The sequence below is a fragment of the Sodalis sp. RH16 genome, from assembly GCF_047324245.1.
Taxonomy (GTDB): domain Bacteria; phylum Pseudomonadota; class Gammaproteobacteria; order Enterobacterales; family Enterobacteriaceae; genus Acerihabitans; species Acerihabitans ligni.
In genome coordinates this window covers 6035220-6092612 of sequence record NZ_CP178737.1, presented here as the reverse complement: position 1 = coordinate 6092612, position 57393 = coordinate 6035220, and the positions used below count along the sequence as shown (strand labels likewise).

The following is a 57393-nucleotide window of genomic DNA, read 5'->3' as shown; positions in this document are numbered from 1 at the left end:
GGCGCTGGAATACCTGCCAGAAAAAATCATAGGTGATGCCCAGATAATCATAGGCTTCGTTAACCGCCCGGTCATCGGCCGCGGCTTGTCCCTCCTGCCTCACCAGCGTGCCGGGCAGGGTCATGGCCTGGTGCGCGTCGTATATCCCCCGCTTCACCTGGCCGGCCTGCTGGGCGACCTGATAGCGGGCGGGCAGAGGATTGCGCCCCATCAGGCTATGGACATGAGTCAGGGTCTGGCGGGCATTCAAGCGCTGCTGCTCGCTGCCCCGTTCCATGATACGGCGCAGGATATACGGAGGGATAACGCTATGCCTAAGTCGGTCTGGACTGTACAAATAATCCTCCTTGCCGGCCTAATGCCAGATGTACCGCCGGGGGATTAAGGCCGTATTTGCCGTACTCTCTCCGCCGTATTAAAAAATCTGGCCTGAAAATTATGTCGTTATAAAAGTATAATCGCCTTTGGCGCAAAGGGGGAAAGCCTTGGGGTAAAACGGGCAAGGACCGGCTGTCGCGCGCTAGCGCTGATATTGAATGAAATCAGTCTTCCTGGCTATTTTATCGTACAACGCCATGGCGATTTGATTATTGGTTTGGGTCAGCCAGTAAACGCCGGCCTTGCCGGTTTTATCCGCATGGGCATAGACTTTTTCAATCAATAAGCGGCCGATTCCCTTGCCGCGCATGCTCTCATCCACATAAAGATCCTGCAGATAAACCACCGGTTCCTGGCACCAACTGCTTTCATGCACGACACAATTCACCAGCCCCACGATCTGGCCCTGGCTTTCCGCCACGAAGGCGAACATGGCCGGATGGCCGCCGTTTACCAGGCGCCGGAAGGTAAAATCGTATAACGCGTCATCGAGGATGGTGGAGTAGAAGCTGAGATAACGACGCCAAAGCTGTTTCCACTTGTCTTTATCTTTAAGCTCGATAGACCGGATAATTGTGACGTTGTTGGCCGGCATGTATAAACCTCTCCGGTTGAAAGCCTGTGCCAGTGGTTCGGACGCTATTGCCATACCGGCAATGGACGTAGAGAGACGGTAGCGACAAACCGGTCTCCATGTCAATCGTTAACCTGTACAAGGGCAGATGCGTCAGCCGCCGGTTGCATCCGAACCCTGGCGTGGGGCCTCCTCCCGCCGAAAACGTAAGGTATAGCGGTATTCCCCGTCGTTCAGCAGGTACTTTTCGTGTACGCTCGGACTCCAGGAATCATCGCCGCCAACCCCCATATGCCGGTAGTCCAGGTTCAGCCACATTCCCGGCTCCGGCTCCAGCAGATGCCGGTGCGTGGCGCGGGTCAATTGCCCGGTGCCGTAGCGACTGACGGAAAAATGAAAATCCCCGCTGATTTGCCACTCCCCAAGTTCCAGCCGGCGGGTAAAACAGCGCAAGCCGTTTTCACTGGGAAAGATATAGGGGGTGTGCATCTGTTCGAAGGGCAGGCGCCACCGGGAAAAACGCGCCCCATCGCACCGGTCCGGATAGTTTTCATGGGGCCCAAGCCCCAGCCAGTCCACCTCCTTCACCACGCCGTCCAACTGGCAGACCGCGCCGACCCGCGGCAGGGGAGGCAGGCTCGGGGACACCGTCACCCGGATGTCGGTTTCCAGCTGTCCGCTGTTATCAAGGGTGATATGCCAGACGCTTTGTATTAAAAGACTGTCTTGGCGGAAATAGCCGTGCACGGCGCGGAAAATGACCCGATTCGACAGCTGTTCGGCCTCAATGGACAGGCAGCGGTGTTCAAGATCAAACAGGCCGGCGGCTTTCCAGCGTTCTACCCAGGCGCGGGGATCGATATGGTCCGCTTCGCTGACGCCGATATCATTATCCAGCGGCGCGCGTATGAATTGATCCGTCAGCGGCGCCAGTAAAGCCGGCCGTTCATCGTCAAACCATTGGCTCAGCCAGCCGCTGTTTTTATCCAGCGTCCAGCGCTGCCGCCGGCGGCAGACAACAAATTCGCTTTCTTTTTCATGCAGGCGCGGAACATCGCCCGCCGAGCTATCCGGCGCCGTGAGCGGCAAACGGCCGCAGGCCAGCGGCCATTGCTCCCAGGCGACGCAGTGACCGGCGGGAGACCAGGGCGTTTCGGCCGGCTGCAGGATGCGCACCTGTAAATAGAGCCGGCCCTCGCTGTGCAACGGCGGCAGGCTCTCGGCCAGCGTCAGCGCGGCTGTCTGCCCGGGGGCAAGCCCGAGGGGTAATTCCCCGTGCCGCAGGGGCGTCCCCTCCAGCTCCAGAGACCAGTGTAAAATTTCGTTATCGCTGGGACGGAACAGATACTCGCTCTCCACCTCGATACGTAACGGCTGGGTTTCCAGCAGACGGAACTGAAAAAACTGCTGCTGTTTTTTTACTTCGAACAGAGCCGGATGCGGCGTGCGATCGGGGAAAACCACACCATTGAGGCAGAATTGACGATCGTTGGGCCGGTCGCCGAAATCGCCTCCGTAGGCCCAATAGGTCCGGCCCTGGTTGTCAACGCGCTCAAGGGCCTGATCCGCCCAGTCCCAGATAAATCCGCCCTGCAGGCGGGGATATTGACGAAAAGCCCGCCAATAGTCGGCAAAGTTGCCCAGGCTGTTGCCCATGGCGTGGGCGTATTCGCACAAAATCAGCGGGCGGCCCTCGCCGGGCAGGCTCAGCCATTTTTTTATCGACCATTTGGGTACCGCCGGAAAGGGCTGATCCTCGTCCACCCGCGCATACATCGGGCAGATGATATCCGTGGCCGGGGTATCGGCGCCGCCCCCCTCATACTGCACCGGGCGGCCGGGATCCCTGGACTTGACCCAATGATAGAGGGCATCGTGGGTTGCACCGTGGCCTGATTCATTGCCCAGGGACCAGATAATAATGCTGGCGTGGTTGCCGTTGCACTGCACCATGCGGCTTACCCGTTCGCTGAAAGCCGGGAACCAGACCGGGTCGTCCGACAGCCGGTTCATGGGCTCCATCCCGTGGGTTTCAATATTGGCTTCGTCCACCACATACAGGCCGTAGCGATCGCACAGGCGGTACCATAACGGCGTATTGGGATAGTGGGAACAGCGCACCGCGTTGAAGTTATTCTGTTTCATCAGCATGATATCCTGCCGCATGCTCTCGGCATCCATGACCTGTCCCCGGGCCGGGTGATGCTCATGGCGATTAACGCCGCGAATCAGCAGGGGTTTGCCGTTGAGCTGCAACAGCCCGTTTTTGATTTCCACCTGTCGGAACCCCACGTCGTAGGCCTCCACCTCCAGGATAGCGTCCTCGCTGTCCCGTAACGCCACCACCGCCCGGTAAAGATGCGGCGTTTCAGCGCTCCATAAGCGCGGCGCCGCCACGGCAATCCGCATATCCGCGCGTTCCGGATAACGACCCCGTTCATCGATAATCGCGGAACCGAACGGCATACGGTGCTCGGCGATGCGTTCATCCTCCCGCCACAAGGAAACCACGAGGCTGTAACCGCTTAACCCGGCCTCCGGCGGTGCGAGCGCAACGCAGACGTCCAGCACGCCGTCGGTATATAACGCGTCCAGCCGGGTGCGGATGCGGATGTCATGAAACCCCACCGCCGGTTTGTGCAACAGGGATACGGACCGGAAAATGCCGCTCATGCGCCACATATCCTGATCTTCCAGATAGCTGCCGTCGCACCAGCGCAGCACCATGACGCACAGGCGGTTTTGCCCGCTATGCAGGTAGCCGCTGAGATCGAATTCCGCCGGCAGCCGGCTGTCCTGGGAATATCCTACCCACAGCCCGTTGCACCAGAGATAGAACGCCGAATTCACCCCGTTGAAGATAATGCGGGTCCGCCCTTGGTTCAGCCACCCATCGGGTATGGTGATATCGCGGGAATAACAGCCGGTGGGATTGTGCTCAGGCACTCGCGGCGGATCCACTGGAAAGGGGTATTTTACATTGGTGTAGATGGGCAGGTCGTAGCCCGCCATCTGCCAGTTGGAGGGGACGGCTATTCCCCTGGCATCGGGCAAATCCTCCTGCAGCCAGCTCTCCGGTACGGCCTGCGGCTCCTTGAAATAGCTGAAAAACCATTCGCCGTCGAGGGTGAGGCGGCTGGGGGAATCCAGATCCCGCCGTGCGTCGTCTTCGTCGCGCCAGCTGTTGAACGGAGGATGCGCGGGCAATCGCCGGTAATGCGTGCTGGCGGGATTTTCCCAGTCCCGCCGGGATAAAACGATGGCCAGAGATGAAAACAAATCTTCCTGGTGCGCCGGACGGGTAGTATTCATGGTATGCCTTCATCGTTTTATCGCGTCGCAACGTGGAACGCTATGCAGATAATAAACAATGTTATAGCAAGATAAACCCTGAATGCTCAAACTCTCGGCGGCGATCGCAATCTGAACCGTACAGCCGCCGGTTAAATCACCGGCCGGTTCAGATGACCTTGGGCAACGCTTCCCATGCCTTGGCCGACGCCTGCTCGGCTTGCGGCCGGTTTTTTGCAAGGTGCAGTTGTAAAACGCGGCTGGTATAGGCATGGATCCGATCGGTCAACTCCCCATCGCCGTTCAGAGACCGGCCATAGGAGGGAATGATCTCTTGCAGCCGGTCGCGCCAGGCCGGCGAAGCCGCCCTGGATTTAAACATGCTGTTCAGCAGTTCCAGCATGATTGGCGCGGCGGTAGACGCCCCCGGCGATGCCCCGAGCAGCGCCGACAGCGATCCGTCTTCCGCGCTGACCATCTCGGTGCCGAACTGCAGAATACCGCCCTTGACCGGGTCTTTTTTGATGATTTGTACCCGCTGGCCGGCATCGATTAATTGCCAGTCCTCCAGCCGGGCCCCGGGATAATAGGCTTGCAATGCCTCCAGGCGTTTGGAATCCGACATCAGTACCTGGCTTATCAGATAGCGCAGCAGATTCAGATTATCCCAGCCGACGCGGAGCATGGGCAGCAGATTATGCCGGTTCAGCGACGAAAACAGATCGAACCACGACCCCTGCTTGAGAAATTTACTGCTGAAGGTGGCATAAGGCCCAAACAAAAGGGAACGTTGCCCGTCCAGCATGCGGGTATCGATATGCGGCACCGACATCGGCGGGGCGCCCACCGAGGCTTTGCCATAAACTTTTGCCTGATGTTGATTGACGATATCGGGCCGGGTGGTCACCAGGAATTTGCCCCCCACCGGAAATCCGGCATAACCCCTTGCCGCCGGAACGCCCGATTTTTGCAGCAGCGTAAGAGCCGCGCCGCCGGCGCCGATAAATACGTGGCGGGCGCGGACGCTGGAGCGTTTGCCGCCATTGTTCAAATCGGCGACGGATATCTCCCAGGTCGCATCCTCCCGGCGCGTTATGTTTACCACCTCATGCTTAAGGTGCAAATCAAATCCGCCCCGTTGCGCCAGCGACGCCAGCATCTGGCGGGTCAGTTCGCCGAAATTGACGTCGGTGCCCATCGCCATCCGGGTAGCCGCCACTTTCTGAAAGGGATCGCGGCCTTCCATAATCGCGGGCGCCCATTGTTTGATGACATGGCTGTCTTCGGTATATTCCATGCCTTTAAACAGGGTGCTTTGCTGTAATGTCTCATAGCGTTTGCGCAGGAAATTCACATCTTCCTCGCCCCAGACAAAACTTATATGCGGGACATTATTAATGAAGGTTTCCGGCGCGCCCACCCGCTGGTTTTTAACCAGATAAGCCCAGAATTGCCGGGAAATTTCAAATGATTCGTTGACGGAAACAGCTTTGGAAATATCAATGGATCCGTCTGCCTGTTCCGGCGTGTAATTCAATTCGCAGTATGCCGCATGGCCGGTGCCGGCATTATTCCAGCCGTCTGAGCTTTCTTGGGCGAGTTTATCCAGGCGCTCGTACAGATGAATAGACCAGTCCGGCTCAAGTTCCCTGATAAGCGTGCCTAGGGTGGCGCTCATGACGCCGCCGCCGATAAGGACAACATCCACCGGGGCGTTGTTCGCAGCCTTTTGCCGTTGGGCAGACGCCAACAGACTCATGCAAAGGCCCGCGACGAAATGCTCTTTCATGCGCAGTGTCTCTATATATAAAAGTAAGTATACGGCAGGGCAATATTATTGAGGTTGCTTTTGGCCCAATACTGTCTGCTATTCAAACCCGATTCTATTAGTCGGACATCCGCATGTAAACCAAAAAGTGATGTTATCGCCTGGTTAAGATAATTAACGCTTATGCCTGTTATCTGATTGTTTTTAAAGCGTAATATTAAGAATTTAGCAAAATATAACCTTTCATTAACAAATCGTTACTCTCTTTTTATGATGATATAAAAGCGTTTTTAGGATGAATCTGCCGCAGAATATACAATGAGCAACCGTATCGTCTCTAATCCGGAAATAAAGAGCAGCTCGTCTTTTAAGATTTTTTTACCCCGACGGTAGAAGTTGTTTTCATTGGTATTTGATTGGTATTATTTTTGCTTCTAATGGCTATAAATCTCTTATGAATAAGCGGATATTGCCTGAGTATTTTGGCGGTTAAAGGAATTATCATGGTTAATGCCTCGGTGGATATCGCTGACGGTAGTCGCTACTGGCAGCGTAATTTATTTGTTTGTGTTTTCGGCTCCTTTACCACCATTATCGCCATGACGCTATTGCTGCCTTTCCTGCCTTTGTACGTGGAGCAACTGGGGGCAACGGGACATGCGGCCATCAGCCAATGGTCCGGGGTAGCCTATGGCGCCACATTTTTCAGCGCGGCGTTTACCGCGCCGCTGTGGGGCCGCCTGGGAGATCGATACGGGCGTAAATTGATGCTGATCCGGGCGAGCCTCGGGATGGCCGTCGCCATGACGTTGCTGGGCATGGCGCAAAGCGTCTGGCAGCTGGTGGCGCTGCGTTTGCTCGCCGGCTTGCTGGGCGGCTATGCCTCGGGTTCCATGATCCTGGTGGCGACCCAAACGCCGAAAGCCCGCACCGGCTGGGCGCTGGGGATAATGTCATCCGGCATCATGGCCGGTAATTTCGCCGGCCCGCTGATAGGGGGCACTCTGCCGCCGCTGATTGGCATCCGCGGGACGTTTATCGCCGCCGGGGCGGCAATATTCATCGCTTTCCTCGCCACCACTTTTTTATTAAAGGAGGAGCCGGGCGCGGCAAAAAAACGGGCTGCCGAACCGGCGCCCGCCGGCGCGGCGCGCATGAGCAAACCCGTTATCGCCATGCTGATTACCGGTGCGCTGCTGATGATCGCCAATATGTCCATCGAGCCTATCATTACCCTTTACGTGGGGCAGTTGGTGCCATTTTCACAGGTGACCCTGGTGGCGGGATTCGCCATGTCCGCTGCGGCCCTGGGCAGCATTCTGTCAGCATCCTGGCTGGGCAAGCTGGCCGACCGCAGCGGTCATTGGAATGTGATCATCGGCTGCCTGCTGGCGGCGGCGGTTTTGCTGATTCCCCAGGCATTTGTCAGCCGGGGCTGGCAACTGGTGGTGCTGAGGTTTTTCATGGGACTGGCATTAGGAGGGCTGTTGCCCTGTATCGCCAGCGTCATCCGCCACAACGTGCCGGACAGGATTGCCGGCAAAATCCTGGGGTATTCCACCTCGTCGCAATATGTCGGCCAGGTGGCGGGCCCGCTGCTGGGGGGCGTTGTCGGCGGCCATTTCGGCATGCGGCCGGTATTTCTCGGCACCTGCGTATTGCTGTTTATCGGGGCGTTGTATAACGTTTTTGCCCACTCGGCGGCACGGTCAGCTCCCGAGCGGTAAAGATGTGTCCGAAGCCGGAACATGCTAATCGCGTCCCTTCCGGCAATCTCCGGGACAATGGCCGGCAGGTGTCGGCGGCTAGCGGTTTTTACCGGCGGTCTTCTTCGACGGCGTAATGCGAACCACCTGGCTATCCACCCAGCCATCCTGCAGACGGGTGGTCAGGGCATCGCCGGGCTGTAACTGCCCGGTGCGTTTAATCAGCGCCCCATCGGCGCCGGTGGTAACGCTGAAACCGCGCGCCAGCGTATTCAGCGGGCTGACGCCTTCCAACCGCGAGCATAGCATGCCGAATTTTTGCTGCTGCTGATTCAACCGGCGGGTCATGGCCTGCTGCAGCTGATATTGCAGCGCCTGCAATTGCTGCTGCACCCGGCCGATGCGCGGCAGCGGCGATTGCTGGCCCAGCCGCTGCTGCACCCGCTCATGGCGGCGCTGCGCCAGCCGTAGCTGCGCCTGTACGCCGTCGTCCAGCCGGCGGCGCAGTTTGACCAGCGTGGTTTGCTGGCGCGCCAGCCGCAAATGGGGATGCTGCTGCTGCAGGCGGTGCTGCAGGCGGGTAAAAATCTGCTGGCGCTGGGCCAGATAATAATCCATCGCCATTTCCAGCCGCTGCTGCTGCGACTGCAACCGGCGCACCAGCTCCAACTGATTGCGGCTCACCAGCTCCGCCGCCGCCGAGGGGGTAGGCGCACGAAGATCGGCGACAAAATCGGCAATGGTCACATCGGTTTCGTGTCCGACGGCGCTCACCACCGGCAATATGCTGGCAAAAATGGCCCGCGCCACCCGTTCGTCGTTAAAACTCCATAAATCTTCCAGCGAACCGCCGCCGCGGCCGACGATAAGCACATCGCACTCCCGCCGGCGGTTGGCGGTTTCAATGGCCCGCACGATCTGCGCGGGCGCGTCCTGTCCCTGTACCGGCGTTGGGTAGATCACCACCGGCAGCGACGGATCCCGCCGGCGCAGGACGTTCAGAATATCGTGCAGCGCCGCGCCGCTGGCTGAGGTGATGACGCCAACCCGCCGGGACGGGCTGGGCAACGGCTGTTTATGGATCTGATCGAACAGTCCTTCCGCCGATAACCGCTGCTTGAGCTGTTCGAACTGCTGCTGCAGCAAACCGTCGCCGGCCGGCTGCATGCTCTCGGCAATCAGCTGGTAGTCGCCGCGGGGTTCATACAGCGTCAACGAAGCCCGCACCAATACCTGCTGCCCGTTGCGCGGGGCGAAGGTCACCCGCCGGTTGCCGTTGCGGAACATAGCGCAACGCACCTGGGCGCGATCGTCTTTCAGGGTAAAATACCAATGGCCGGAGGCGGGCTGGGAAAAGTTGGATATCTCGCCGGTTAGCCAGATCTGGCCCATCTCGCTTTCCAGCAGTTCACGCACCTGTTGATTCAGGCGGGAAACGGTAAAAATCAGTGACGAGGCGGGTGCAGACATGTGAGCTGGATCAACTTTGTTAAAAAAGACTTAATCGGTTGATATTACTTAACGCTGGCCGGTTATCAAGGTTTTTTTAAAAAAATAGCTGGAGGCAACCGTTTACGTTCTGTATAATGCCACGGCAATATTTTATACATCCACCCTGGTGAGATATTGCTATGTTACGTATCGCAAAAGAAGCCCTGACTTTCGACGATCTCCTCCTTTTACCTGCACATTCCACGGTTCTGCCCAACACCGCCGAGCTGGGAACCCAACTGACCAAAAAAATCCGTCTCAACATTCCGCTGCTCTCCGCGGCCATGGATACCGTTACCGAAGCGCCCCTGGCTATCGCACTGGCCCAAGAGGGCGGTATCGGCTTTATCCATAAAAACATGTCCATCGAGCGCCAGGCTGAGGAAGTCAGCCGGGTGAAAAAACATGAAAGCGGCGTGGTGACCGATCCCAAGACCGTCACCCCGTCAACCACCCTGTCCCAGGTCAAGGAAATGACCGCCCGCAACGGTTTCGCCGGTTATCCGGTGGTCACCGATGACAACGAACTGGTGGGCATCATCACCGGCCGCGATGTGCGGTTCGTCACCGATCTTTCCCAGCCGGTCACCGCGGTCATGACGCCGAAGGAACGTCTGGTGACGGTGAAAGAGGGCGAAGCCCGCGAAGTCGTGCTGCAAAAAATGCACGAGAAGCGTGTAGAAAAAGCGCTGGTAGTGGACGGACAATTCCATTTGCTGGGCATGATCACGGTAAAAGATTTTCAGAAAGCGGAACGCAAGCCCAATGCCTGCAAAGATGAGCACGGCCGGCTGCGCGTAGGCGCGGCGGTGGGCGCGGGCGCGGGTAATGAAGAGCGTATCGACGCGCTGGTGGCCGCCGGTGTCGACGTGCTGCTCATCGATTCCTCCCACGGCCATTCCGAAGGCGTATTGCAGCGCATTCGCGCCACCCGTGAAAAATATCCCGATTTGCAGATTATCGGCGGCAATATCGCCACCGGCGCCGGCGCCATCGCGCTGGTGGAAGCGGGCGTAAGCGCGGTTAAAGTGGGTATCGGGCCGGGGTCCATCTGCACCACCCGTATCGTTACCGGCGTCGGCGTACCGCAAATCACCGCCATATCCGATGCGGTGGAAGCGCTGGAAGGCACCGGTATTCCGGTTATCGCCGACGGCGGCATCCGTTACTCCGGCGATATCGCCAAAGCCATTGCCGCCGGCGCCTCATGCGTCATGGTGGGCTCGCTGCTGGCCGGTACCGAGGAATCCCCCGGCGAAATCGAACTCTACCAGGGCCGTTCGTTTAAATCCTATCGCGGCATGGGATCCCTGGGCGCCATGTCCAAAGGTTCCTCCGACCGCTATTTCCAGACCGACAACGCCGCCGATAAACTGGTGCCGGAAGGCATAGAAGGGCGGGTGGCTTACAAAGGCCGCCTGAAAGAGATAGTGCATCAGCAGATGGGCGGGTTGCGCTCCTGCATGGGACTCACCGGCTGCGCCACCATCGACGAACTGCGCACCAAGGCCGAATTTGTCCGCATCAGCGGCGCCGGCATTCAGGAAAGCCACGTCCACGACGTCGCCATCACCAAAGAATCGCCGAATTACCGCATGGGCTAAACGCGCCGGACGGTGCGCTGCGGGCGGTAATAGTGCATTATCTCCCTGGTGCGCCGCCCGTTGCGTCGGATGGCCGAGGATTGGCCATCCCTGATTTTTTCTTCCCGGCCGCGGCCGGGTGGTGTTGTATTTTGACCACCGCTCTTGGAATACGCCTTCTATGACAGATAATATCCATAAACATCGCATTCTGATTCTGGACTTCGGTTCGCAGTACACCCAACTTATCGCCCGCCGCGTGCGCGAGCTGGGCGTCTATTGCGAACTCTGGGCCTGGGACGTGACAAAAGCGCAAATCCGCGCCTTCGAACCCAGCGGCATTATTCTTTCCGGCGGCCCTGAAAGCACCACCGAACATAACAGTCCGGTTGCGCCGGAGTATGTTTACCAGGCCGGCGTCCCGGTGCTGGGCGTCTGTTATGGCATGCAGACCATGGCCATGCAGCTGGGGGGCCGGGTGGAAGGCTCTCATGAGCGCGAATTCGGCTATGCCCAGGTTGAGGTGTTAAACGACAGCGCCCTGATAAGGGACATCAAGGATTCCCTCAGCGTCAACGGCAAGCCGCTGCTGGATGTCTGGATGAGCCACGGCGACAAGGTCACCGACATCCCTGCGGGGTTCGTCACCGTCGCCAGCACGGAGAGCTGCCGGTTCGCCATCATGGCCGACGAGGAAAAACGGTTCTACGGCGTGCAGTTCCATCCCGAAGTCACCCATACCCGCCAGGGCCAGCGGATCCTGGAACGTTTTATCAAGGATATCTGCCGCTGCGAGGCGTTGTGGACGCCGGACAAGATTATCGAAGATGCCGTCAGCCGCCTACGCCGGCAAATCGGCGACGATCATGTGATCCTGGGACTGTCCGGCGGGGTGGATTCGTCGGTCACCGCCATGCTGCTGCACCGCGCCATCGGCAATCGCCTGAGCTGCGTATTTGTGGATAACGGACTGCTGCGGCTGAACGAGGCCGCCCAGGTATTGGAGATGTTCGGCGAGAAGTATGGCCTGAATATTATCCATGTCCCGGCGGAGGAGCGTTTTCTCAGCGCCCTGTCCGGTATCGCCGATCCGGAAACCAAACGCAAAACCATCGGCCGGGTGTTTGTGGAAGTGTTCGATGAGGAAGCCGGCAAACAGACCGACGTCAAATGGCTGGCCCAGGGCACTATCTATCCCGACGTGATTGAATCCGCCGCCTCCGCCACCGGCAAGGCCCATGTCATCAAATCCCACCACAACGTCGGCGGCCTGCCGAAAGAGATGAAGCTGGGGCTGGTGGAACCGCTCAAAGAGCTGTTCAAGGACGAGGTGCGCCGCATAGGCCTTGAGCTGGGACTGCCCTACGATATGCTTTATCGCCACCCGTTCCCTGGCCCGGGCCTCGGCGTGCGGGTGCTGGGGGAGGTGAAAAAAGAATACTGCGACCTTTTGCGCCGCGCCGATGCGATTTTTATCGAAGAGCTGCATAAAGCGGACCTCTACAATAAGGTCAGCCAGGCGTTTACCGTGTTCCTGCCGGTGCGTTCGGTGGGCGTGATGGGCGACGGCCGCAAGTATGACTGGGTGGTCTCCCTGCGCGCGGTGGAAACTATCGACTTTATGACCGCCCACTGGGCGCATCTGCCGTATGAGTTTTTGGGCCGGGTGTCCAATCGGATCATTAATGAAATAGATGGGATTTCACGGGTGGTTTACGATATATCGGGTAAACCGCCGGCGACGATAGAGTGGGAGTGAGTTAATAGCTCGTCGGTTATAAATGGCGTTAATTTGATAAAAAACCCGCTAAATAGATGCGGGTTTTTTATTTTGGAAAATAATAATATGGATGATGGCGTGTTGGACTAAATTAACGGGATTTTATTAGGTCTAAACCAGTAGATAAATAACAGGTAGGTCATTACCATGGGATCATAAAATAATGTTCCTGTTACTATTGGTATAAAGTCTGAATTAAGGCCTTAAATTATCCCTCCATTGTTCAGAAGGCATTCCCCCAGGAATATTGAGCGAAGGGACTTGATGTAGCTGGGTTGGCCTCATCGGCACCTGTGGCATAGGTTGTTCATGATTTTTTGATCGCTGGGTGGAATATTACCATTATTCATAATTTTCATTTACCTTTTTAAGTAAGTGAACTATCAATAAGATCATTAGCGAAATAATTAGCGTTATGGCCGTAGAGATAAAATAATCAATAAGGCCATGTAATGTGATATTAACAGCACTTAAGCTTTCAATCGACAATAAATTAAGAAAATTACCCAAGAGCGAAAGTGCGATAACTATATAATAAGTTCTTTTATTTATGCCACTTTTTTTAATACTGATAATAAGAGCGATAAGTACAAACATTAATGGTGTGCGAATATCATTTAACATGCAAGCAAATCTCTTATTTGAATAACAGGCAATATAACCTATTTTGCGTCTGCTGGGTGGTCCTGTTTTGAATAAAAAGCGTTACCCGTCAAGCATTCCTTGTTCCCGGCCCGAACCCTCATCTTATTATGCTGTGTAATGAAAAAATAATCAGTAGGAGCCCGCCAGCGATGTTGACGTATTTTTTCAGCAGTAATGGATCGGTTTTTTTAGCTGAGAAAATGAGTGCATGACTGATGGCGATAAGCCAGATGCTCATAACCCCCACATGCACGGAAGCAAGAGTCAGATAGTTGCTGATGCCGCCATCTATTCCGGCAAATTGTGAAACCACTGTCAGATAGAACATGATGGCCTTAGGATTCAGAACGTTAGCCAGCCAGGCCTGTTTTATTGTAATCGAAGTGATTTTGATGGTGAGTTCGGTACGCTTTGATTTAATGCCGCTGACGATGAGCATTAATCCTAACCAAAGGAGATAGACTGTCCCGGCAATTTTCAGTGCACCAAAAATCGCTGGAGACGAGACAATGACAGCGGTTATTCCGAGCCCGATAAGAAGCGCGTGCGTGTATATGCCCAAAGCCGTTCCGGCCAGCGTCCTAAAAAGCCCACTGCGTCCGCCGGCGAGAGCGCCGCTCATGACAAGAGTGAAGCTTGCCCCGGGGGAAAGGGCGACAGGCAGTAATGCAGGCATAAAGCCAAAAAAGTTGATTGCCATATTCTTCGGATTGTAAATGATATGTTTTAGCGCTGCCAGTATATCAACGAGGGCTTAGCGGCGGGAGCGGACGTTAGGATGATTCAAACGCATCCACCAACGCATCGATGAAGGCGCGCACTTTCGCGGGTAGGTAGCGCTTCGAGGGATATAGAACCGAGATTGGCACTTCCTCTGTTTGGTACTGGGGCAACACCCTTATGAGCCGTCCTGCTTCGACATGAGGTTCGAAAAGAAATGCAGGCAGATACGCGATGCCCATTCCAAACAGGGCCGCCTCCAGCAGCGCTTCGCCCCGGTCCGACACGAAACGTTGCCTGCCGGAGATCGATTGCCACGATCCGTCCGGGCCCCTTACACGCCAAGAGTGCTGGCTGGTGGCCCGGGCCTTCGAAGCGAAGTAGAACAAGCATGTATGATCGCGCAAGGACTCAATCGTTTCCGGCGCGCCGCGCAAGGCCAGGTATTCAGGCGAGGCACAGAAGATCGTCGGATAGCGCTTTATGCCGCGCGAGATCAGATCTTGCGGGGTGTTTTCAAGGCCGCCGATCCGGATGGCCAGGTCGAAGCCATCCTCCACGATATCCACGACGCGGTCTGTCAGGCTCAGTTCGACGGAGACTTCGGGCCAATCCGCGAGGAAGCGTCGTACGACAGGCATCACGTGTAATTGCCCGTAGGCGCCAGGCGCCGTGATTCGCAAGGTTCCTTTCGGCTTGGCATCGCGTCCTGCGGCGTTGTTCTCAGCGGCTTCAAGATCGTCAAGGATGGCAATACACTGCTCGTAGAATCGCTGGCCTTCCTCGGTAACGCTGAAGGCCCGCGTGGTCCGGTTGAGAAGCCGGACACCCAGCCTCGCTTCCAAACGGCCGACAGCCTTCGCTACCGCGGAACGGGACAGACCCAGCCCGCGGCCGGCATCGGCGAAGCTGCCGGTTTTGACTGCCGTCGTGAAGGCGACGATATCTCCGGTGTTGGTGCCTCTCATCCCATATCCTCGCCTCATAAGCGTCGCCGCTCTGGCGACGCTTATTCGCCAATGTTTCGATTAAACTCCCCATTGAATCATATTGGGCAACTTAGCTCAATGAATGCACATTAGTATCATCAACGAGGTTTCTTTGGACACTAACCGGACTTCACGAGGCGCGCTTCAAAAGGCCTTGGTACTCCTGACCGCCAGCCTGGTTGCGGTGGCCAACCCTCTCGCTTTCACGGGGCCGGCCGTGGCCATTCCGGCGATAGGCCGAGCGCTGGCAGGCCGTTCTATTGAACTGGCCTGGATCTCCAATGCCTTCATGCTTACTTTCGGCAGTTGTCTGATGGCCGCCGGAGCGCTCGCCGACACCTTCGGACGGAAAAAGATCTTCCTTTTCGGGGCCTGCGCCCTGTGTATCTTCTCGGTCGCGCTTGCCTTCTCGCCAAACCTACTCGTCGTCGATGTGTTGCGCGCAGCCCAGGGCGTCGCGTCGGCGCTGGCATTCTCCGGCGTGATGGCGGCGCTTGCGCAGGAGTTCCACGGCCCATCCGCCATGAGGGCTTTCAGTCTTGTCGGCACGAGCTTTGGCATCGGTTTGGCCTTCGGGCCGGTAAGTTCAGGACTGCTGATTGAAGCCTTCGGGTGGCGCTCAATCTTTTTTCTGGTGGCAATCATCGCCGGGGCGGCGTTCGTTCTCGGCTCAAGCGTGGTGCGGGACTCCCGTGATCCCAACGCCGCCGGCCTCGATTGGAAAGGTGCGTTCACCTTTACCGCCGCGTTGGCTTTCCTCACTAACGGAATACTGGTTGCGCCTACGGTGGGCTGGATGGAAACGCCGGTGGTCGTTTCTTTGGTTGGAGCACTGATTCTGGGTGCTGTTTTCGTCTTCGTTGAAAGCAATGCAAGGCGGCCAATGCTCGATCTCTCGCTTTTTCGCATTCCGCGCTTCGTGGCTGTACAACTGCTGGCCTCGGCGCCCGCCTATGCCTTTGTCGTCCTGCTGGTGCTTCTTCCCGTCAGGCTCGTCGGCATCAATGGCATGACTGAACTGAAGGTCGGATGGATCATGATGGCGCTCTGCAGTCCGCTGCTGGTCCTTCCGCTGGCCGCAAGCTTCCTCACGCGATGGCTCTCCTCCGCCACGCTCTGCGGAGCAGGGCTGCTGGTATCGGCTTGTGGCCTCTTATGGCTCAGCCGCTGGGAGGACGGCGAGGCCGGTTTGGCGCTCGTCTCTCCGCTGCTGATAATCGGCATGGGTATCAGTCTTCCATGGGGACTGATGGACGGGCTCGCCCTCAGTGTCGTACCTCGCGAACGCGCCGGCATGGCAACGGGGATTTTTAACACGACCCGCGTAGCGGGTGAAGGCGTCGCACTTGCCATTGTGAACGCGTTACTCGTTGCACTGCTTGTCTCGCGGCTTAACATCCTACCGGACGCTTCTTCGTCAGCAAGTGAGGCCGCACAGCACCTGGTTGGCGGCGATCTGGCGGGGGCGGGGGCCATTCTCGGGGCTTCCTCGCTTAAGGTGCTGACCGGAATTTACCAGAGCGCGTTCAGCATCCTGCTCGAAGTGCTTTCGGCAGTAACGGCAATCACCGCCATTGTCATCTTTATAGCGCTACGCGGGTCAGGACGTGCGGGGGATTTGGCGCATACATCGAACTCCTGACCGCGTCTTTGATGTTGCCGACTTGATAAATGCGGTGCCGGCAGTGGCAAAGGAGCGCTGTTTTGCGCTAAAAGGGGGGACCGCAATCAATTTGTTTGTACGCGACTTCCCCCGTCTTTCGGTGGATATCGATTTGGCCTATAGATCGCGACACAGTCGACGCGGTACAGGATGAGTTTGGTTTTGCCTCCATTCAGGTGGTTTCCCCGGCCGATCTTTATGGTGGCAAGCTTTGCGCCGCCTTGGATCGCTAGCGCCAGAAAGCCAGATTCAACACCTGCCCGCAGTAAAATGGAAGCTACAGAACATCGGTCGGATGTCAGAAAGTAAGCGCGCCGAGGCGCTGGATAAGCTGGAAACGGTACTTAGGGACTGGCTGAAGTAGCACGCAGTGAATTCGGCCACCTGAATAGAGGTGATACCGTCACACCTCAGTACATGAACAGGTGTCACAATGATTGGAGCTGACAAAAGAACGTTCAGGCCGATCCCATTCAAAAGAATTCTTGAACCCAGGAGTATTACATGTCTAATACCGTCAAGATTGTTCGCTTTCATAAGACCGGAGGCGCTGAAGTCCTGCAGTTTGACGAGCTCCCCCTGCCCGAACCTGGTGAAAACGAAGTGCGTCTGCGAGTTAAAGCGCTTGGACTGAATCGTGCGGAGGTCATGTACCGATCCGGGCAATATATGGAAACGCCGATTCTTCCTTCCAAAAACGGCTATGAGGCTTCCGGCATCATTGAAGCCGTGGGACCAGGCGTCGATTCGAGCTGGATAGGTAAAACCGTCAGCACTGTACCGGGAACCTGCAGCCTGAATGGATATGGCGTCTATGGCGAAGTTGCCGTCGTTCCCTTTCGTTCAATTGCTGTCTACCCGGCCACTCTCTCGTACGAAGAAGGAGCATCCATCTGGATGCAATATTTAACTGCGTATGGTGCGCTTATCTGGCTAGGCCGGGTAAGTAAAGGGGACTTTGTCATCATCACCGCAGCCAGCAGCAGCGTAGGGGTGGCCGCCATCCAGATGGTTAAAGCGCAGGGCGGCACCAGCATCGCCGTCACCCGAACTGCAGCCAAGAAAGCCCGACTCCACGAACTGGGCGCCGATCACGTCATCGTCACTGATGAGGAAGACCTGGCCGGTAGAGTCAATGAAATCACCAGCGGCAAAGGCGCCCGCGTCAGCTTCGATCCCATCGGAGGCAAGATGCTGGCGTCGCTCGCCGCGGCTGCGGCCCATAAGGGAATCATCGTCGAATACGGGGTGTTGGCATCTGAGCAAACGCTTTATCCGCTGTCCACGGCCCTTGCCAAGTACCTTACCGTCCGGGCCTATGTGGTTGTGGAACTGGCGCAGCATAAAGATCTTCAAGAAGCGAAGCAGTATATTTTCGATCATCTCGCATCCGGCGCTTTCAAGCCCCTTATCGATAGGACGTTTCGCTTCGACGAAATCGTAGAAGCCCACCGCTATATGGAATCGAACAATCAAGTGGGCAAGATCGTTGTAACTGTCTGACGTATACGGTTCTGAGCTGTAACCGACCCGACCGCCTCGCCGTGCCGGACGGTCAACTTGATCGGGTCGGTTCGCCATTAGCATTGGCTGAATCGCCGGGGCCGGGAGTCGTTGCCGACATGCCTGCGAGCAAAAGGTCAACCATCCGAACCGCCGAACGCTTCCAGTTTCGCTCACTCTGATGGTCGCCACGCCGGAAAGGACGCGCAGTATATCCAGCGGCCCCACATCGCTGTGAAACGCGCCTGTCTCCACCGCATGGGTGGCTGCGGATGTACTCATCACAGTGATTACAGTGGTCCCGGTCGCTGTCGGATTAAAACAGCGCAGGCACGCGCAACCGGATGATCTTGCCACACTTGAAAAGCGGGGCAGGGTGCGAGTCGCTTATCGACACGCAGCGGCACATGGACGATGCCGTGATTTTTTATCTCACCACCGCCTTCACATTCGCGAAGGCTTCCTCGAGGAATTCCGCCACTGGCCGCTCGCCACGTTGGTTGGACCAAGCTTCAATGGCCAGCCGCATAGCGCCGACGGATACCATCGCGACGACGCGCAGCGCCTGGCGGCGTTGCGGCTGTCGCCAGACCTCGCACAGCGTGGTATAGAGCGCATTTTCCTGCGCCGCGTAGGCAGCTTGTTTACGGACCTTGAGTGTTTCGCTCGCACGCATCACCCGATCAATGGCAATCATTTGATCTGATTCGTAGCGCGAGACATCGGTTATCAGCGTTTTGCGCACGGCATCCAACGGCGTTTCGTCAGGTGAGACTTTCAGCAGTTCCGCTCGCATTGCATCCCATGCGCCTTCCTGCCACGTCAGCAAGATGTCCTCCTTCGACTTGAAATAGGAGAAGAACGTGCGGCGCGAGATGCCCGCCTCCTCGGCAATGGCATCGAGCGTCGTCCCCTCGTAGCCGTTGGCCAGAAATAGCTTCAGGCCTGTGTTTGCGATGCGTAATCGGGTTTCACGCTGTTTTTGTTCGCGCAGGCCTGGGCGCACAGGCTGGCCCCCTGTGTTTTTCAACGTCACTTAAAATTGCCTTGCAATATTGCACTTAGTGCATTAATTTATGCACCTAGTGTACTAAAAAGCAAACTTAAGGGCAAGAAACATGAGCAACTGGACTGCATCGGATATTCCGTCCCAGCGCGGACGCACGGCAATCATCACCGGCACCGGCGGCCTCGGCTTTGAAGACGCCTTTGCGCTTGCTCGCGCCGGTGCGGATGTGATCATCGCCGGACGCAATCATTCCAAAGGCAAGGACGCGGTGGCGCGTATTCGCCAGGCTGTGTCCCATGCCACCGTGCGCTTCGAAGAACTCGATCTGGCCAGCCTCAAGTCGGTGGCCGCCTTTGGTTCGCGTCTGCGCTCCACCCTTGGCAGCGTGGACATCCTTATCAACAATGCAGGCGTCATGACCCCGCCGCAGCGCAGGGTCACCGAGGATAATATCGAATTGCAATTCGGCACCAATTATCTCGGTCATTTTGCGCTGACCGCGCACTTGCTGCCTCTGTTGCGCAAGGGCAAAAGCCCGCGCGTCGTGACGCTCTCGAGCATCGCCGCGCGCGATGGCGCGATCAATTTCGACGACCTGCAGGCCGAGCGAGACTATAAGCCTATGCGGGTCTACAGCCAGTCCAAGCTTGCCTGTCTCATGTTTGCCCTGGAACTCCAGCGGCAGAGTGATTCGGCCGGCTGGGGCATCGCCAGCATCCCCGCGCACCCTGGCATCTCGCGCACGGATCTGCTTCCCAATGGGGCCGGGGCGAGCAGCGTCTTCGGCCTGATGCGCAAGTACCTGTGGTTCATGTTCCAGCCCGCGGCCCAAGGCGCGCTGCCGACGCTTTATGCTGCTACGGCGCCCGCCGCCAAGGGCGGCGTGTACTACGGACCGGACAAGATAAATGAAATGCGCGGATTTCCAGCGGTAGCGAAGATTCCGCGTCAGGCGCTGGACGTCGAGACCGCAGCACGCTTGTGGACGGTTTCCGAGGAATTGGCCGGCGTCGTGTTTGAATGAATCAGAGCGGACATCAGTACGATTACAAAATAGCCGGCTCAAGGCTCAATGTCAGGAAACGGTACAAATTCAGTAATCGAACAGCGTTACCAATTCAATACCCAGTCCGCCAGCAATCACAACTATCACCTCCAGCGTCGGGTTTCTCACACCCCGCTCAATCCCGCTGATATAAGTGCGATCAAGCCCGCACTTGTCGGCGAAGGCTTCCTGCGAAAGTCCCGCCTGCAAGCGAAGTGCTTTAATACGTTGCCCGAAGAGGGCAGTAATGTCTTTAGATTTTTCCATGCCGTTAAGCATTATCTTTTGTTGCTTATCAGACCACGGACGATGAGTCACAAATGAAGATGGTTTAACAATAGACTGCTAATGGCGTGAATTCAGTCGCAACCATCAAAATTGAACAGCGTAATCAAATCGATATGTAATGCGGCAGCAATGATAGCGAGGACTTCCAGCGTGGGGTTTCTTACACCGCGTTCAATACCGCTGATGTAGGTACGATCGAGCCCGCATAGATCCGCAAAGGCTTCCTGAGACAGACCAGCTTGTAATCTGAGTTTTTTGACATGTCGTCCTAGCAGGACTCTTGTTGGGTCAGATCTTTTCATGGGATAAGCATTGTATTTTGATGCCTATCAGTCCACGGATTATTAGTCACAACCGTAAATTCTTGTGGTATAATTGTGACTCATAGTCAACATGACGAAGAGAGATCACATGAACGACCAAGACTGGCACCTAGCTGATATTGTTGCAGGAATAAAGAAGAAAGGGACGACGATGGCTGCGATTTCGCGCTCGGCGGGGCTGGCTTCGTCTACGCTGGCGAATACGTTGACCAGACACTGGCCAAAGGGAGAACGCCTTATTGCAGATGTGATAGGAAAACGACCGGAAGAGATCTGGCCTTCCCGCTATCAAATGAAAAAAGATAAACAGGCCAGTGTGGCAGCGCCGGAAGGTCACAATACTGCCACGTAAATCATTCCCTCTATTACAGGTCGGCTGTACGTTGTTTACGGCATCATGCCGGTACAGCCGTTGCGCATCGGGGCAACAGGCGTGTCAATGCTCGTCCATCACGACGAGGGGACGCGTCATAAACCAGTGCCCGGTACGCTATAAGCCTAAGGATGAATTTGCCGGCATTGTTTTATTCAGCAATGCGTACTGATACAATTTTTCCCTGGCGAGATTTTTCATTTTCACTTCACACATGATATCGAAATCGTCAAAGGATAAAGCCCAGTCATTCAGCGTATCATTAAAATAGTAATTTGAATGAGCGCGTAATATGGATTTTGACAAGCCCAGCGTATTTTGATCGGGAAAGCCGTGCTCCGGGATCAAACCTTCCTGAGAAACAGAATAATGCAGCACAGGCTTTACTCCTTGCCATGATTCTTTTATTAATTTAATACGGTCATCCTCAGGTTTGATGAATTCATTTTCCTTTACCCAGTGATGGTGAATGTCCAATACAATGGGGCATAAGGATGTTGCCTGTAATACGTCATCCACTGAACAGGAAATCTCGTCATTCTCCACCGTCAACATCAACCTTGCTTCAGGACTGAGCTTTAGGAACGCGTTTTTGAAGCCGGCAAAGCCTTTTTTCCCATTCATATGGATATTTATTTTAAAGTCCTGAAAATGCTTGCCATACCCCATCGATTTCGCGCAGAGCGCGTGGTATTCGATGTCTTCAATAGACCTTTCCACTACCGATGGGTTGTCTGATGCCAGTACGGTGTATTGTCCGGGGTGAAAGGATAATCTAATATCGTTCTGCTTTGCAAAATTCCCGCAGTTCTTAAAAAAAGGATATAAATCGGGTGAAATTTCCTTGTAAAGCACAGTGGCTTCGGGGACGGTATATAATGGCAGCAAATCGCTCCCTATCCTCATCATTCTCAGATTATTAGGAAGTAAAGCCAATTGCTCAAAAATCAACAGCAGGTTGGTTAGGTTTTCTCTCGAACTTTCCCAAAGAAAATCGAGCTTTTTATCATTGTCCAACGTTAAAAATCGTTTACGCGTTGGGGATTTAAAGGGGAATGGCTGTACTGCTTCTGAAGAAAAATATTTACAGGCGAATCCAAGCTTCATAATACCTCCCTTAAATGCGGTTTCTACCAGTGTAACGGCTCACTGAGATTTTGCCTCCCAGACAGCTGCGCTTGGTTTCAGCGTTAGAGAGTATTATTTTCGCTTAAAAACCATCATCCAGTATCGGTTTCGTTGTTCCGATAGCCTTTTAACCGCTCTCATGTTATCGTTTTCCTGGTATTTTATGATTTCAGTATCATTTTCGCGGCCAAAATACAGGATTTTATCTTATGCAGGTTGGCTTCAAGGTATTGGAACGGCTTAACGGCATCATGTTGGCGCAACCGCTGCGTGTCGAGTCAACTACTGGTACGGGGCGCGTCCTTCAGGTTGAGGGCGGACTGATAAAAAATCAGTATCCGGCCAGCTACCGGCCGGCGGATGACTTCGCGGGGCATTTCGAATTCGGGCTCAAATACGAAGAGATCCATTTGGAGTTCTTTGCCCGCCTGTTTGCCGCCATCGGCCCCGAGCCTATCGCGGCATGGTGCCGACGCGAGCCTTTCGGCCAGTATGCGCGCCGTACGGGTTTTCTATACGAGTGGCTGACCGGAACGCGGCTGGATGTGCCGGACCTGACCAACGGCAAATATATCGATGCGATCTCCGGTCTAGACTATTTCACCAGGGTCGAACCGCTGCGCGAGAGGCGCTGGCGAATCAATAATAATCTGCCGGGAACGGCTTCGTTCTGCCCTTTGATTCGTCGTACTACAGCGCTCCAAAATGCGTTGGATTTTGATCTCGCTGCCGCGCTGGCTGAATTTGACAAAGCATTTGGCGCCGATCTGCTGATGCGTACCGCCGGATGGCTGACGTTTAATGAGTCCCGTGCAAGCTTTTTGATCGAAAAGGAGTCTGACCATACCGATCGGATCCAGCGGTTCGCCCATGTTATTGAACAATATTGCGGCCACATTGAAGACCCACTGGGTAGCGGCAGTTTATATACCTTGCAAGCCGGCATTTTGGGCCGGGATGCCGTGGGACTGGGCCTGCGTCGTTCGCCGGTGTTTGTCGGGCAGTCCACCCTGCGTCAAAACATTGTCCACTATATTGCCCCCCACTTCGAGGAAGCGGGTGTCATGCTGGAGGGCCTCAAAGCATTTGAAGTTGCGACCCGAGGGGCCGAGCCTGTGGTGCGTGCCGGGGCGTTGGCCTTTGCTTTTGTCTATATCCATCCAATGAGAGACGGCAATGGCCGGATCCACCGTTTTCTGATAAATGACGCACTGGTACGCGACAGGGCGATCCCTGACGGCATCATTCTGCCTGTATCGGCCACTATCATTAGTTCTCCCCATTTCCGCGCGGCTTACAATCGCACGCTCGAGGTGTTTTCCCGCCCGTTTATGCGGCGCTATGCAACGGCTTACCGGTTTGGTGAAGTGGTGGCATGCGACGATGGTACCCGCAGCAACTTTATTTTCGATGACTATGAGGACGCTTGTTTTGCCTGGCGCTATCCGGATCTGACCGAGCATGTGCTGTTCACCGCGCGGGTGATTGAGCATACGGTAAGATATGAGATGGCAGACGAGGCCAGGGAATTGGCCACCTTTCAGCTCGCGCAGGAAAGCCTTAAGGATGTCATTGAAATGCCAAGCCAGGACGCGAACAGGATTATCCGTTCTATCAAACAAAACGGCTGGCGGGTATCCGGTAAATTGAAAGCGGAGTATCCGCGATTGGAGGATGAGCTTACGGCGCAGCATGTCGTGGAGGCTGTGCGGTCTGCATTTGAGGACAATAAGGTCATGTCCGCCGGGCAGAATGATGGTGAAAACAGTGGCGCGAATCAATGATAACGGCGGCATAGCTGGAGCGACACCCGGTTGGCACCGGCGGATTGTGGCCCTGGCCGTGCCGATAATGCTGGCTAATCTGTCGGTGCCGCTGCTGTCCGCGGTGGACACTGCCGTCGCCGGTCATCTCCCCGACCAGGCGGCGCTTGGCGGCGTAGCGCTGGGGGGGCTGGTCTTTAATGCCATGATCTGGGGCCTGAGCTTTCTGCGCATGGCGACGACCGGGCTGGTTGGCCAGTCGGTAGGCGCCGGAGACGATACTGAGGCCCGGATCGTGCAAGTACGGGCGCTGTTGCTGGCGGTGTTGCTGGGCCTCGTCATCCTGGCGGTGCAGCGGCCGCTGCTCACGGGCGCGCTCCACCTGCTCGGCGGTGGTGCCGAGGTGCAGCGTGCGGCGCGCATCTACTGCGACGCACGCATCTGGTCGGCTCCGGCGGCGCTCGGCAATACGGTCGTGCTGGGCTACCTGATCGGTCGCCAGCGAGCCAGGCTGGGATTCGTCCTGCAACTGGTGCTGAACTTCCTCAACATGGGCTTTGCCATCGGCCTGGTCTATGGCGCACACCTCAGTGTCGGCGGCATCGGGGCGGCGACGGCGCTCGCCGACGGCATAGGACTGGTCCTGGGCCTCCTTGTGCTCAAGCGCCTCAGCCCGCGCGGGCTACCGCGGCTCGTTCAGGCGGCGCTCTGGGCGCGAGAACCCCTGCTCAGGCTGTTCGGCATCAACCGTGACATTTTCCTGCGCACCATCTGCATCATCGGCGTCACCGCGCTTTTCGCACGCCTCGGCGCCGGGCTCGGCGACAAAGTGCTGGCCGGCAATGCCGTGCTGCTTAACTTCCAGACTTTCACCGCCTTCGGGCTCGACGGCTTCGCCTATGCGGCGGAGGCGCTGGTGGGACTCGCGGTCGGTGCCCGCGACCGGGCGTCGCTTAGGGCGGCGAGCCGCATTTCCTTGTTGTGGGCCGCGATTGGGGCGCTCGGATTTTCGCTCGCCTATGTCGCGGTCGGACCGATGATGATTGACGGGCTGACCAACCAAGAGCCGGTGCGCGCCGTGGCCAAGGCCTACCTACCCTGGGTGATCGCGCTGCCGGTCGCTTCGGTCTGGGGCTTCCAGTTTGACGGCATCTTTATCGGCGCCACTCGCGCGCGCGAACTGCGCAACAGCATGATTCTGTCGCTCGCCGTGTTCCTGGCCGCGGCTTGGCTCCTGATCCCGGTCGCGCACAATAATGGGCTTTGGGGCGCTTTCCTGTTGTTCATGGTGGCGCGCGGCATCTGCCTTGCCTGGTTATATCCGCGCATCGGCGCCGATTGGGATGACCGGGCGCCGCCGCCGCTTCACGTCGATTAGCGCTCGGCAAAGATGACGACGAATAGAGTTACCCCGCTAGCAATATCATGGGGAAAAGGTTCGTCATGAACGAGATCGTGTTGTTGGAGTACCCGCGCTCGTCGTATGCGCAAAAGGTTCGGCTGCTATTGCGTGAGAGAAATAGACCCTTTATCTCCACAACGGTGGATAGGGCGGGTTCTGATGCGGCCTTCCATTGAGGCCACGGTGGCGGGGGCTCATGCGTACCAGAGAGAAATGCCGGAGGGCACGCTATGAACGAACCGGGAATCATTTTGCATCAATATGAGCTATCGCCGATTTCCGGTAAAGTGCGGGCTACTCTAAGCATTAAATTGCCCCGCTGGTCTGCCTACAATCCACCAAGCCCTGAATGAAAATCCCCCATGCTTATCGTCATCTGGTTGAACAATCTCACTTTCTGCCCAGTCGCGGGAAAATTTTGCAACAGTGCTTCCAGCATTGCTAAAGACCTGATCGGCTGCCGGAACTCATGGTAAACGCCGTTGCCGGAGATTATTACTTACGGACTCGTGCTGAGACGTCTTTATAGGCAAGTCCAAGATAATAGAGTTGTCACTTGACAACTCAACGGCAAAAATCTATTCTGGAGGTCAATGATGACCCGTCCCTCGCATTCGAAGAAAGAGGTGGAAGAGGTGCTCAGATATGCTGAAGAACAACGTTGGCGAATCGATGTTGGCGGCAGTCATGCATGGGGGAAGATCTACTGCCCTTATAATGAAAATGAGTGTCGCTGCGGAGAGTTTTGCATTACCAGCGTCTGGAGCACGCCGAAGAATCCCGGCAACCATGCTCGCGCCCTGCGCAGGGTTGTGGATAACTGCACAAAGCATCGCAAATAGCGTGATCCTGACGACAAGGAGAAATGATGGAATACACCTTTACCTTAAAATACCAGCTTGCCGCTGAGGACTGCGAAACGGATGCGATTGTCGAACGTCTGGGTGAAGCCGGCTGCGACGATGCTCTGGTGGGCATAGGGTTGCCGGGCAGGCTGGCGCTGGAATTCACACGAGAAGCCGGGAATGCCGAGGCCGCCGTACGCAGTGCGCTGGCGGATGTTCGTCGCGCCGTACCCTCGGCGACGCTTATCGAAGCGGCGCCGGATCTGGTGGGACTGACAGATGCGGCGGAGATTGTAGGTGTGTCGAGGCAGAATATGCGCAAGCTGATGCTGGCCCATCCGGGTAATTTTCCGGCGCCGGTCCATGAAGGCAGCGCATCGATTTGGCACCTGACGGATATTTTGTCTTGGTTGCAGGGCAGGGGAAACTACCGCTTGGCGCAAGATATGCTGGAACTGGCGGAGGTAGCGATGCAGGTCAATGTGGCAAAAGAAACTCGCCGATTGCCGCCCCTAACGATCTGATGCTACCGGCCAAGCCCATGAGTAAAAAAATATCGTATCATGTAGACCGCTGATGCCCTCACCGGCATAGTCCAGGAGGTTTACGGCCCATGACGATAATGACGCGCCTCGCCGGGCGCCTGTGGCGGCTGCCGCCGGCGGAAAACGCCGTGCGTGTGGAGCGGGAGATTGCCGTGACCGCGCGGGACGGTGTCGCGCTGATGACCGATGTCTATCATCCCATCGGTATCGATCGGCCACCCATCGTGCTGCTGCGTTCACCCTACGGGCGCAAAAACATCGTCGGTTTGTGCGCGCGTCTTTTTGCCGAACGCGGCTACACGGCGGTGGTCCAGAGCGTGCGCGGTACCTTCGGCTCAGGCGGGCGTTTCCATCCGTTCTTCCAGGAGCGTGACGACGGGCTGGACGCCGTCGGCTGGATCGAGCGCCAGCCGTGGTATGGCGGCCGCTTGGGGCTTTGGGGGGCGAGCTATATGGGTCAGGTGCACTGGGCCATGGCCGCCGAACTGGGGGAACGGGTCGCCGCCATCGCCATCGTACGCAGCACGTCGGATTTCGCCGCCGCCATTTGGGGCGGCGACGGCCTGCGGCTGGAGGATTTCCTTAGCTGGATCTGCCTGGTGGAGGCCCAGGAGAAGAGCAACGCTATCGTCCAGGCCCTCAGGCGTCGTTTTTTCGGCGATGCTCATGCCCGGCATTATGCCGCCTTGCCGCTTGAGACGTTGGATGAGCAGGTGTCCGGCGCCGCCATTGACTGCTGGCGGGAGTGGATGGCCCATGACCATCCCGCCGATCCGTTCTGGCAGCCGATCCGCGACCGCTGTACGCTTGCGCGGGTGACCGCCCCCGTATCAATGGTGGCGGGTTGGTCCGATCTTTTTATTGGCCATCAGCTTCACGACTATGCCGAGCTGCAGGCCTGCGGCAAAACGATAAGGCTTACCGTGGATCCGTGGACGCACACCTCTCTCAAAAGCCTGGCCGGCGCGATGGCCGATGCATTTGACTGGTTCGATATTCATCTCAAAGGTCGGGAATCCGGTAAGGACGCGTTAAATCACGTCAAGCTCTGGGTGGTTGGTGCTAACGAATGGCGCAACGAGACCGCATGGCCGCCGGCCGGTAGCGTGTCGCGCGCGTTGCAGCTTACCGGCAGCGGCGGACTGGGGGAAGGCGGGATCGCCGAGGCCGAGCGAAGATTCGTCTACGATCCGAAAGACCCTACGCCGAGTTTGGCCGGTCCTACATTGTCCGACGCCACCGGGCGTGGCGACATGAGGCCCCTTGCGGCGCGCGCCGATGTGCTTAGCTTTATCGGGCCGGTTTTGGACCAGGATACCGAGATAGCCGGCCGGCCAGTCTTGACGATTAACGTTTCGGCTGACGGGCCCGAACACGACCTGTTTATTTGCCTGTGCGATGTGGATGAAAAAGGCCGGGCGACCAACATAACCGATGGCTATCAGCGCCTGCCGGGCTTTGCTGCGGATACGCGCCGCACGGTTACGCTGCCGCTGCTGCCGGCCTATTGGCGCGTCGCCGCCGGCCATCGGCTCCAACTGCTTATCGCCGGCGGTGCTTTTCCGCGCTATGCCCGTAACCTCGGGCTGGGTGAGCGCATGTCCATGGCGACGAGATCGAGAAAAACCACGATCGCCGTGCATTGCGGAGGCAAAGACCCGTCCCGTCTCGCTCTGCCGTTAAAGGGGACCTGACAAGGGTTGGCCAAGCCGAGGCGGGCGGCAAGGGGATCGTTAATGCCGCCGATCGCGGATCAAGGTTCCGCCGTCTGAGCAATGGAGGAAAAGTATTTCGCCGGCGTTTCCCCTAAGGATTTCTTGAACATGATGATAAACGCCGACACCGATTCATAGCCGAGAATTTCAGCAATGTTCTGTACGTTTTGGCCGGCGGCGAGTTCGCGCAGGGCAACGATCAAATGCAGTTGCCGGCGCCACCGGCCAAAAGTCAATCCCGTTTCCTGACGCACAAGGCGAGCCAGCGAACGCTCGCTCATGGCCACCATGTTTCCCCATTGCGCAAGCGTACGGCGATCCGCCGGATCGTCTGAGAGTATTTTCGCAATCTTTCTCATACGGGGTTCTTCGGAGATAGGCAGATGCAGCCGCTCTACCGGCATATGAGCAAGCTCCTCCAGCAGCACGACGGCCTTTCGTCCGGTGGGGCTGTCCGGCGCATATTTCGGCGGCTGGCCCGCCATATGAAGAATGAGCTCGCGCACCAAGGGGGAGATGAAGAGCGTACAGCAGGTGGCGGGAAGCGGCGCGGCGCCCGGCTGGATGAAGAGAAAGCTTATCTCGGCGTTCGCCGTTGCGCGAACGCTGTGGCGGGTTTGGCCGGGTATCCACACGGCGCTGTTGGGGGGCACCATCCAAATGGCGTCGGCGACTTCGCATGTTATGCCGCCTTTGACCGCGAAAAGCAGCTGTCCTTGCCGATGTTGGTGGACAGGCACTTCACTGGCGCCAGGTGAATGCGTCTTTAGGCCGGCCACCAGTCCGTAAGGCTGGTCCTGATCGAAGTAGCGAAGCGAGTCTTCAAGGGATAGCATCAATGCAGGTTGTCAGTTTTTGAGTATTTATTGTCAATATATCCAAATTCCGGCATTCGCGAAAGGGGTAAGATTGTCGCTCTGCTTTATTGCTCTTCGGGATATTATTCATGGCCAGACATACCGCAACCGCGTCGCGTTCGTTCCTGCTTGTCGCAGGCTTGCTGCTGATAGCGGCCACGCTTCGGGGGCCTGTCACCGGCGTGGCGCCAGTATTAGACCTGCTCCGTTCTCATCTGGGATTATCTCCCACCGATGCGGGCTTATTGACGACGTTGCCGCTTGTCGCTTTTGCCGCCATATCGCCGTTCGCGGCGCTGTTTGCCCGGAAATACGGGATTGAGCGCTGCTTATTCGGCGCATTATTGCTTATTGCGGCGGGGGTGGTTGTTCGCTCGACGGGGACTGTCGTGGGCCTCTACCAGGGTACCGCGATCGTCGGCACCGGCATTGCCCTTGGCAATGTGCTGCTGCCAGGCCTTATCAAGCGTGATTTTCCCAGCAGGGTGCCGGTCATCACCAGCGTCTGCGCGGTGACGATGGGGGTGGCCGCGGCGATGGTTTCCATGAGCGTGGTCCCGTTGGCCGACGTATTTGGCTGGCGCATAGCGCTAGAGATGGTGATTGTTTTCCCTTTGGCGGCCATTACTGTTTGGATTTTTGCAGTTGGCGGCCGTACTGTTCCCTTAAAAGGAACTCCCCTAAAAGGAGTTCCCATAACAGAAACACCGGTAAACGGACCCGCGGCGCCTGTCCATGGCGGAGGTGTTTGGCGTTCAATGATCGCTTGGCAGGTTACGCTGTTCATGGGGACGAATTCGACGTTGTATTATATTATGGTCGCCTGGCTGCCGACCATTTTGACCAATGCGGGCTTTACCCCCGCCGCCGCGGGCTCGATACATGGGGTTATGCAGCTCTCCTGCGCTGTGCCGGGATTGGTCTTGAGCCTGGTAGTCGGCCGATTGAAAGATCAGCGGCTGATAGCCGCCGGTACCGGTTTTATGCTGGGCGTATCGCTACTGGGCTTGCTGTTTGCGCCGGCCTGGGCGCTGCTTTGGTCGGTCCTATTTGGTTTTGGATCGGGGGCCGCCATTATTCTGGCGCTGATGTTCATGAGTATGCGCGCGAGGGATGTTCATCAATCGGCTGCGCTTTCCGGCATGGCGCAGTGCATCGGTTATCTCTTGGCGGCCTGCGGGCCAACGCTTGCCGGTAAGGCTCACGATATTACCGGAAACTGGCATATTCCGCTGGCCATCGGTGTTGTTCTTTCCGTCCTTATGGCACTATTCGGCTCATTGGCAGGGCGTTCCCGCCACATCGGCACGTCTCTTGCGGCCTCAGGACGTTAACGCCATAGCATGATGATTAAGGCACGGCAGTCAACGAAATGTAATCGTCCAGGAGGACGCGGATGTCGGAAAAACAGCATCGCTGCAGCTGGGCTGATTCAGGCCCGTTGATGCGGCATTATCACGATACGGAATGGGGCATCCCGGAACGCGATCCGCGCAGGCTGTGGGAGACGCTGATGCTGGAGGGGTTCCAGGCCGGTCTGTCATGGGACATCATTCTGCGCAAGCGGGACGCTTTCCGCCTGGCCTTTGACGGTTTTGATCCTCGGGCCGTGGCGGTTTATGGCGCCGACGATATCGAGCGCCTGCTTGGCAATTCGGGGATCGTGCGGGCCCGTGCAAAGATCCAGGCGACGATTCGCGGCGCGCAGATCTTCAATGAGATGCAGGCAAACGGCGAGGACTTCGCGGAATATTGCTGGTCTTACACCCACGGTGTGCCGCTGCTCGGTACGGGCTATGTTACCGAAACAGCGCTGTCCGGCAAGATTTCACAGGATCTGAAGCGGCGTGGCTTCAAGTTCGTCGGGCCGACGATTGTCTATGCCTGGATGCAGGCGGTGGGCATCGTCAACGACCACGATCCCGCTTGCTTTCGTTACCGGGAGAACATGGAATAGGAAAGGGGCCCGTAATTCACTGCGTATTTCTCATAATAATGCCTTTTGAAAGGGAGAGGAAGTTAAGAGCGGTTTACTTGGCGTTGTGAAATTAAAAAAGCAATTATCCGTTATCAGACTGGAGTATTTAGCGATCGGTAAAGATTAGCCGCCACGCCTCACGTAACAATGCTTTTTAGGTGATGAAGTTATATTATATATTCTCATCATATATTTTATTGAGTTTATTAATTATAAAATAATCATTTTCAGAATGTTTCTTCATAACCCATCGAAAAAATATTTTGACTCGACCGCCATTGTAGTTAATTCTATCTCTTCTTTGGAAACCAAAATCCAAGCTGGTTATTACTAATCCATTAATAGCGATCTTTTTTACATAATTTGAGAAATACATGAATAAAACAATGGCAGTCCCCTTGGTTGCCCTATCCATGCTGCTCGCGGCAACAGGTGCCCAATGTGCCGCTACCCAAGGGCCGGATGCTTATCGCGCGGAGGTGGACCGTGAAATCCTTCCCTTAATAAAGGCGCATAATATCCCCGGTATGGCTGTTGCTTTAACGGTTGACGGCCGGCAGTATTTTTATAACTACGGGCTGGCTTCTATAACCCCTCAGAGGGAAGTCACGGCCGATACATTGTTTGAACTGGGTTCGGTGAGCAAAACCTTTAACGTGACGCTGGCCGCCTATGCCGATGCGCAAAAAAAATTATCCCTGGTGGAAAAAGTCAGTCATTACCTGCCTTCTTTGAAGGATACCTCTTTCGGCGAGTTGTCCCTTATCAACCTGGCTACCCATACCACGGGTGGAATGCCGCTGCAGGCTCCGGACCAGGTGAACACCGAGGCGAAACTGATGGACTACCTGAGCGCTTGGCATCCCCGGGAAAAGGCCGGCCAGGGGCGGTCGTACTCCAATATCAGCATCGCCACACTGGGGCTTATCGCCGCCAGGGCAATGGGGGATAGCTATGCCAATTTGCTGCAGAAGGTTATCCTGCCGGAGCTGGGCATGAACCATACCTGGATCAATGTGCCCGATAAAGAGATGAAAAACTATGCCTGGGGGTACAACAAGCAGGATAAGCCGGTACGCCTCAATGCCGGCATATTGAGCGATGACGCCTATGGCGTTAAATCCACCTCCGCCGATATGATTCGGTTTGTGGAAGCCAATATGAAGCAGGCGGGGGAGGGATCGGATGTGCAGAAAGCCGTTATTGAAACACACCGGGGTTATTTCTCCACGGCGCACTACACCCAGGACATGCTCTGGGAACAATATCCCTGGCCGGTGGCGCTCAGTACGGTTATGGCGGGCAACTCGAATGACATGACCTATAATGTCAATCCGGTTAAAATCATCACTCCCGCCACGCCTCCCCTGCAGGCGGTATTGCTGAATAAAACCGGCGCTACCGACGGCTTTGGCGCCTATGTAGCGTTTATTCCGGAGAAAAAAATCGGCATCGTCATGCTGGCCAACCGCAACTATCCGAATACCGAGCGAGCCCGGGCGGCGTGGCAGATCTTTAACGATATAACCAAGCAAACCGCGTTGTCTCGCTAAATCCGGCCCGGTGCCATCCTGCTTCACAGCGGACCCGGATGTGAAAGCAGGGTCGCCGGCGGTTTCGTGAGAGTCTACTTTTGTAAAGTCTCTACAGCAAAGCCTGCCGGGGGGATTACGCTGCTGGATATCCGTCAATCCATTGTAAACCGGCAGGCTAAGCTTATATGACCTACCTGAAAGCGTTCTTTATCGGTTTTATCTGCGTCATGGTTTTATCATTCGGGCAAAGCTGGTCCAAGGCAAAGCAGGGCGGGGAGGTATTTACCGGTCAGCATTGGTGGACGGCCCGGCGCGATTCCGCCGGCATTGCGCCGAATCCGGCGCAATTGCGCGATTTGGCGATAGTGCAGATCTATGCCGCGCCCACCTATGGATGGCGGGGCCTGGTGGCGGTTCATCCCTGGATCATCTTTAAAAAAGCGGGGGAAACCCGCTTTAGCCGGTATGATGTCATCAGCTGGGGCAGTGATGACGTGGTTCGCCGTGACTTCGCCCTCCCCGACGGCTACTGGTACGGCTCCCGGCCCAAGCTGTTGGTGGATCATCGCGGACCCCGCGCCGAAGCCATGATCCCGCGCATTGAGGCCGCCATCGGCAGCTATCCCTATCCGCATACCTACCATGCCTGGCCCGGCCCCAACAGCAATACCTTTATGGCCCATATCGGCAGAGAAGTGCCTGAACTGGGGCTGGATCTGCCGGCCAACGCCATCGGCAAGGATTATCGGACGTTGCTGCATCCCATTGGATTATCCCCGTCGGGCAGGGGCGTGCAGGTGTCGTTACTGGGCGTGCTGGGATTGACGCTGGGGGTGGAAGAGGGGGTCGAGGTCAATATTTTGGGATTTAATATGGGCGTTGATGTGATGTCCCCGGCGCTGCGTTTGCCTTTTATCGGCCGGCTTGGCTATGAAAAGGTGGCAAGGGATAAAACCTGAGTTTTGATCTTATCCGGCATCACGTAAATATATCGACATTTTGTTTTTCTATCGCCGCGGATCGAGGAACGGTATGATGACTTTTACCACGATCTCCCAAAACTAAAGCGAAAGGAGCATTGAGCATGAGCAATCAATCCGATTACGTGCTGCCGAAGGTATGGACCTGGAACAAGGATAGCAACGGCCGCTTCGCGAATATCAACCGCCCGGTTTCCGGGCCGACCCACGACAAAGAGCTGCCGGTGGGACGCCATCCCCTTCAGCTCTATTCGCTGGCGACACCGAACGGCGTGAAGGTGACGGTGATGCTGGAGGAACTGCTGGCTATTGGCCACAGCGGCGCGGAATATGACGCCTGGCTTATCAGGATCGGCGACGGCGACCAGTTCGGCAGCGGCTTCGTGGCGGTAAACCCGAACTCCAAGATCCCGGCTCTGATGGATCGCAGCGGCCCCGAGCCAATCAGGGTATTCGAGTCCGGCTCGATACTGTTATACCTGGCCGAAAAGTTCGGCGCATTTCTGCCAAAAGAGATCGGCGCGCGCACCGAATGCCTGTCATGGCTGTTCTGGCAGATGGGCAGCGCGCCCTATATAGGCGGAGGCTTCGGCCATTTTTATGCCTACGCCCCCACCAAGATTGCCTATGCCATCGACCGGTTCGCGATGGAAGCAAAACGCCAGCTCGACGTGCTCGACAAGCGGCTGGCGGACAATGAGTATATTGCGGGCAGTGAATATACCATCGCCGATATGGCTATCTGGCCGTGGTATGGCGGCCTGGTGAAGGGCTGGATATACGACGCGGCGGAATTTCTGGCCGTTCAGGACTATAAGCATCTCCAGCGCTGGGCCGACACTATCGAACAACGGCCGGCCGTGCAGCGCGGGCGGATGGTCAATCGAGTCTTTGGCGAGCCGTCAAGCCAACTGCACGAACGTCATGACGCCGCCGACTTTGAGACCAAAACCCAGGATAAGCTTGCCGGCCAACGCTAGCGGCCGGTAAACCGGATGGTCTCCTTAAGCCTGGGCGTGGCGAAATCGAGAAAGCTGCGCACCTTCAGCGGCAGGCGAGATTGTCCGGTATACACCAGCCACAGCGGCATCGGTTCGGCCTCATACTCCGCCAGCACCACGCAAAGCTTACCGGCCGCCAGGCCGTCGGCGGCCTGGTAATGAAGCACCTGTGTCAATCCGACGCCGGCGATGGCGGCATCCACCGCGGCTTCCGCCGAGGTGGGCGACAGGCGGGCACGGATGGGGGTGTTGACAACTGCGCCGGAGGCGGGGGATCGAAACCGCCAATGGGTGGACAAATTGACGTGATCCACGCCCACGCAAGGGCGCGCCGCCAGGTCCGCCGGGGTCTTGGGCGCGCCGTGCTTCTTGAGAAAATCCGGGCTGGCCACCACCATCCAGCGCAGCTCGCCGATGCGCGTTGAAGAGAGGTTGCCATTCCCCGGCGGACCTATGCGTACCGCCACGTCGATATGTTCGCTGATAAGTTCCAGCCGGGCGTCCGACAGGGCAAGGCGCACGTTCACGTCAGGATACTGCGCCAGGAATGCGTTGATGATGGGCAGCACGTGCAGACGGCCGAAGGTCAGCGGCGCCGTGATCAACAGCTCGCCCTTGGGGGTGACGTACTCGCCGACGGCGCCGCGATCGGCCTCGTTCACCTGCTCAAGTATGCGCTTGGCGGCCTGAAGGTAGTCGGCGCCGGCATCGGTGAGCTCAAGGCGTCGGGTAGTGCGAACCAGCAGGCGCGTTCCCAGGTGATTCTCCAGCTCCCCCAGTTTTCGGCTCAGGGTCGGCAGCGGAATGTGCAGGTAACGGGCCGCCGCGGACAGCGTTCCGCGATCCACCACTTCGACGAAAATCGCCATCGCCTCGAGCTTGTCCATCCATTATTCCATTCACAGAGAATATGTTTCTCAAAAATAGCGGATTATTATTCATAACGGAAGGGACTATCCTACAGTTCTCGCAGTTAAGGCCGTGTGGCCGGTTCTGTTGGGTGGGCGCCCGGTGCCGACCCGGCAGGATTATTCAACGCTCTCAGGAGAAGACCATGGATTACATAAAACTCGGCCGAACCGGCCTCGACGTGTCGCGGCTGTGTCTTGGCTGCATGACCTACGGCGTGCCTGACCGTGGCGGTCACGAATGGACGCTGGATGAGGAAAAGAGCCGTCCGCTTATTCGCCGCGCGGTGGAAGCGGGCATTAACTTCTTCGACACTGCCAACGTTTATTCCGACGGCACTTCCGAGGAAATCGTCGGCCGGCTGCTTAAAGAGTTCGCGCGCCGCGAAGAGATAGTGATTGCCACAAAAGTGCACGGCCGCATGCATCCGGGACCGAACGGCGCGGGTCTCAGCCGCAAGGCCATCATGCAGGAAATCGACAATTCACTGCGCCGGCTTGGTACCGATTATGTCGATCTTTATCAGATTCATCGCTTCGACTACAGCGTGCCCATCGAAGAGACGCTGGAAGCGCTTCATGATGTCGTAAAAGCAGGCAAGGCCCGTTATATCGGCGCTTCCTCCATGTATGCCTGGCAATTCGCCACCATGCTCCATGTCGCCGAAGCCCATGGCTGGACGAAGTTCTCCACGATGCAGAACTATGTCAATTTGCTCTATCGCGAGGAAGAACGCGAAATGCTCCCGCTGTGCGAGGCCAAGGGCATTGGCGTGATCCCGTGGAGCCCCCTGGCGCGCGGCCGGCTGACGAGGCCATGGGATGACAGTACTAAGCGATCCGAGACCGACAAGTTCGGCAAGACGCTTTATGAACATACCGCCGATGCCGATCGCCGGGTCGTCGAAGCGGTGGCGGCGGTGGCGGAGGAACGCCACGTCCCCCGCGCGCAGGTGGCTCTTGCCTGGGTACTGGCTAAATCAGCGGTGTCCGCTCCCATTGTCGGAGCCTCCAAGCCGGGTCATCTTGACGACGCCGTCGCCGCCCTGGATCTGGTATTGAGCGCCGAGGAGATAGCCCGGCTCGAGGCGCCGTATGTTCCCCATAGCGTGGTAGGTTTCTCATAAGCCAGACTGGAATATGAACACTGGTTTTGAGGACGAGAATGACCGCCTGGGATAAAAAGCCGGGCGGTTGTATTCATCAGCCCTATGTTTAACGCCGGATATCATTATACTGTCCGGCCATAAAGATAATTGCGCGATAAGGGACCGGGGTCATGATGAATAACGATGTGCTGCGCAGCGTACGCTATATGCTGAATCTGCATAATGAACAGCTCCTGGGCATATTGGCGTTAGCGGAGTGCGTCATTACGCCGCAACAGATGGCCGGCTTCGTTAAAAAAGAAGAGGAAGAGGGCTATGCGCCCTGTCCGGACATGGTGATGGGCTGTTTTCTTCATGGCCTGGTGATTCATAAACGCGGCCGGGATGAAACGATGCCGGAAGCTAAAATTGAACGAAAAATCACCAATAATATTATCCTGAAAAAGCTGCGTGTCGCCTTTTCACTGAAAACCAACGACCTGCAGGACATTCTCCAGTCCCAGGACTTTCGCCTCTCCCTGCCGGAGGTGACCGCCATGCTGCGGTCTCCGGGGCATAAAAATTATCGGGTATGCGGCGATCAGGTCCTGCGTTACTTTCTTAAAGGACTGGCTGCCCGGCTTCGCAAAGCGGTATAGAGCACATATTGAATAATTACCCTTTTGTTTAGCGAAAGAATAATTTGTGTTGCTCTATGGCGCGGTGCATGAGGAAATATTCCCCGTGTTCTGCGATGCCCGATGAGATGATCTTCCAGCCGTGACGCTGGTAAAACGCCAGGGCTCGGCGATTTTTGGTCAGGCACTTCAGGGCCATCTTATCGCCGCACAGCGGATAGCAGGCTTCCAGCAGCGCAGTGGCCACCCCCTGCCGCTGCCAGGCAGGATCAACAAATAGATTGTGCAAAAAGCTGTCCGGCAGCCAAAGGGAGGCAAAGCCGACAATGTGATTTTGCTCTTCGGCCACCAAAATCTTTTCGCCAAATGTCGCACCGTCGAAATCCTCCAGATGCCACTGTCTGCCGTCCAGCCAGGTCCAGCATTTTTTGCGGGAAGAGAGGTACAGGGTGCGTAAAAAGGGTCGGTCTGATTCTCGATAAGTCCTGACAAGCACAGCTTCTCCTTACTGCAACTACCCGGTGCAGTGGATGGATTCTTGGGAAAGCACTCGGTGCTTAATTATATCAGACAATTTGTCAATAATTTGATGGTTGTGGCCCTTCCGGACCGAATCCGCGGTTTCGGCCGGTAACAACGGACCGCCGGGCGGTGGGAGGCGGCGACGGTATTAAGGTATCAGTGGGTCAATTTTCCTAACAGATAAGGATATCCCTTGTTCTATTAGTAGTTGCATCAATACCTGGCCTCTTATATTATCGAAAATCCTCTTGAAATTAACCTTTCAGCCAGTCATTAATTACCTGGCGGGAATATTAAATGATGAGTATTAGTTAATATTGCAGGCATAGATTATGGAAAAATCAGTTGAAAACAGCCAAGATGTTTTTATCACAGCCATGAAAAAAGAACTTAAGCTCTATCTTATCCAGATTTTCAAGAATACTCATGTTTTTTGTTTTGCTTACTTAATGATGAACAAATCACACAGTTTTCCTGCCTCTATAATATCCGATTATCCGGCGGGCTGGATTAATCAATATAAAAACCATGGCTATCAAAAAATTGATCCGGTCATGATCATCGCATGCCGGAAATTTTCGCCATTTATTTGGCCTGACAATCCGGCGATAATCCATCAGCACAGTTTTTTCAATCTGTCGAAATTTTATCGTCTGAACAGCGGTTATACCTTCACGTTGCATGACGGCGACGACAATCTGGCGACGCTGAGCCTCACCAATCGCACCGGCAGCTCGGATTTTTATCGTATCATCGAGCAAAATAAGGAAAAATTCCAGATGCTGTTGATTACCACCCATGAAAAAGTGATCAATTTTATGCGCGCCGAAATGCGCGCTATGCAGCCTTACGGCGGCCCACCCACCCATGCACTGCTATCGCCCAGGGAAAAAGAAGTATTATTCTGGGCCAGCGCGGGTAAAACCTATGGCGAGGTGGCCACTATTCTTACCATCAGAGAAGGAACGGTAAAATTTCATATAAGAAATATTATTGATAAGCTTGGCGTTGTCAATGCTAAACATGCCATTAGCCGTGCCATGGAGCTCAAGCTTTTCAGTTAATGCTTTATGAACGATAAGGTTGGATAATATTATCTTCGCTGGTCTTGTGTGTTCTGTTTTATTATCCAAAATAAAAATTATTTAATTTTTATTAAACCAGATCCATATATTGATGTGCTAATTACATTCATTTTCTCAGGGTTTCACCTCGGAAAGCTAAAACCTGATGTTTATTGTAGCTGCGTTTATACCCTCTCTTTTAATCTAATCGGACGGGATACCGGCGCCGCGAAGTTGTAGACAGTGTCGGTAATAGACATTGAAAATACAGCAGGAAGCAAATAGGATTGATTATATTACATGTGTAAAATTATTGCCCCTTATCTGCTTTTTTTATTCCCTTTGACGGCCTTCGCCTCCAATGTTGTTGATAAAGAGGTGCTGCAACGCATTTTGAATAACGTTTCCCATGAGTGCCTTGGCAATCCGGCCTGGCCAATCTCCCTGCCGGTGGATAACGATCCCTGGCTCTTGGGCCGTATCGAGGCCTTGGCCGAGTCGGGGCTGGTTCAGCCGGCCTGGCTTGATAATCGCCCCGTCTGGCTGCTGACCCCCACCGGCGCAGGTTCCTCGCCTCGCACCGGCGATGGGTGCATCGGCCGGATGCTGTTGCGGCATGGCTTGCAGGAAGTCCCCTGCGATCGTTGATCTTTTCTTCCCGCACCCGGATAATCAACAGACTTGACTCGGGGTGTCCGTTGTTACGCAGCGGACTGAGATTTAACCCGCATAACCTGATCTGGATAATGCCAGCGTAGGGAAGTCACGGCGTCCCTTCCTCCGGATCCCGTCTTCTTAAACGCCGGCTGGGAGCAATATGACTGTACAACCTATGGAATTTCCCGGCCTGACCGCGGCCGCCTCCCTTGATTTGCTTCGGCAGCATGCGCCGCTGGTGCATTGCTTGACCAATGACGTGGTGCAGGCTTTTACCGCCAATACCCTGCTGGCGCTCGGCGCCGCGCCGGCAATGGTGGTCGATCCGGAAGAGGCGGCGCAATTCAGCGCCATGGCCGATGCCCTGCTGGTGAATATCGGCACGCTGCGCCGCCGCCAGGCGGAGGCCATGCTGGCCGCCGTCCAGGCCGCTAACGAGGCCGGCACTCCGTGGGTACTCGATCCGGTGGCGGCGGGACCTCTTGCCTATCGAACCGGGTTCGCCCATAGCCTCCTGCCGCTGCGCCCGGCCGCCATCCGCGGCAATGCCTCCGAGATCCTGGCCTTGGCCGGCGAGAGCGCTCTGGGACGCGGCGTGGACAGTGCCGATGATTCCAGCCTGGCCCTGTCCGCCGCCCGGAAGCTGGCCACGGACCATCACACGCTGGTGGCGGTAACGGGACGGGTGGATTTTGTCACCGACGGGGAGCGGATATGGTCCATCAATGACGGCCATCCGCTGATGACCCGGGTGACGGGGACCGGCTGCGCGTTATCGGCGGTGGTGGCGGCCTTTTGCGCGCTGCCGGGGGATCGTTTGTCGCACGTGGCCGCCGCCTGCAAAGTCATGGCCCGCGCCGGCCGGCTCACCGCGGCTGACGTCAGGGGGCCCGGCAGTTTTGCCGTGGATTTCCTTGATAGACTCTATACTCTCCAGGGAGAGCAGCTGCAATGAGCCGCATCCGGAATCTCTTGACCATCGCCGGTACCGATCCCAGCGGCGGGGCCGGCATCCAGGCCGATATGAAAACCTTTTCGGCCCTCGGCGCTTACGGCACCACGGTAATTACCGCCCTGGTGGCGCAAAATACCCGCGGCGTGCAATCCATCTATCCCATCACTCCTGAGTTTGTAGGTGAACAGCTGGACTCGGTGCTCAGCGATGTGCGTATCGACAGCGCCAAAATCGGCATGCTGGGGCAGGAGGATATCGTCCGGGTAGTGGCGGAAAAACTCCGGCAATATCCCATCCCCTTCGTGGTGCTGGACACGGTTATGGTGGCGAAAAGCGGTGATTTCCTGCTGGCGCCGGATGCGGTGTCGGCGCTAAGGGATGAACTGTTGCCGCTGGCATCCATCATCACCCCCAACCTGCCGGAGGCGGCGGCATTATTGAACTGCCCGCCGGCGGCCGATGAAAGCGGCATGCGTGAGCAGGGCCGGGCGCTGCTGGCCTTGGGTTGCCGGGCGGTGGTGATGAAAGGCGGCCATCTGCATGGAGAATCCAGCCCCGATTGGCTGATTACCGCCGACGGGGAGCTGCGGTTCGATGCCCTGCGGGTCAATACCCGCCATACCCACGGCACCGGCTGTACGCTGTCCGCCGCGTTGGCGGCGTTGCGCCCGCAATATGACGACTGGGAGCAAACCCTGCGGGCGGCGAAAGCCTATTTGCAGCAGGCGTTGCTGCATGCCGATGATTTAGAGGTCGGGCAGGGGATTGGACCCGTCCATCATTTCCACCAGTGGTGGTGACATGCCGGTTAACACACCTTCGGCGTAGCTCAACAGCGAGCGGGCATATTGCAGATGGCGGGCGTCGAAGACGTTAAGCGGATAGTGTTTCTCGGCGCGGTGGGGACGAATGCGCAGCGAAGGCACGAGTTTGTCCTGCTTTTTATCCGGTACCGCGGTAAAGATATATCCCGGCTGCAGGCGGTTGTCTTCATCGCGCCATAATAACTGCAATGACGGATAGGGGGGGTTGGAACGGGCGATAAAAACGTTGCCGGACCAAAAGCCCTCGAACGGTCCGTCCTTTTGCAGGCGCTTCTCTTCGAAAACCGGTGCGTTGACCCATGCGGTCAATGCCGCAGGAGTAATGGCCTGTTCCAGCTGTTTCCACAGCGGGCAGCCGTTTTCCAATTGCCAGCAGGCTAAACCGATATAGTCGTTTAGCGCCTGCCAATCCTGTTCCAATTTAAGTTTTAACGACTTGTCGAACAGGTTGCGGTATTGGACGATGGGACTGCGCAGCTCACCGATGGTGTCATAGGTAATCAAGGTGGCATTGCGCGGCTTGCGGCGCAGCGATAACCAGAGAAATATTTTGGGGATGCGAAAGGCGATGGACTGCACGCTAAGACGGTATTGATTCTCCTTGGACAGCACAAAGCCGTTGGAGGTACCGCGCTTTTCGCGATAATTGTGAATCACCACCACGCTGTCTTCACCCATCCATCCGGTGACGTAATGTTCTTTATCGCTGTCGGTGAGCTTCAGGTCATCCACCATGGAGCAAATGTTCTTTTCGTCTAACGTCGACAGGGGATGTGTCTCTTTGGCGCTGTAATAAAGGCTTTCTGGCATGGGTAGGTCGGGTGAAAAAGCTTGCATTATAATTTCCTGGGTAAGCGATATGCCATATAACCTTCATCTTTCAAGTTGCAGCCGGCACAGCTGCAACTCGAAATCTATTGCGTACAGATTACCTTAAGTTGTTATACAAATTCTTTACCCACGCGCCTTTGACGGCCAATATTGTGCGTAAGATCAAAATCTTTATGCCAATAACGGGCATTGCGGCGGCAAACGGCATGAGAGCGCCGCCGGCAGCACTTTAATCCGGAATTTTTTTCCTCTCAGCGGTTCACCGTCCAGATTGAAGGTGACCTCATGGGGCGCGATTATCTCCAGCCAGGGCAGAGTGGCGGAAACGATATGCGGATTCTCGGTGTCGGTGGAGAGGCTATTGAGCAATATTGGCAACCACTCTTCCACGGCGAAGATACGCAACTGCAGCTTACCGTCATTGATAAGCGCTCCCGGACATAATACCTGGCCGCCGCCGGCCTGCCGGCCGTTACCGATACCGATCACCAGGGCGTCGCCGGTCCAGCTGAAGCCGGGCCCGCGGATTTCGCAGCTATCGGCTTTCAAGGTGTCCATGCGCAGCAAACCGTGGATGAAATAGGATGCGCCCCCCAGCACCGATTTTAATTTCGCCGGTGTTTCGCTGGTGATACGGGTACCGAAGCCGCCGGTGGCCATATTGATGAAAAAACGATCCTGATTGACCCGGGCGAGATCGATATCCGTCGCTTTGCCCAGCACGGCCAGCGCCAGCGCTTTATCCAGCTCCGCCGGGATGGCGCAGCTTTGGGCAAAGTCGTTGGCGGTGCCCAGCGGCAGGATGCCGAGGCTTGGGCGGCCTTTTACCGGCAACAACGCCAGCGCGCACGCCACTTCATTGATGGTGCCGTCGCCGCCGCCGGCAATCACCGTTTGCACTCCCAGCTTGACGGCTTCTTCCACATAACGATGCACATCGCCGTGTTCCCAGGTTACGCGGACATACAGCGGATAGCCGTCGTGCCGCTGCTGCTGCACGGCTTGCCGGAGCTCTTCGTTGCCAGCGCTCTTGCCGTTTAAAATAATCAATGAAGCGGGTATGGGTGGCATGGCTGATTCCATTAATCCTGTCTGTTGATCTTAGGGCGGGAGAGATGTGGTCCCAGCCCGGCACGATGTTCAACGGCGGGCGTAGTGCCTTTATCTAGTTTAGATACTAACGTCGGCGTCGGGAAAGTCGAAGAACAAAACGCGTTTTGCCGCGGGCGGGTCAAAACCGTAAAGGAACGGCAATGCAAAATAAAAAGCCAGCTCAAGGGAGGATGAGCTGGCGAAAGAGGTGGTTCCTGGTGTAGCTGGGTCGTTATTATCCGTTTGGTTTCAGCAAGCGCATCATACGCGTTGCCGGCTAGGCGTATTGTGACACAATTCTAACTTCCGGATATTTCACGATCCTTAAGCGGCAGGGCAGCGGATTTACCGTGCGGATCGCGGGTGGTGGTGCCGTCCAGGTTCCTCAGCAGTAGCGCGAAACGGATATCCAGCGCTTCAGGCACCGGTAAATAGACGGTATGGCCGTTGCCGGGAGCGACCTGGGCGGCGTTTCCTTTAATATCGGTAATCTGTTCGAGGGTAAACGTGATATTGCCCTGGGGGGTCATCAATTCGACGCTGTCCCCCAGGGAGAATTTATTTTTCACCGCCACTTCCGCCAGGCCGTCGCGGCGGTGGCCGGTAAATTCTCCCACGAACTGCTGAGTGTCGGATACCGAATAACCGTAATCGTAATTTTGCTGGTCCTCATGGACATGGCGGCGAAGAAAACCCTCGGTGTAGCCGCGATGGGCCAGGCCTTCCAGGGTGCGCAGCAGTGTCGGGTCAAAGGGTTTGCCGGCGGCCGCATCATCAATCGCCCGGCGATAGACCTGGGCGGTCCGGGCGCAATAATAGAAGGATTTGGTGCGGCCCTCGATCTTCAGCGAATGCACCCCCATCGCCGTCAGCCGTTCCACATGGGCGATGGCCCGCAGATCTTTCGAGTTCATGATGTAGGTTCCGTGCTCATCCTCGAAGGCGGTCATGTACTCTCCGGGACGCTGCTTTTCTTCCAGCATGAAGACCTTGTCGGTGGGAGCGCCGATGCCAAGGGTAGGCTCGACGGCGGTGACCGGAATGGGCTCATATTGATGGACAATATTGCCGATATCATCTTCCTTGCCTTCCCGGACGTTATATTCCCAGCGGCAGGCGTTGGTGCAGGCGCCCTGGTTCGGATCCCGTTTATTGATATAACCGGACAGCAGGCAGCGGCCGGAATAAGCCATGCACAGCGCGCCGTGGACAAACACTTCCAGTTCGATATCCGGCACTTCCCGGCGTATTTCGGCAATCTCTTCCAATGACAGTTCACGAGACAGGATCACCCGCGTTAGACCGGCCTGCCGCCAGAATTTCACCGTTGCCCAGTTTACCGCGTTAGCCTGCACCGACAGGTGGATAGGCATTGCCGGAAAAGCCTGGCGCACCATCATGATAAGGCCGGGATCGGACATGATCAGCGCATCGGGGCCCATCGCCACCACCGGCTGCAGATCGCGGATAAAGGTCTTCAGTTTGGCGTTATGGGGCGCGATATTTACCACAACGTAAAATTGTTTCCCCAGGCTATGGGCTTCAGCGATGCCGATGGCCAGGTTCTCGTGGTTAAATTCATTATTGCGCACCCGCAGGCTGTAGCGCGGCTGGCCGGCATACACGGCGTCGGCGCCATAGGCAAACGCGTAGCGCATATTTTTCAATGAGCCGGCGGGGGAGAGGAGTTCCGGAATAAACATGTCTAATCTCGTCTGATGTCAAGTCAGTTTGCCCGGCGCCCGGTGAAAGACCGGGCGCCTGTGGGAAGGACGCGATTTTAGACCCGGAAGGGGAAAAAATCAGCAAAAAATGCATTGACCGCCCTGATCTTGAGCTTTCCGGGCGTTTTTCCGCTGATGAGGCGAGAGAGTACAACGGCAGACGGAGGTTATATCGCCGGAGTCACAAGGAGAGCCCCGGCGAAGCTATGCTCATAACGTCAAAATACCCTCAATGAGTCAAATCCATAATCTCTTCCGTGGCGGCGCATTCCATGGCCGCTTTGATACCTAGGCGAGCATCGGATTCGCTGCTGTAGGGGCCGCCTAATCCGAGAATCTGTTCATTTTTGCCCCGTAATATAAAATAGGGGTGCTCGTCGGTGCTCTTTTTAAGCTCGTAATTGTGTTCGTCCGGAGCGTTATAGCGGGCGAAGGTGATGGCATTCTCCGCGGACGCTTTGCTGCAAAACGTTTCGCTGGCAAGAATGATTTCACCATTTTTTCCTTTTAGTTTGAAAAGATAGTGTCCGTTCCTTACTTTTTGCAGCTCATAATGCACGGTAGCCATAGCGGGCCTCCTTTTAAACCGCCTGAACGCACTTGCGTTCACTTATCAGTATAGGAGAAGTCCGACAATATACCGTGGCTGAATCGGTTAAATTAGTTCACAGGGCTCTGCTTCCCAACGGTATCCCATACCGTAAACCGCACGTATGAAGGGGACATCTTCCGTCAGGCTTTCAAGCTTGCGGCGCAAGTTTTTGATATGGCTGTCAATGGTGCGGTCGGTGACCACGCGATAATCATCGTACAACTGGTTGAGCAGGGTTTCCCGCGAAAAAACCTTGCCCGGTTCGCTGGCCAGGATTTTCAGCAGCCGGAATTCCGCCGGGGTCAAGTCCAGCGGCATGGCGCGGTAGCTGGCTTTGAACCTGTTTTCATCAATCAGCAATGGACTGGGGGCGGGTAACGCGGCAGGGGGGCGGTAGCTGCGGCGGATAATGGCCTTAACCCGGGCCACCACTTCCCGCGGGCTATAGGGTTTGCAGATGTAATCATCCGCGCCGATCTCAAGCCCCAGAAGCCGATCGATTTCTTCGGTTTTTGCGGTCATCATGACAATGGGTACATCGGAAAAATGCCGGATATCGCGGCACAGGGAGAGGCCGTCGCGGCCGGGCAGCATAAGATCCAGCAATATCAGCGCCGGCGGCGACTGGTGCAGATAATCCACCACCTTATCGCCGCGGGTCAGCCAGTGGGTATGAAAATCGGCCGCCTGCAGGTAATCCACCAGCAGCTGTCCCAGTTTGGGCTCATCTTCCACAATTAAAATGGTCAACGGTTGGGCGTCATGTTCAGTCATAAGATCCTGGCCGTTCTGGAATCCAGAGGTAATACTACCGCTATTTGCAGACCGCCTAAAGTTGAATGTGCTGCGCTCAGATTGCCGCCGTGGGCCTCAACAATGTTTTGGCAAATGGGCAGTCCCAGGCCGGATCCGCCGCTGGAGCGATTGCGCGAGCCTTCGGCGCGGTAAAAACGTTCGAAAATCTGCGATAGCTGCGACTCCGCCACCCCCGGCGCGCTGTCTTGCCAGCGCAGGGTCAGTGAATCACCCTGGATAAGACCGTTGATAACCAGTCGTCCCGGCGGGTCGGTATAACGCAGGCTGTTTTCCAGCAGGTTATGGAACAGTTGGGTCAAGCGGTCCGGATCGCCGAATACCAAGGCCTGTTCGGGCAGCGACAGGGAAATATCCAGCCCCTTGAGACTAAACCTTTCCCGGCAGGCTGCCACGGCAATCTGCAGAAGATGTATGACGTCGACCCGGCTTTTGCGGTAGGCCAGCGCCCCCGAATCCGACAGTGATAATTGGTGCAAATCGTCCACCAGCTTCGTCAGGATCAACACCTCTCCCTGGAGCGAGGACAGGGAGTCGGCGGTAGGTTTTCTGACGCCGTCCTGCAGCGCTTCCAGTTCGCCGCGCAATATCGCCAGCGGAGTGCGTAATTCATGTGAGATGTCGGCCATGAATTCCCGCCGCATGGCGTCATTTTTTTCCAGCGATGCCGCCAACTGATTAAAATCGCTGGCCAATCGCCCCAGTTCATCCTGGGTATCGGCCATGACGCGGGCGGAAAAGTTGCCGGCGGCCAACTGGTGGGTGCCCTTTACCAGCCGTTTGACGGGCGCCAGCAGACCGCGGGCGGTGAGCCAGGCCACCGCTGCCGCCAACAGGCCGGCCAGGGCGACAATCAGCCAGCTGGTGCGCTGCTGCTGTTTGTCAAAACTGATATCCGCCTCCCGCGTCAGCCGCTCCACCGGGGTCGACATCACCCAGCCCACCACTTCATCGTTGACGGTAATGGGCAGGCGCGGTCCTTCGTCGGGCAGGGGGCCGTCGGGACCCACCAGCTTGTGCAATTCCCCGTCAACTACCCAGATTTGGGTGCGCAGGCCGTGGGGGGGATAATTTCTCCCCTCATCGGGGTTTTGTTCAAACGAACGCAGCAATTGGTAGACGAACCGCTCATTATTGCGCAGGAAACCCCAGTTGCCGTGCAATTGATATTGCTCGGTCAAGGCATTGTCCAACAGCGCAATCCGCTGGTTATTGGTGCGTTTGATATAATCGATAAAGCCCCGTTCGAAACTCAGCCTTACGCCCCAATGCATAGTGATCACCACCAGCATGCACGTGGCGAAAATAGCAAGGAACAATTTAGCGGTAACGCCGAATTTCATGATGACCTCGTTAGCTTTTGTCTTCCTGTTCCGTCAGTACGGCATTTTTCACGGTATCCGGCGGTACCCTGAGAAAAACCAGCGCCGGCAGGGCGATAACCACCGCCATACAGAGGTAGGTGGCGATAAACACCCCGTGCATATTGGCGGGGCTGGTGGAGGGAGCGTGCGAGGCGACAAACAGGCCGAGCAGAATCCCCGCGGTGGTGACTCCCAGGCTCATGGACAGCTGCATGACCATGGACAACAAGCTGTTGCCGCCGCTGGCCAGGGTGTCCGGCAAATCTTTCAGCGTTAAGGTGTTCATGGAGGTAAAACGCATGGCGTTAACCACGCCCTGGAAAAACAGCACCACCGGTATGGCATAAATCCAGCCCATCAGCGCCACCAGCGGGAAAACCAGGTTGACGGCCGCCAGCGCCAGCGTCGCCCCGGTCAGCACGGCACGGTAACCGAAGCGGTTAACGATCTGCACGATCATGCGCTTGGTGCCCATGCTGCCTATCACCATGGGAATCATCATCAGCCCCGCGTGAAACGGGGCGAAACCCACTCCCAACTGTAAAAACAGCGGCGTCATGAACGGCAGCATCCCGCTACCGATTCTCCCCAGCAGGCTGCCCAGCAGACCCAGAGAGAAGGTGGGGGTTTCAAACAGCTTGAGATTGAACAGGGCGTCTTCGTTACGCCTGGCGTGCAGCCAGTAGCCCAGCAGCGCCAGAACGCCCACCACCGCCAGCAGGGCGATATACCGCGGGCCGAGCTCCAGGCTCCGGCTTCCTCCCAGGGCCAGGGTCAGGGTGGCCATGCCCACCGCCAGCAGCACAAACCCGAAAAAATCGAAGCCGCGGGTCTGCATGGTATAATTGGGCATCAGCAGCCAGGTTATCACCGCGCCGACGGCGCCCACCGGTAGGTTGATCAAAAATATCCAATGCCAGCTGGCATATTCCACCAGAAAACCGCCCAGGGCCGGTCCCAGCAGCGGGCCGACCTGCCCGGGCATGGTGACAAAGGCCATCGCCGCCATATACTGGGATCGGGGCACGATTTTCATCACCGTCAGACGCCCCACCGGCACCATCATCGCCCCGCCGATACCCTGGATAACCCGGGAAATCTCCAGTTCATGCAGGGTGGAGGAACGGGCGCACAGCAGCGACCCCAGGGTAAACAGTAAAATCGCGCTGAAGAAGACCTTTTTGACCCCGAAACGGTCCGCCAGCCAGCCGCTGGCCGGCAGCATCATGGCCACCGTCAGCACATAAGAGACGATTACCGAATGCATATGCAGCGGGTTTTCATGCAGGCTTTTCGCCATGGAGGGCAGGGCGGTATTGACGATGGTGGTGTCCAGCGTCTGCATAAAAAAGCCGAACGCGACTGTCCAAAGTTGCCAGTGTACCGACGCGGAAGGGCGGGGATCGGCGGTCGCTACGTGGTGTTGGAAAGGATGCCATCTCATGCGATCGTTACTCTTCTTTGGGGGTTGAGAAATGAGGAACCGTACGGCGCGTGATCCGTAATTTATCGAAAAACAGGTAAATGACGGGGGTGGTATACAGCGTCATCAGCTGGCTGACGATTAATCCGCCGACAATGGTAATGCCCAGGGGCTCGCGCAGCTCAGCGCCGTCGCCCCGGCTCAGAACCAGCGGCAGCGCGCCGAACAGCGCGGCCAGCGTGGTCATGATGATGGGCCTAAAGCGCAGCTGGCAGGCCTGGAAAATGGCGTCATGGGCGCTGATGCCGCTTTGCCGTTGGGCGGTGAGGGCGAAATCCACCATCATGATGGCGTTTTTCTTCACAATGCCTATCAGCAGCAGAATGCCTATCAGGGCGATTAAACTGAACGGCGCGTTAAAAAGCTCCAGGGCCAGCAATGCGCCGATTCCGGCCGAGGGCAGCGTCGACAGTATGGTCAGCGGGTGGACATAGCTTTCATACAGAATGCCGAGGACAATATAGACCGTCGCCACCGCCGCCAGAATCAGCAGCAGCTGGGTTTGCTCGCTCTGCTCGTAAGCCTGGGCGGTGCCGGAAAAACCGCCGCGCACGCTGGGGGGCACGCCCAGCTGCGTCATGGTCCGCTCGATGGCCGCCGTCGCGTCCGACAGCGCCACGCCGTCCGGCAGATTGAAGGCGATGGTGGACGAGGCGGACAGTCCCTGATGGTTCACCGCCAGCGGCGCATTGGCCGGCTGCCAATGGGCGAAGGACGACAGGGGAATCGGCTGGCCTTCGCTGTTATTCAAAAACATATGTTCCAACGTACTAGGGTCCTGTGTATAAGGCGAGGCCACTTCCATCACCACCTTATATTGATTGAGGGGTTGATAAATGGTGGAGATCTGCCGCTGGCCGAACGCGTTGTTCAGCAGATTGTTCACATCGGAGACTGACAGCCCCAGCCGCGCCAGCACATCGCGATCGTAAACCAGATCCAGCTCCGAGCCCTTATCCTGCTGGTCGGAGCTGATATCCGCCAACTGCGGCAGCGCCATCAGCGCTTGACGCACTTTCGGCTCCCATTCGCGCAAATCCTCGATATTGTCGGCCAGTAAACTGTATTGATAGCTGGCGTTGGCCTGGCGCCCGCCGATACGGACGTCCTGCACCGCCATGAGGAACAGGCTGGCGCCGGGCTCTTTCGCCAGCTTGAGCCGCAGGCGGTCGATAATCTGCTGCGCGCTGTCCTTGCGTTCGGACAGCGGTTTCAGTGAAATATACATCGAGCCGCTGTTGGTGCGCGAACCGCCGGTATAACCGGTAACGTTGTCCACCGCCGGATCCTCCCGGACGATGCGCATGAAATCCTGCAGCTTGCCGCGCATGGCCTGGAACGATATGCTCTGGTCGGCCTGGATAAAACCCAGCACCCGGCCGGTGTCCTGCTCCGGCAAAAAGGTTTTGGGTATGGCGATATAGAGCCAGATATTCAGCGCCAGGGTGGCGATAAACAGCAGCAATACCCAGCGGGCGTGGGTCAGTACCCATTGCAGCGAGCGGGCATAGCGCAGCTGCAAGGCTTGCAGCAAAGCGGCGAAACTGTAGCGGCGGGCCGCGGCGTGGGGACGGCTGCGCAATAACCGGGCGCACAGCATAGGCGTCAGCGTCAGCGATACCGCCAGGGAAATGGCGATGGCCACGGACAGGGTCACGGCAAATTCCCGAAACAGCCGGCCCGGTAAGCCGCCCATCAATAACAGGGGAATAAATACCGCAATCAGCGATAGGCTCATGGACAAGACGGTGAACCCCACTTCCCGCACCCCCAGCAGCGCCGCCGACAGAGGCTTTATGCCGTTTTCCACGTGGCGGGTGATATTTTCCATCACCACAATGGCGTCGTCCACCACAAAACCGGTGGCGATGGTCAGCGCCATCAGCGAAATATTATTCAGGCTGAAACCGCACAGGTACATGGCGGCGAAGGTTCCGATCAGCGATACCGGCACCGCCAGCGCCGGTATCAGCGTGGCGCGCCAGGAGCGCAGGAACAGCAGCACCACCAGGACAACCAGCACCACCGCTATTACCAATGATTGTTCCACTTCCGCCAGGGACGCGCGGATGGTGGGGGATCTGTCCTGGGCGACGGCCAGATCGATACCGGCGGGAATGGAGGCCCGCAGCGCGGGCAGTGAGTCGCGGATGGTTTTCACCGTCGAGATGATATTGGCATCCGGCGAACGCTGGATGGCAATCAATATCGCCGGCTTGCCGCCGGCCATGCCGGCGTTGCGCACGTCCTGCACGGAGTCTTTCACCTGGGCCACATCCTGCAGCCGCACGGCGCTATTGTCGCTGTAATGCACGATAAGCGGCTGATACTCCTTGGCGGTATGCAGGGCATCGTTGGTGCGGATTTGCCAGCGGGACTGCCGGTCTTCCACCACCCCCTGCGGGAGCCGGACGTTGGCCTGGCTAATGGCGTCGCGCACCTGGTCAAGGGTAACCCCCTGGTTGAACAGCGCCAAAGGATTTAGCTCCACCCGCACCGCCGGCAGCGAACCCCCGCCCACCGTGACATCGCCGACGCCCTCCATCTGCGAGATGTTCTGCGCCAGCTCGGTGGAGGCGATATCATACAATTGACCCTGGCTGTAGGTATCCGAGGTGAGGGTCAGGATCATGATGGGGGCGTCGGAGGGATTGACCTTACGGTACTGCGGCCGGCCGGGCATGCCGCTTGGCAGCAGGTTCTGCGCGGCGTTGATGGCCGCCTGCACGTCGCGTGCGGCGCCGTTGATATCACGATCCAGATCGAATTGCAGAATAACGCGGGTCGAGCCAAGGGTGCTGTTGGAGGTCATTTCGTTCACCCCGGCCACATGGCCCAGCGCCCGCTCCAGCGGCGTGGCCACCGAGGATGCCATGGTATCGGGGGACGCGCCCGGCAGCGAGGCCGATACCACAATCACCGGAAAATCCACCTGGGGCAGCGGCGCCACCGGCAATAGCCTGAAACCCAGCACGCCGCATAACGCAATGGCCAGCATCAGCAATAACGTGGCCACCGGGCGGTAGATGAACAGGGCGAGAAATTTCATACCGACTCCGGCGTTTCTTCCACCTGGGGGCGGTTGCGCGACAGGCGATCAAACAGCAGATAAATCACCGGCGTGGTAAACAGCGTCAGCACCTGGCTGACCACCAGGCCGCCCACCATGCAGATCCCCAGCGGACGGCGCAGCTCGGCGCCGACCCCGGTGCTGAACATCAGCGGCAGGGCGCCGAACAGCGCCGCCAGGGTGGTCATCAGAATCGGCCGGAAGCGCAGCAAACTGGCCTGATAGATGGCATCGTAAGGCGTCATGCCCTTTTCCCGCTCGGCGGCCAGCGCGAAGTCTATCATCATGATGGCGTTCTTTTTGACGATACCGATCAGGAGGATAATGCCGATGATGGCGATGACGTCCAGTTCGTGGCCGGAGATAATCAGCGCCAGCAGTGCGCCCACCCCGGCGGTGGGCAGGGTGGAGAGGATGGTAACCGGGTGGATAAAGCTTTCATACAGCACCCCGAGCACGATATAAACCGCCACGATGGCCGCCACAATCAGCCAGACGGTGCTGTTCAGCGCCGCTTGGAACGCCATGGTGCTGCCCTGGAAGCGGGTGCTGATGGTGGCGGGGAGCTCCAGCGACTGCTCGGCCTGTTTGATGGCGGATACCGCTTCTCCCAGCGAGTAGCCCGGCGCCAGGTTGAACGAGACGGTGGCGGAAGGGAACTGCTCCTGATGGTTTATCGACAGCGGCCCCAGGCGCTGCTGCACGCTGGTGATGGCGCTCAAGGGGACAATATTGCCATCGCTGCCTTTCAGGCGGATATCCGCCAGCGCCGCCAGGCCGGGGCTGGCGTCGGTGTCATGTTGCAGCACCACCCGGTACTGGCTGGCCTGGGTGTAAATCGTTGAAATCAATCGCTGGCCGAACGCGTTGTACAAGGCATTGTCCACATCCGTCATGCTGATGCCCAGGCGGCTGGCGCTGTCGCGATCCACCCTGATATAGGCTTCCAGGCCCTGGTCCTGCAAATCGCTGCCCACATCCCTTAGCTGCGGCAGGGCCTGCAGGCGTTCCAGCAGTCGCGGCACCCATTTATTCAAATCCTCCAGGGACAGGGACTGGAGGGTAAACTGATATTGGGTATAGCTGAGCTGGGTATCAATGGTGAGATCCTGTATCGGCTGCAAATAGAGCCGGATGCCGGTTAATCCGTCGACGGCCCGCTGCAGCCTGGCGATAACCACATCCACACGATCGGCCCGCTGTCCCAGGGGTTTGAGATTGATCTGCAGCCGGCCGCTGTTCAGCGTGGCGTTGGTGCCGTCCACGCCGATAAGGGAAGAGACGCTTTCAACCGCCGGGTCGCGCATGATGGTGGATACCACGGCCTGCTGGCGCCGGGCCATGTTGCTGAACGAAACGCTTTGCGCGGCCTGGACCGTTCCCTGGATGACGCCGTTGTCCTGGGTGGGAAAGAAGCCTTTCGGAATGAACAGATAGAGCAAAATCGTCAGGGCCAGCATGCTCAGGGCCACCACCAGCGTTTGCCAGGGATGGCGAAGCACCTTTTCCAGGGCGCGGCCGTAACCGGCCACCACCCGTTCAAACAGCCGCTCGCTGGCGCGGGTAAACCGATTCTGCCTGCGCAGCGATTCGTAGCTCAGCATGCGAGCGCACATCATCGGCGTCAGCGTCAGCGACACCACGGCGGAAATCAGGATGGCGATGGCCAGGGTGACGGCGAATTCCCGGAACAGCCGGCCGACGATATCGCCCATGAAGAGCAGCGGAATCAGTACCGCGATCAGGGACACCGTTAATGAAATAATGGTAAATCCGATTTCCCCGGCGCCTTTCAGCGCCGCCGCCAGGGGCTTTTCCCCCTGTTCGATGTAGCGGGAGATATTTTCAATTACCACGATGGCGTCATCCACCACAAACCCGGTGGCAATGGTGAGCGCCATCAGCGTCAGGTTATTGATGGAGAAGCCCAGCATATACATCACCGCAAAGGTGCCCACCAGGGAGAGCGGCACGGCCACCGCCGGGATAACCGTTGCCGCGGCGTTGCGCAAAAACAGGTAGATCACCATGACCACCAGGGCAATGGACAGCAGCAGTTCAAACTGTACGTCGCTGACCGATGCGCGGATATTGACGGTACGATCCGCCAGCAGCGATACGGTAACGGATTTGGGCAGGCTGGCGGTAAGGGCCGGCAATAAAGCGCGGATATTGTCGGCGGTGGTGATGACGTTGGCGCCGGGCTGACGCTGGATATTCATTACGATGGCCGGCTGGCGATTGGCCCAGGCGCCCAGATAGACGTTTTCCGCCCCCTGTTCGATGGTGGCCACATCCCCTAACCTGACCGGGGCGCCGTTCTGCCAGCTGATAATCAGCCGGCGGTAATCATCGGCGGATTTCATCTGATCGTTGGCGGACAGGGTCACCGACCGCTCAGGCCCGTCCAGACTGCCTTTGGGCGTGTTGACGTTAGCGTCCGCGATGGCGGTGCGCACCGTTTCACTGTCCAGGCCATAGGCCGCCAGCGCCTGGGCGTTCAGCTTTACCCGTACCGCCGGACGCTGCCCGCCGGATATGGACACCAGGCCGACGCCGGTAACCTGGGAAATCTTTTGCGCCACCCGGGTTTCCACCATGTCTTCCACCTGGATCATCGACATGGAGGTGGAGGTGACCGCCAGGGTCATGATGGGCGGGTCGGCCGGGTTGACCTTGCTGTACACCGGCGGATTGGGCAAATCGGACGGCAGCAGGTTGGTGGCGTTATTGATGGCCGCCTGCACTTCCTGTTCGGCCACGTCCAGCGGCAGCGACAGCTGGAATTGCAGGACGATGACCGACGCGCCGCCGGAGCTTCGGGATGACATCTGCTGCAGTCCCGACATCTGGCCGAACTGGCGCTCCAGCGGCGCGGTGATGGCGGAGGTCACGACATCCGGACTGGCGCCGGGGTACAAAGTCACCACCTGGATGGTGGGGTAATCCACTTCCGGCAGCGCCGATACCGGCAGCGTCCGATAGCCGATGATGCCGGCCAGCAGAATGGCTATCATGAGCAGCGTAGTGGCCACCGGCCGGAGTATAAACAGCCTTGAGGGACCGCCGTTGTGGCTGGGCAAAACCTCCATCAGGACTTTTCTCCCCGGTGTTTCGGTATATAAACCGGGGATGTTTCCGTATTGACCGGGGATACCACTTCAACTTTGGCGCCTTCGGTCAGGCGATCGATGCCGTCGGTAACCACCCGCTGTCCCGCTTCCAGTCCGGCGGTAATCACCACCTGCCGGCTGTCCTCCATACCGGTGGTGACGCGATGCTGGCTGACCTGATTATCATCATTCAACACCCAAACGAAATGCCCGTCGTTATTCATTTGCACCGCGGCGGGAGGAACCACCACCGCATTTTGCAGGGTATCCACTTTCATCCGTATATTGACGAATTGATTGGGGAACAGGCTGTCGTCGGTATTGTCGAAACGCGCTTTCAGTTTCACCGTGCCGGTGGCGGTATCAATCTGGTTATCCAGGCTCAGTAATTTACCGTCGGTGAGCTTTTGCTTATTGGTGCGATCCCAGGCTTGTGCCGGCAGTACGCCGTTTTTTTGCCCCTTGATAACCGTAGGGATATCGTTTTCTGGCAGAGTGAACACCACGTCGATGGGCCGGGTTTGGGTTATTATCACAATGCCGGTGGTATCGGCGCTGGTAATATAATTGCCCACATCCACCTGTCGCAGACCCACGCGTCCGTCGATAGGCGCGGTAATGCGGCTGTAAGCCAGCTGCAGCTCGGCGCTGGCCACCGCCCCTTGGTCTACCTGGATCTGGCCTTCATATTCATTCACCGTGGATTGCTGGGTATCCATCTGCTGGCGGGAGACCATACTGGTTTTCACCAGATTCCGGTAGCGGGTCAAGTCCTGCCGCGCGTTGGCGAGGGTGGCCTGATCTTTGGCCAACTGCCCCCTGGCCTGCTGCAACGCCACGTCGAACGGCCGGGGATCGATTTCCGCCAGCAAGGTTCCGGCCTTCACCCACTGCCCTTCGTCAAAATGCAGCGCCATAAGCTGGCCGTCCACGCGGCTGCGCACCGTCACGGTTGCGGCGGCGGTAACCGTGCCCAGGCCGGAGAGATAATAGGGCACTGATTTTTGCTGCGCCTGCGCCGCCTGAACCGGCGGCAAAGCCTGCTGCTGACGCCGTCCGCCGCCCTGCTGGGCGGCGTGTTGTCGTTCGCCGCCGTGATGGCGTCCGCCTTCCGCCGTCGCGGGTATGGACGGCTGATGGAAATGACGCCAGACCACCACGGCGCCAATGACAATAATCAATAGCACTACTGTTAAGCCAAGTAAGCGTCCAATGCGTTTACCCTTCATTGATATCTTTACCTTCACGTCATGCGAGCAGGGCACAAGGATCGCATGTCCCTGCGAAAAGGGAAATTCCTATAGTTATTTTAGTCAGAAATGGGCCGGTAAATATGGAGGAAGTATGGAGGTACCGTCAGGGTAGGCCGTGAATCTGTCAGCGGCGCGCCGAAAGCGCTGACAAAAGCGTTTATTACCGGAACGGCGCGGCGGCTTTAGCCGAACCGGTAGTGATGTTTTGGCAGACGACGCTGCGTTCAGTATAATGACATTGTCGTCGCCCGTGGCTATGCGCTGATGCTTTCACTCTTTTGTTTGAGTAAATCATCAAATAATCTCTCGATTTTTTTCATTTGCTGTAAAAATTCAGTTGGGGACAGAACATGCTGTTTACTGCTCATATAGGCTAAAGCCAGCTCTTTTGCCTGATAACGAGAGAATGTATACATATACCATTCCTTATTAATATTTGTCAGAATGTTCAGTTAGTTATAAATGAACTCGATTATATATGCCAACATTGACCATTTACGGTTAACTGCCGAACCACATTCACC

The 57393-nt window shown here is 56.9% G+C and carries 48 protein-coding genes, 1 pseudogene and 1 riboswitch (1 of these 50 cut by a window edge); of the genes and pseudogenes, 24 read left to right on the top strand and 25 right to left on the bottom strand.

Features of this window, described 5'->3' with window-relative positions; translation table 11 throughout:
* The 4 genes from ACL2XJ_RS27815 to ACL2XJ_RS27800 form a co-directional block, all read right to left on the bottom strand.
* Window positions 1-337 carry the 5' end (the start) of a M4 family metallopeptidase gene (locus tag ACL2XJ_RS27815; protein WP_413725235.1) on the bottom strand. Its footprint begins 698 nt before the window's first position, so only the first 337 of its 1035 coding nucleotides appear in the window; the start codon lies at window positions 335-337; the stop codon falls past the left edge of the window.
* A gap of 183 nt (window positions 338-520) precedes the next feature.
* Window positions 521-973: a GNAT family N-acetyltransferase gene (locus ACL2XJ_RS27810; protein ID WP_132926779.1), complete on the bottom strand. Its 453-nt coding sequence runs from the start codon at window positions 971-973 to the stop codon at window positions 521-523.
* A gap of 132 nt (window positions 974-1105) precedes the next feature.
* The gene (locus tag ACL2XJ_RS27805) at window positions 1106-4264 is read right to left on the bottom strand and encodes a beta-galactosidase (protein WP_413725234.1); all 3159 of its coding nucleotides are present in this window, start codon (window positions 4262-4264) and stop codon (window positions 1106-1108) included.
* A gap of 148 nt (window positions 4265-4412) precedes the next feature.
* Entirely contained in the window at window positions 4413-6032 is a 1620-nt protein-coding gene (locus ACL2XJ_RS27800) for a malate:quinone oxidoreductase (RefSeq protein ID WP_413725233.1), read from the bottom strand.
* A 482-nt stretch (window positions 6033-6514) separates the two neighbouring features.
* Between ACL2XJ_RS27800 and ACL2XJ_RS27795 the strand changes: the two genes are divergently transcribed.
* Window positions 6515-7738 carry an MFS transporter gene (locus ACL2XJ_RS27795; RefSeq protein ID WP_413725232.1) on the top strand — a complete coding sequence of 408 codons (1224 nt, stop codon included), beginning with the start codon at window positions 6515-6517 and terminating at the stop codon, window positions 7736-7738.
* A 78-nt stretch (window positions 7739-7816) separates the two neighbouring features.
* Here ACL2XJ_RS27795 and xseA read toward each other — a convergent pair whose 3' ends face one another.
* On the bottom strand, window positions 7817-9187 hold the full coding sequence (gene xseA / locus ACL2XJ_RS27790) for an exodeoxyribonuclease VII large subunit (protein ID WP_413725231.1): 1371 nt from the start codon (window positions 9185-9187) through the stop codon (window positions 7817-7819).
* Window positions 9188-9348: 161 nt separating this feature from the next.
* Between xseA and guaB the strand changes: the two genes are divergently transcribed.
* Window positions 9349-10812, top strand: a complete 1464-nt coding sequence (gene guaB, locus ACL2XJ_RS27785; RefSeq protein WP_132926789.1) for an IMP dehydrogenase — start codon at window positions 9349-9351, stop codon at window positions 10810-10812.
* A 160-nt stretch (window positions 10813-10972) separates the two neighbouring features.
* Window positions 10973-12550 carry a glutamine-hydrolyzing GMP synthase gene (gene guaA / locus ACL2XJ_RS27780; protein WP_132926791.1) on the top strand — a complete coding sequence of 526 codons (1578 nt, stop codon included), beginning with the start codon at window positions 10973-10975 and terminating at the stop codon, window positions 12548-12550.
* 763 nt (window positions 12551-13313) lie between these two features.
* Here the strand turns inward: guaA and ACL2XJ_RS27775 are convergent.
* Both ACL2XJ_RS27775 and ACL2XJ_RS27770 read right to left on the bottom strand, forming a co-directional pair.
* Window positions 13314-13916 (bottom strand): LysE family translocator, encoded by a 603-nt coding sequence (locus ACL2XJ_RS27775; protein WP_413725230.1) that lies wholly within the window; start codon window positions 13914-13916, stop codon window positions 13314-13316.
* Window positions 13917-13989: 73 nt separating this feature from the next.
* Entirely contained in the window at window positions 13990-14904 is a 915-nt protein-coding gene (locus tag ACL2XJ_RS27770; protein ID WP_413725229.1) for a LysR family transcriptional regulator, read from the bottom strand.
* A 103-nt stretch (window positions 14905-15007) separates the two neighbouring features.
* Here ACL2XJ_RS27770 and ACL2XJ_RS27765 point away from each other — a divergent pair, with 103 nt between their 5' ends.
* The 3 genes and pseudogenes from ACL2XJ_RS27765 (at window position 15008) to ACL2XJ_RS27755 (ending at window position 18091) form a co-directional block, all read left to right on the top strand.
* Window positions 15008-16567: an MFS transporter gene (locus ACL2XJ_RS27765; protein WP_413725228.1), complete on the top strand. Its 1560-nt coding sequence runs from the start codon at window positions 15008-15010 to the stop codon at window positions 16565-16567.
* Window positions 16551-16952 (top strand): annotated as a pseudogene (locus ACL2XJ_RS27760) (nucleotidyl transferase AbiEii/AbiGii toxin family protein). Before ACL2XJ_RS27765 ends, ACL2XJ_RS27760 begins: the two are co-directional and overlap by 17 nt.
* 140 nt (window positions 16953-17092) lie before the next feature.
* Window positions 17093-18091 (top strand): zinc-dependent alcohol dehydrogenase family protein, encoded by a 999-nt coding sequence (locus ACL2XJ_RS27755; RefSeq protein ID WP_413725227.1) that lies wholly within the window; start codon window positions 17093-17095, stop codon window positions 18089-18091.
* Window positions 18092-18518: 427 nt separating this feature from the next.
* Here the strand turns inward: ACL2XJ_RS27755 and ACL2XJ_RS27750 are convergent, their stop codons facing one another.
* Complete coding sequence (locus ACL2XJ_RS27750; protein WP_413725226.1) at window positions 18519-19127, bottom strand: TetR/AcrR family transcriptional regulator; 609 nt, start codon at window positions 19125-19127, stop codon at window positions 18519-18521.
* Window positions 19128-19209: 82 nt separating this feature from the next.
* Between ACL2XJ_RS27750 and ACL2XJ_RS27745 the strand changes: the two genes are divergently transcribed.
* The gene (locus ACL2XJ_RS27745) at window positions 19210-20124 is read left to right on the top strand and encodes an SDR family oxidoreductase (protein ID WP_413725225.1); all 915 of its coding nucleotides are present in this window, start codon (window positions 19210-19212) and stop codon (window positions 20122-20124) included.
* A 69-nt stretch (window positions 20125-20193) separates the two neighbouring features.
* Here the strand turns inward: ACL2XJ_RS27745 and ACL2XJ_RS27740 are convergent, their stop codons facing one another.
* Window positions 20194-20412, bottom strand: a complete 219-nt coding sequence (locus ACL2XJ_RS27740) for a helix-turn-helix domain-containing protein (RefSeq protein WP_132926858.1) — start codon at window positions 20410-20412, stop codon at window positions 20194-20196.
* A gap of 92 nt (window positions 20413-20504) precedes the next feature.
* Entirely contained in the window at window positions 20505-20735 is a 231-nt protein-coding gene (locus ACL2XJ_RS27735) for a helix-turn-helix domain-containing protein (protein ID WP_132926860.1), read from the bottom strand.
* Window positions 20736-20844: 109 nt separating this feature from the next.
* On the opposite strand from ACL2XJ_RS27735, the gene ACL2XJ_RS27730 reads away from it, so the two are divergent.
* Complete coding sequence (locus ACL2XJ_RS27730) at window positions 20845-21108, top strand: helix-turn-helix domain-containing protein (RefSeq protein WP_413725224.1); 264 nt, start codon at window positions 20845-20847, stop codon at window positions 21106-21108.
* A 138-nt stretch (window positions 21109-21246) separates the two neighbouring features.
* Here ACL2XJ_RS27730 and ACL2XJ_RS27725 read toward each other — a convergent pair whose 3' ends face one another.
* Window positions 21247-22236, bottom strand: a complete 990-nt coding sequence (locus tag ACL2XJ_RS27725) for a UV damage endonuclease UvsE (RefSeq protein ID WP_413725223.1) — start codon at window positions 22234-22236, stop codon at window positions 21247-21249.
* A gap of 230 nt (window positions 22237-22466) precedes the next feature.
* On the opposite strand from ACL2XJ_RS27725, the gene ACL2XJ_RS27720 reads away from it, so the two are divergent.
* The 5 genes from ACL2XJ_RS27720 to ACL2XJ_RS27700 all read left to right on the top strand — a co-directional run bounded on the left by ACL2XJ_RS27720 (window position 22467) and on the right by ACL2XJ_RS27700 (window position 28506).
* Window positions 22467-24041: a Fic family protein gene (locus ACL2XJ_RS27720; protein ID WP_413725222.1), complete on the top strand. Its 1575-nt coding sequence runs from the start codon at window positions 22467-22469 to the stop codon at window positions 24039-24041.
* Window positions 24010-25398 (top strand): MATE family efflux transporter, encoded by a 1389-nt coding sequence (locus ACL2XJ_RS27715; protein ID WP_413725221.1) that lies wholly within the window; start codon window positions 24010-24012, stop codon window positions 25396-25398. Before ACL2XJ_RS27720 ends, ACL2XJ_RS27715 begins: the two co-directional genes overlap by 32 nt.
* Before the next feature lie 620 nt (window positions 25399-26018).
* A complete protein-coding gene (locus tag ACL2XJ_RS27710) occupies window positions 26019-26264 on the top strand; it encodes a hypothetical protein (protein ID WP_413726991.1) in 246 nt (81 codons plus the stop codon).
* A 26-nt stretch (window positions 26265-26290) separates the two neighbouring features.
* A complete protein-coding gene (locus tag ACL2XJ_RS27705) occupies window positions 26291-26791 on the top strand; it encodes a helix-turn-helix transcriptional regulator (RefSeq protein ID WP_413726990.1) in 501 nt (166 codons plus the stop codon).
* An 89-nt stretch (window positions 26792-26880) separates the two neighbouring features.
* Window positions 26881-28506, top strand: a complete 1626-nt coding sequence (locus ACL2XJ_RS27700) for a CocE/NonD family hydrolase (protein WP_413725219.1) — start codon at window positions 26881-26883, stop codon at window positions 28504-28506.
* A gap of 59 nt (window positions 28507-28565) precedes the next feature.
* Here ACL2XJ_RS27700 and ACL2XJ_RS27695 read toward each other — a convergent pair whose 3' ends face one another.
* Window positions 28566-29363, bottom strand: a complete 798-nt coding sequence (locus ACL2XJ_RS27695; RefSeq protein ID WP_413725218.1) for an AraC family transcriptional regulator — start codon at window positions 29361-29363, stop codon at window positions 28566-28568.
* A gap of 110 nt (window positions 29364-29473) precedes the next feature.
* On the opposite strand from ACL2XJ_RS27695, the gene ACL2XJ_RS27690 reads away from it, so the two are divergent.
* From ACL2XJ_RS27690 to yghU, 5 genes are all read left to right on the top strand, one after another.
* Window positions 29474-30718, top strand: coding sequence for an MFS transporter (locus tag ACL2XJ_RS27690; RefSeq protein ID WP_413725217.1), 1245 nt, complete (start codon window positions 29474-29476; stop codon window positions 30716-30718).
* A 62-nt stretch (window positions 30719-30780) separates the two neighbouring features.
* A complete protein-coding gene (locus tag ACL2XJ_RS27685; protein WP_413725216.1) occupies window positions 30781-31341 on the top strand; it encodes a DNA-3-methyladenine glycosylase I in 561 nt (186 codons plus the stop codon).
* Window positions 31342-31748: 407 nt separating this feature from the next.
* Window positions 31749-32915, top strand: coding sequence for a class C beta-lactamase (gene ampC, locus ACL2XJ_RS27680; RefSeq protein WP_413725215.1), 1167 nt, complete (start codon window positions 31749-31751; stop codon window positions 32913-32915).
* A 167-nt stretch (window positions 32916-33082) separates the two neighbouring features.
* A complete protein-coding gene (locus tag ACL2XJ_RS27675) occupies window positions 33083-33856 on the top strand; it encodes a DUF3750 domain-containing protein (RefSeq protein ID WP_203524558.1) in 774 nt (257 codons plus the stop codon).
* Between the two features lie 125 nt (window positions 33857-33981).
* Complete coding sequence (yghU, locus tag ACL2XJ_RS27670; protein ID WP_413725214.1) at window positions 33982-34857, top strand: glutathione-dependent disulfide-bond oxidoreductase; 876 nt, start codon at window positions 33982-33984, stop codon at window positions 34855-34857.
* On the opposite strand, the gene ACL2XJ_RS27665 is transcribed toward yghU, so the two are convergent.
* Window positions 34854-35765 (bottom strand): LysR family transcriptional regulator, encoded by a 912-nt coding sequence (locus tag ACL2XJ_RS27665; RefSeq protein ID WP_132926886.1) that lies wholly within the window; start codon window positions 35763-35765, stop codon window positions 34854-34856. The genes yghU and ACL2XJ_RS27665 overlap by 4 nt on opposite strands.
* A 167-nt stretch (window positions 35766-35932) precedes the next feature.
* On the opposite strand from ACL2XJ_RS27665, the gene ACL2XJ_RS27660 reads away from it, so the two are divergent.
* Both ACL2XJ_RS27660 and ACL2XJ_RS27655 read left to right on the top strand, forming a co-directional pair.
* Complete coding sequence (locus tag ACL2XJ_RS27660; protein WP_132926888.1) at window positions 35933-36913, top strand: aldo/keto reductase; 981 nt, start codon at window positions 35933-35935, stop codon at window positions 36911-36913.
* Between the two features lie 152 nt (window positions 36914-37065).
* Window positions 37066-37533: a DUF1456 family protein gene (locus ACL2XJ_RS27655; RefSeq protein WP_132926890.1), complete on the top strand. Its 468-nt coding sequence runs from the start codon at window positions 37066-37068 to the stop codon at window positions 37531-37533.
* A gap of 28 nt (window positions 37534-37561) precedes the next feature.
* Here ACL2XJ_RS27655 and ACL2XJ_RS27650 read toward each other — a convergent pair whose 3' ends face one another.
* On the bottom strand, window positions 37562-38008 hold the full coding sequence (locus ACL2XJ_RS27650; RefSeq protein ID WP_132926892.1) for a GNAT family N-acetyltransferase: 447 nt from the start codon (window positions 38006-38008) through the stop codon (window positions 37562-37564).
* A gap of 358 nt (window positions 38009-38366) precedes the next feature.
* Here ACL2XJ_RS27650 and ACL2XJ_RS27645 point away from each other — a divergent pair, with 358 nt between their 5' ends.
* The 4 genes from ACL2XJ_RS27645 to thiD all read left to right on the top strand — a co-directional run bounded on the left by ACL2XJ_RS27645 (window position 38367) and on the right by thiD (window position 41510).
* Window positions 38367-39098 (top strand): helix-turn-helix transcriptional regulator, encoded by a 732-nt coding sequence (locus tag ACL2XJ_RS27645; RefSeq protein WP_413725213.1) that lies wholly within the window; start codon window positions 38367-38369, stop codon window positions 39096-39098.
* A 300-nt stretch (window positions 39099-39398) separates the two neighbouring features.
* Window positions 39399-39746, top strand: coding sequence for a hypothetical protein (locus ACL2XJ_RS27640; protein WP_413725212.1), 348 nt, complete (start codon window positions 39399-39401; stop codon window positions 39744-39746).
* A 29-nt stretch (window positions 39747-39775) separates the two neighbouring features.
* Window positions 39776-39876, top strand: a riboswitch (TPP riboswitch).
* A 39-nt stretch (window positions 39877-39915) separates the two neighbouring features.
* Window positions 39916-40710, top strand: coding sequence for a hydroxyethylthiazole kinase (gene thiM / locus ACL2XJ_RS27635; protein WP_413725211.1), 795 nt, complete (start codon window positions 39916-39918; stop codon window positions 40708-40710).
* Complete coding sequence (thiD, locus tag ACL2XJ_RS27630; RefSeq protein ID WP_413725210.1) at window positions 40707-41510, top strand: bifunctional hydroxymethylpyrimidine kinase/phosphomethylpyrimidine kinase; 804 nt, start codon at window positions 40707-40709, stop codon at window positions 41508-41510. Before thiM ends, thiD begins: the two co-directional genes overlap by 4 nt.
* On the opposite strand, the gene ACL2XJ_RS27625 is transcribed toward thiD, so the two are convergent.
* From ACL2XJ_RS27625 to ACL2XJ_RS27575, 11 genes are all read right to left on the bottom strand, one after another.
* Window positions 41457-42371 carry a hypothetical protein gene (locus tag ACL2XJ_RS27625; RefSeq protein ID WP_413725209.1) on the bottom strand — a complete coding sequence of 305 codons (915 nt, stop codon included), beginning with the start codon at window positions 42369-42371 and terminating at the stop codon, window positions 41457-41459. The genes thiD and ACL2XJ_RS27625 overlap by 54 nt on opposite strands.
* A gap of 165 nt (window positions 42372-42536) precedes the next feature.
* Window positions 42537-43436, bottom strand: a complete 900-nt coding sequence (yegS, locus tag ACL2XJ_RS27620) for a lipid kinase YegS (protein WP_413725208.1) — start codon at window positions 43434-43436, stop codon at window positions 42537-42539.
* Window positions 43437-43756: 320 nt separating this feature from the next.
* Window positions 43757-45160, bottom strand: a complete 1404-nt coding sequence (gene yegQ, locus ACL2XJ_RS27615) for a tRNA 5-hydroxyuridine modification protein YegQ (RefSeq protein ID WP_132926905.1) — start codon at window positions 45158-45160, stop codon at window positions 43757-43759.
* A gap of 250 nt (window positions 45161-45410) precedes the next feature.
* A complete protein-coding gene (locus tag ACL2XJ_RS27610; RefSeq protein WP_132926916.1) occupies window positions 45411-45749 on the bottom strand; it encodes a YegP family protein in 339 nt (112 codons plus the stop codon).
* An 87-nt stretch (window positions 45750-45836) separates the two neighbouring features.
* Window positions 45837-46547 (bottom strand): two-component system response regulator BaeR, encoded by a 711-nt coding sequence (gene baeR / locus ACL2XJ_RS27605; RefSeq protein ID WP_413725207.1) that lies wholly within the window; start codon window positions 46545-46547, stop codon window positions 45837-45839.
* Window positions 46544-47929: a two-component system sensor histidine kinase BaeS gene (baeS, locus tag ACL2XJ_RS27600; protein WP_413725206.1), complete on the bottom strand. Its 1386-nt coding sequence runs from the start codon at window positions 47927-47929 to the stop codon at window positions 46544-46546. Before baeS ends, baeR begins: the two co-directional genes overlap by 4 nt.
* 10 nt (window positions 47930-47939) lie before the next feature.
* Complete coding sequence (mdtD, locus tag ACL2XJ_RS27595) at window positions 47940-49394, bottom strand: multidrug transporter subunit MdtD (RefSeq protein ID WP_132926922.1); 1455 nt, start codon at window positions 49392-49394, stop codon at window positions 47940-47942.
* Window positions 49395-49401: 7 nt separating this feature from the next.
* On the bottom strand, window positions 49402-52482 hold the full coding sequence (gene mdtC / locus ACL2XJ_RS27590; protein WP_413725205.1) for a multidrug efflux RND transporter permease subunit MdtC: 3081 nt from the start codon (window positions 52480-52482) through the stop codon (window positions 49402-49404).
* Window positions 52479-55595, bottom strand: a complete 3117-nt coding sequence (locus ACL2XJ_RS27585) for an MdtB/MuxB family multidrug efflux RND transporter permease subunit (protein WP_413725204.1) — start codon at window positions 55593-55595, stop codon at window positions 52479-52481. Before ACL2XJ_RS27585 ends, mdtC begins: the two co-directional genes overlap by 4 nt.
* Entirely contained in the window at window positions 55595-56851 is a 1257-nt protein-coding gene (locus ACL2XJ_RS27580; RefSeq protein WP_413726989.1) for an MdtA/MuxA family multidrug efflux RND transporter periplasmic adaptor subunit, read from the bottom strand. Before ACL2XJ_RS27580 ends, ACL2XJ_RS27585 begins: the two co-directional genes overlap by 1 nt.
* A gap of 272 nt (window positions 56852-57123) precedes the next feature.
* A complete protein-coding gene (locus ACL2XJ_RS27575; protein ID WP_165934259.1) occupies window positions 57124-57285 on the bottom strand; it encodes a hypothetical protein in 162 nt (53 codons plus the stop codon).
* Between the last annotated feature and the right edge of the window lie 108 nt (window positions 57286-57393).

Excerpts from the sequence above, each read along its gene's own strand:
- ACL2XJ_RS27730 (WP_413725224.1), top strand. The coding sequence starts at position 20,845 with ATGAACGACCAAGACTGGCACCTAGCTGATATTGTTGCAGGAATAAAG.
- baeS (WP_413725206.1), bottom strand. The coding sequence starts at position 47,929 with ATGAAATTCGGCGTTACCGCTAAATTGTTCCTTGCTATTTTCGCCACG.
- ACL2XJ_RS27695 (WP_413725218.1), bottom strand. The coding sequence starts at position 29,363 with ATGCTATCCCTTGAAGACTCGCTTCGCTACTTCGATCAGGACCAGCCT.
- ACL2XJ_RS27640 (WP_413725212.1), top strand. The coding sequence starts at position 39,399 with ATGTGTAAAATTATTGCCCCTTATCTGCTTTTTTTATTCCCTTTGACG.
- thiD (WP_413725210.1), top strand. The coding sequence starts at position 40,707 with ATGAGCCGCATCCGGAATCTCTTGACCATCGCCGGTACCGATCCCAGC.
- ACL2XJ_RS27585 (WP_413725204.1), bottom strand. The coding sequence starts at position 55,595 with ATGGAGGTTTTGCCCAGCCACAACGGCGGTCCCTCAAGGCTGTTTATA.
- ACL2XJ_RS27770 (WP_413725229.1), bottom strand. The coding sequence starts at position 14,904 with ATGAGAGGCACCAACACCGGAGATATCGTCGCCTTCACGACGGCAGTC.
- ACL2XJ_RS27575 (WP_165934259.1), bottom strand. The coding sequence starts at position 57,285 with ATGTATACATTCTCTCGTTATCAGGCAAAAGAGCTGGCTTTAGCCTAT.
- xseA (WP_413725231.1), bottom strand. The coding sequence starts at position 9,187 with ATGTCTGCACCCGCCTCGTCACTGATTTTTACCGTTTCCCGCCTGAAT.
- ACL2XJ_RS27610 (WP_132926916.1), bottom strand. The coding sequence starts at position 45,749 with ATGGCTACCGTGCATTATGAGCTGCAAAAAGTAAGGAACGGACACTAT.
- ACL2XJ_RS27710 (WP_413726991.1), top strand. The coding sequence starts at position 26,019 with ATGACCCGTCCCTCGCATTCGAAGAAAGAGGTGGAAGAGGTGCTCAGA.
- ACL2XJ_RS27715 (WP_413725221.1), top strand. The coding sequence starts at position 24,010 with ATGATGGTGAAAACAGTGGCGCGAATCAATGATAACGGCGGCATAGCT.
- ACL2XJ_RS27660 (WP_132926888.1), top strand. The coding sequence starts at position 35,933 with ATGGATTACATAAAACTCGGCCGAACCGGCCTCGACGTGTCGCGGCTG.
- guaB (WP_132926789.1), top strand. The coding sequence starts at position 9,349 with ATGTTACGTATCGCAAAAGAAGCCCTGACTTTCGACGATCTCCTCCTT.
- ACL2XJ_RS27645 (WP_413725213.1), top strand. The coding sequence starts at position 38,367 with ATGGAAAAATCAGTTGAAAACAGCCAAGATGTTTTTATCACAGCCATG.
- mdtD (WP_132926922.1), bottom strand. The coding sequence starts at position 49,394 with ATGAGATGGCATCCTTTCCAACACCACGTAGCGACCGCCGATCCCCGC.
- ACL2XJ_RS27735 (WP_132926860.1), bottom strand. The coding sequence starts at position 20,735 with ATGAAAAGATCTGACCCAACAAGAGTCCTGCTAGGACGACATGTCAAA.
- ACL2XJ_RS27655 (WP_132926890.1), top strand. The coding sequence starts at position 37,066 with ATGATGAATAACGATGTGCTGCGCAGCGTACGCTATATGCTGAATCTG.
- ACL2XJ_RS27795 (WP_413725232.1), top strand. The coding sequence starts at position 6,515 with ATGGTTAATGCCTCGGTGGATATCGCTGACGGTAGTCGCTACTGGCAG.
- yegS (WP_413725208.1), bottom strand. The coding sequence starts at position 43,436 with ATGCCACCCATACCCGCTTCATTGATTATTTTAAACGGCAAGAGCGCT.
- ACL2XJ_RS27705 (WP_413726990.1), top strand. The coding sequence starts at position 26,291 with ATGGAATACACCTTTACCTTAAAATACCAGCTTGCCGCTGAGGACTGC.
- ACL2XJ_RS27765 (WP_413725228.1), top strand. The coding sequence starts at position 15,008 with ATGCACATTAGTATCATCAACGAGGTTTCTTTGGACACTAACCGGACT.
- thiM (WP_413725211.1), top strand. The coding sequence starts at position 39,916 with ATGACTGTACAACCTATGGAATTTCCCGGCCTGACCGCGGCCGCCTCC.
- ampC (WP_413725215.1), top strand. The coding sequence starts at position 31,749 with ATGGCAGTCCCCTTGGTTGCCCTATCCATGCTGCTCGCGGCAACAGGT.
- ACL2XJ_RS27725 (WP_413725223.1), bottom strand. The coding sequence starts at position 22,236 with ATGAAGCTTGGATTCGCCTGTAAATATTTTTCTTCAGAAGCAGTACAG.
- ACL2XJ_RS27740 (WP_132926858.1), bottom strand. The coding sequence starts at position 20,412 with ATGGAAAAATCTAAAGACATTACTGCCCTCTTCGGGCAACGTATTAAA.
- ACL2XJ_RS27755 (WP_413725227.1), top strand. The coding sequence starts at position 17,093 with ATGTCTAATACCGTCAAGATTGTTCGCTTTCATAAGACCGGAGGCGCT.
- guaA (WP_132926791.1), top strand. The coding sequence starts at position 10,973 with ATGACAGATAATATCCATAAACATCGCATTCTGATTCTGGACTTCGGT.
- ACL2XJ_RS27625 (WP_413725209.1), bottom strand. The coding sequence starts at position 42,371 with ATGCAAGCTTTTTCACCCGACCTACCCATGCCAGAAAGCCTTTATTAC.
- ACL2XJ_RS27800 (WP_413725233.1), bottom strand. The coding sequence starts at position 6,032 with ATGAAAGAGCATTTCGTCGCGGGCCTTTGCATGAGTCTGTTGGCGTCT.
- ACL2XJ_RS27745 (WP_413725225.1), top strand. The coding sequence starts at position 19,210 with ATGAGCAACTGGACTGCATCGGATATTCCGTCCCAGCGCGGACGCACG.
- yegQ (WP_132926905.1), bottom strand. The coding sequence starts at position 45,160 with ATGTTTATTCCGGAACTCCTCTCCCCCGCCGGCTCATTGAAAAATATG.
- ACL2XJ_RS27665 (WP_132926886.1), bottom strand. The coding sequence starts at position 35,765 with ATGGACAAGCTCGAGGCGATGGCGATTTTCGTCGAAGTGGTGGATCGC.
- ACL2XJ_RS27700 (WP_413725219.1), top strand. The coding sequence starts at position 26,881 with ATGACGATAATGACGCGCCTCGCCGGGCGCCTGTGGCGGCTGCCGCCG.
- yghU (WP_413725214.1), top strand. The coding sequence starts at position 33,982 with ATGAGCAATCAATCCGATTACGTGCTGCCGAAGGTATGGACCTGGAAC.
- ACL2XJ_RS27805 (WP_413725234.1), bottom strand. The coding sequence starts at position 4,264 with ATGAATACTACCCGTCCGGCGCACCAGGAAGATTTGTTTTCATCTCTG.
- ACL2XJ_RS27720 (WP_413725222.1), top strand. The coding sequence starts at position 22,467 with ATGCAGGTTGGCTTCAAGGTATTGGAACGGCTTAACGGCATCATGTTG.
- ACL2XJ_RS27810 (WP_132926779.1), bottom strand. The coding sequence starts at position 973 with ATGCCGGCCAACAACGTCACAATTATCCGGTCTATCGAGCTTAAAGAT.
- mdtC (WP_413725205.1), bottom strand. The coding sequence starts at position 52,482 with ATGAAATTTCTCGCCCTGTTCATCTACCGCCCGGTGGCCACGTTATTG.
- ACL2XJ_RS27775 (WP_413725230.1), bottom strand. The coding sequence starts at position 13,916 with ATGGCAATCAACTTTTTTGGCTTTATGCCTGCATTACTGCCTGTCGCC.
- ACL2XJ_RS27675 (WP_203524558.1), top strand. The coding sequence starts at position 33,083 with ATGACCTACCTGAAAGCGTTCTTTATCGGTTTTATCTGCGTCATGGTT.
- ACL2XJ_RS27690 (WP_413725217.1), top strand. The coding sequence starts at position 29,474 with ATGGCCAGACATACCGCAACCGCGTCGCGTTCGTTCCTGCTTGTCGCA.
- ACL2XJ_RS27685 (WP_413725216.1), top strand. The coding sequence starts at position 30,781 with ATGTCGGAAAAACAGCATCGCTGCAGCTGGGCTGATTCAGGCCCGTTG.
- baeR (WP_413725207.1), bottom strand. The coding sequence starts at position 46,547 with ATGACTGAACATGACGCCCAACCGTTGACCATTTTAATTGTGGAAGAT.